This window comes from Flectobacillus sp. BAB-3569, assembly GCF_002270355.1.
GTDB classification, from domain to species: domain Bacteria; phylum Bacteroidota; class Bacteroidia; order Cytophagales; family Spirosomataceae; genus Flectobacillus; species Flectobacillus roseus.
Map to the genome: position 1 here is coordinate 1 of NZ_NJFZ01000042.1, position 57,671 is coordinate 57,671.

Here is a 57,671-nt window from a genome sequence, read left to right on the forward strand (position 1 = left end):
CATAATGCTCATTTTGAGCAGTATGACTTTACCGAAAAATCCTCAACCATAATGCTCATTTTGAGCAGTATGACTTTACTTAAAAATCTTCAAACCATAATGCTCATTTTGAGCAGTATGACTTTACCAAAAATCACCAAACCATAATGCTCATTTTGAGCAGTATGACTTTACCAAAAATCACCAAACCATAATGCTCATTTTGAGCAGTATGACTTTACTTAAAAATTCTCAAACCATAATGCTCATTTTGAGCATTATGGTTGAAAACAAAAAAGAGGTCTAACGACCTCTTTTTATTACAGTAACTCTTCCAATTTACTTACTAAATTTTTTAAATCGTTCAGCTTTTCTTTGTCCTTAGCATTAACAATTTTCTTGACTAGTGCAATGATTTCGTTAGAGCAATTGACGAGGGTGTGGTCAATTGGAACTGCTTCTGTTTTTTCTACTAAACCACTCGTTTGTAATACCGTTACTAATTCATCCGCACTCTCAATGGGTTTAGGTAATTCTTTTACTTTTGCTACTTTTTGTAAAAGCCCTTTTTCAATGTTTTGATTTCCTGCAAGTACTTCATTGCGTAAAGTAGTCGATAATTTCCCTAACCCTTCTGCAAACTCAGCATCACGGCGAATTGTAGCGGGGCTGACCTTATATTCTTCAGACAATTTAGAGGCCGTAGAAACTTTTACTCGCTTACTTTCAAAATAATCATCAACGTTAATGAGTCCTTCGTCAGTAATGCGGTCATATTTGCCTCGCTCTGTTTTTTCATTGTTATAGCGTAAGCCTCTAAAATAGGATGCCTGCTGAGGCGTAAGATTACGGCGTCCCAATTGCAAGTCAATCATATAGTCTTTTACTTCTTTCAAAGTGTTAAAAGACAGAAGTTGAATATTAAAGTTCAATTGATTGGTCTGGCAAATACGATAGCGGTTATGTCCATCTATCAGTATATAGGCAGGGGTTGAATCTTCTGTGATACTTAATCCAGCTACACTACGGGTGGTTTCCCAAACCAATAGTGCATCTTTGCACCCGTATTTTAGAATGTTCTGTTCTAATTGTTGAGACTCATCCTCACTCAAGGGTGGTATAAAATCGCGAAGCTCTTCAAGAATTTGTATGTTTTGCTTAATGGCCTCTAGGGATATGAGATTACTTCCCAAGGCTTGCTTGGTTTTGGAGGCTATGACATCTTTAAAATTTGCTTTCATCTAATCTCTATTTTACCACTTGTAAATACTGTATAAACTCTTCCGAAAACTCACGATACAATTTGGCTGCTTCCGAATTTTCTGCAAATTTGGATATTGTACTTTGTTCTATTTGTGCTTTTTGAAAATCAACAAGGTGTTTTATCTCGGTGCGAAATACCCTGAACTGTGACATACTTTCTCTAACGTGTTCTTTTACGCCGTCGTGTACAGAGTTTTTCTTTACCATCGTAAATACAATTCCGTCAATTTCGATGGCAGGATTCCAGCTTGTACGGACTTCCGAGATTCTATCTAAAAGGGTATTCAACCCTTTCACAGCAGATATCTCTGGTTGAAGTGTAATCAAACAACTTTTAGAAGCAATCAAGGCTGAAGAAGTAAGCGCATTGAGTGAGGGTGGGCAGTCAATCAGAATGTAATCGTATTGCTCCATCAATGGGACTAATTTGTTTTTAAGTCTCGATACACCTCCCAACGAAATGATTAGTTCTATTTCGGCTTTCGCTAAATCTATATCCGATGGGCTCAGATCTAAATTTGGGGCTATATTCATGACTGGCAATTCATCTGCCTTCAGCAAGGCATCTACTACTTGCTTTTCTGGGGTATCTATTCCTAGAATTTGAGACAAATTACCCTGAGGGTCCATATCAATCAATAATACATTAAAGCCTTTTCTGGCTAATGCCTCGCCCAAAGATCCAGTCGTAGTAGTTTTACCAACTCCCCCTTTGTGATTGATGATTGAAATCACACGAGCGTTTTGATAAAGATTCGGCGAGTATCCGTATTTGGTTAGTACGGGTAATAAAGCCGCTAAATGTCTTTCATTGAGATTTCGCTCTCCTGTGATGGCTTTGGTTAGAGTTCCTTTCGCTAATGCTGATTCTTTTTCTACAGTAGAAACTGAAAGTGCTGGATTATGTCTTAAGAATTTTAGGACTAATTCTTGGCTTATCATAGGTAAAATCGTTTGTATTATATTTCATACAAATATACCGAAAAGGTATCAGTTTTGATACAACTTTTTTATAATTTATCTATTCAAAATAAGTATTTTTTGAAATGGATAAAAACTACTTTTATGGTGTCTGGGATAATTATATGACTGAAAACAAAAACTACTTTTATGGTGTCATTTGTAAAACCTATTGAATTTATAAAAACTACTTTTATGGTGTCTGAAAGGATTCTGCCAGAAGTTGTAAAAACTACTTTTATGGTGTAACTATATTTTCAATTGAGTTCTCAAAAAACTACTTTTATGGTGTTCGGTGTACTTTTTATTACTTTTCAAAAACTACTTTTATGGTGTTTTATGCATTTTAATCATTTTCGTAAAAACTACTTTTATGGTGTCTGCCAACTTTTAATTACTTTGACCAAAAACTACTTTTATGGTGTTGTCACTTTCAATTCTTTCTCTTACGATTTTTATCCGTGACTAACTTTAGGAGATTTTCAAAGCTGAATTTTTAAAGAAAAATTTAATAAAAAATCAACAATTCCCTTTGTTGTCTTTTAAATCTTTTATTCTTTTAAATCTTTTAGGTCTTCGTAACTAATTGAATTACAGTTTATTAACTAGGTTTAAAACTACTTTTATGGTGCTTAAAACTACTTTTATGGTGTATTAAAACTACTTTTATGGTGCTTAAAACTACTTTTATGGTGTATTAAAACTACTTTTATGGTGCTTAAAACTACCTGCTTAAATTAAAAGTAGTTTTTGTGATGCTTTTTTTTCAATTCCTTTTATTTTTGTACAATAAAGGAACGAAACCGAAGTCTGTGACAATTTTTTGATTAAGGGTCTTAATAAAAAATTAAGTATTTCATTCTAAGCTGATTAGTATAAATACCCGGTTTCCCTAATGTCATGGAAGATATGAAGACAGAGAAAAGAGAGCAAGCTTTGGACAGCGTGACCAAAGACCCTTATCGGATTGTCAAAGGCAATCCATTGATTGAAGCTCGTTTTGAGTTGACCCCAACTCAAATGAAGCTTTTTATTTATATGCTGTCGTTGTTGGACATCAGCAAAGAAAGCTTTGTCCCATTAACCATCACGGTAAAAGATTTTCAAAAATTTACGGGCGTAGAAGGAGGAAGTTTGTATTCGCACCTACAACAAGAGGTGAAGAAGATGATCGACAAGAAAGTATACTACAAAGACGACCGTATAGAACTAGATTCTCACCTCATCAGTGGCTATGTATATTTCAAAAAAGAAGGATATTTTGTTTTAGAGTTTCCCAATCTTTTAAAACCGTTTTTATTACAGCTCAAAGAAAACTTTACCGTTTTGGATATTCGTAATATTTTGCGGCTAGATAGCTCTTATGCCATGCGTTTTTATGAGATATGCAAAGAAAAAGAACGCATCGGAACTTTTGAATTTGAAGTAGATAAGCTCAAACGAATGTTTAATATTGAGCACAAGTACAAAAACTACTTTGATTTTAAAATGAAAGTAGTCGTACAAGCACAAAATGAATTGATGAAAAATTCGGAGTTATATTTCGAGTTTACCGAAATCAAGCAAGGAAAAAAGGTCGTCAAATTAAGGTTTGTGGTAAAGAAAAATAAACTAGAGGAAGTTGAGGATCCATTGGTAGAGCAAATATCGGCTAGTTTTAAAGAGGCGAATAAAGACCCTTTGCCCTTAATAACGCAATCAATAGAAATTCAAGCAAACGAGACGCTGAACCTTATTTATGATCAAGTAAAGGACTTTGGTATTACGCAACACACTATCAAAGATTGGCTTGATGAAATATCTATTGAACAAATCCAACTAGCAATCAACTACCTGAAAAAAGAACTTATTAGTGGTCGCAATATCAAAAATATAGGAGGTTATTTGACTACCATGGTAAAAAGCCCTGACTTGATGCAAGCGCAGCAACAAGAGGTAAAAAAGAAAGAAGAAGCCAAAAGAGTTCAAGCAACAAAAAAAGCGGAAGTTCAAAGTAAAAAAGAACAACAGCAACGGAAAGACCAGTTATTAGAAGAATATACCAATGCCAAGCGAAAAGAAGCCAACATGATATTGAGCCAAAATCCCCAATTGTATAGGAATATTCTTGACAGAATGAGTTCAAATTTGCTGGGGTCAATGCAGTATGATAGTTATCTCCAGTTTTGTGGTGGACAAATATCGATTGATACATTTCTAAGCTATTTCAACTTAGGCACAGGTTTTTATGGAATTGTGATGAATATCTTGGAGTCCGAATTTCCTGTATTTGGCTATATCAAAGACGAATATAGTCCTAAGGCAAAAGAGATAGGTTTACGATTGACATACTAACAAATGTGAATTATCACAAATCCTAGCTCTAGGATTATGCTCCAACTTTTCATCAAAAAGCGGTCGGGAATTGTTTTTCCGACCGCTTTTTGATACTACAATACTTTTAGTTGCCAAGTATTACGACCCTATCTTTAGAACATAGATTCCTAAAATAATCACTCATTCACCCAATTTCAACTCACTAAATTATTTGAGTAAATAAGGTTTTATCGTTTTCGTTTTGATAACATGTTCTAATGAATTTTTGGTGATAATGCCCACATGTTTCCAGACAACCTCGCCTTGTTGAAACAAAAATAGAGTTGGCATACTTTTTACACCAAAATAGTCGCTGATATATTTTTCACGATCCACATCTACTTTTTGTATCAATATCCCATCACCCATCTGTTTACTCAAATCAGTTAAGATTGGAGCAAGTCCTTTGCAAGGCTGACACCATTGTGCGTGAAATACCAATAAAAAGGGTGTTTTGGCATTCATATGAGCTTCGAGTGAAGCAGGAAGCTCTGCTGATTTTTTTTTCATAATTGGTTGCCTATTTTCAAGGTAAAATTAAATCATTTATCACTCATGAAAATAGTTTTCACTGCAAAAGAGTAGTTTTTTGAAAGAAAAAATAAATACTTTCACAAAAAAATAAATTATTTTTAGGTATTAATATACTGTAAATCAGATAGTTGAAGCTGTACTGTCGTTTGATACAGGACGGTAAAGGAAAGTTGACTCATTTACAACTATTAAGTTTGTGCTATCTAAGAAAAAAACAATTCGATATAGAATAAATGATAGAGGTGTTTTGTGTAATATTCCAATAACAAAATGTTAAATCCATCATTAATTACCCTTTAAACAGAAATAAAACAATCTATTCAAAAGCGGTGTAAATTCGCTTGAATACCAAATACCAAAAAACAATGACAACGATTTCAACAGTGGATGTAACTAAATTTAAGCATGTAAGCTATTTATGGGATGATGCCAAAGCAGCAGCATTGGCAGGTGATGAAGTAGCTCTTTTCATTTACCGTTCAAACATGTTGGGTGCCGACCTTCGTTTGACTAACTATGGTGGTGGTAACACTTCTGTAAAGCTCAAAGATGTTGATCCATTAACAGGTCAGGAAACGGACATAATGTGGATTAAAGGTTCGGGTGGAGACATCGGTACTTTGAAAAAAAGCGGTTGTGCTGCGTTATACGTAGATAGACTCCGTTCGTTGGAAAATGTATATCGTGGAATCGAATTTGAAGATGAAATGGTAGCCTTGTTTAACCATTGTATTTTTGATTTGGATTCTAAAGCTCCATCAATCGATACGCCTCTTCATGGATTCCTTCCATTTGCTCACATTGACCACCTTCACCCAGATGCAGCTATCGCTATTGCTGCAGCGAAAGATGGTCAGAAAATCACGGAAGAATTGTTTAACGGCGAAATTGGCTGGGTAGGCTGGCAACGTCCAGGTTTCGACTTAGGCTTGCAATTGCGTGCTTGTTTGGAAGAAGCTGCTGCTAAAGGAATCAAACTTCGTGGTATCATGTTGGGTTCTCACGGTTTATTTACTTGGGGCGACACATCTTACGAAAGTTATATCAACACGTTGGAAGTAATTGAAAAATGTGCTGAATATTTAGAGTCTAACTACGGTAAAACTCGCCCAGTATTTGGAGGCGCTAAAATTGAAAGTTTGCCAGAGGCAGATCGTAAATTACAAGCTGCTAAAGTTGCTCCAATTTTGCGTGGTTTCTGCTCTTCGGAACGTCAAATGATTGGTCACTTTACGGATGATGCTCGTGTATTGGAATTCATTAATTCTAATGATTTAGAGAAATTAGCTCCACTTGGTACTTCTTGTCCTGACCACTTCTTGCGTACAAAAATCTCTCCTTTAGTATTGGAATTGGCTCCGAGCGAAGATTTGTCTGATGTAGCAGGTATCAAAGCTCAATTGACTCCTGCATTTGAGGCATATCGTGCTATGTACACAGAGTATTACAACACTTGTAAGCATGATAACTCGCCAGCTATGCGTGACCCTAACCCTGTAGTAATCCTTTACCCTGGTGTAGGTATGTTTACTTTTGCAAAAGATAAAACTACAGCTCGTTTGGCATCAGAATATTACATCAACGCTGTGAATGTAATGAAAGGTGCTGAGGCTGTTTCTGAATATACTTCATTACCTCGTCAAGAGGCTTTTGATATTGAATACTGGTTGTTGGAAGAAGCAAAATTGCAAAGAATGCCTAAACCAAAAGCTTTGTCAGGTCGTGTTGCATTAGTGACAGGCTCTGCTGGTGGGATTGGCAAAGCTATTGCTAAGAAGTTTTCGGAAGAAGGCGCTTGTGTTATTATCAACGACATCAACGAAGAGCGCTTAGAAGGTGCAAAAGCTGAATTTGTTCAGATCTTCGGAAAAGATGCGGTAGCTTCTACTTTGTTGAACGTGACGGATGCTGCTAGCACTGAGCAAGCGCTTGATAATGCTTGTTTGGCATTTGGTGGTGTCGACATCGTGATCAACAACGCAGGTATCAGTATTTCTAAATCTATTGCTGAACATAGCTTGGAAGAATGGGATAGATTATATGATATTTTGGTGAAAGGTCAATTTATCGTTTCTAAAGCTGGTATCGAAGTAATGCGTAAGCAAGGCTTTGGTGGTGACATCGTAAATATTGTTTCTAAAAATGCAGTAGTTGCAGGACCAAATAACCCTGGTTATGGTTCGGCTAAAGCAGCACAGGCGCATTTGACAAGACTAATGGCGGCAGAATTAGGTGCTGACAAAATTCGTGTAAATACTGTAAACCCTGATGCGGTTATCTCTGACTCAAATATTTGGGCAGGTGGTTGGGCTGAAGGCCGTGCAAAAGCGTATGGTATTACAGTAGAAGAATTACCAGCTTATTATGCAAAACGTACTTTATTGAACGAAATCATATTGCCAGTTGACATTGCGAATGCTTGTTTTGCGTTTGTTGGTGGTTTGTTGAGTAAATCAACAGGAAATGCCTTGAACGTGGATGGTGGTGTTTCAATGGGCTTCTATAGATAGATTTATTTTGCAAATGAGTAGATGAGTGATTTGTGAACAAATTCATTCATTTGCTCATTTGCTTAATCATTCCACAAATTATGAAACGAGTTGCCTTCAAAATGCAATTGCATCAAGGTCAGGTCGAGGAATATAAGCGTCGTCATGACGAAATTTGGCCTGAATTAGTAGCATTGCTTAAAAGCATAGGAATTGAAGATTATTCAATTTTCCTTGACCCAGACACTTTTGCTTTGTTTGGTGTATTAAAAATTGAAAACCCAGCATTGATGGATGAACTTCCTAAACATCCAGTTATGCAAAAGTGGTGGAAATATATGGGCGATATCATGGATGCCAATCCAGATAACTCCCCAGTAAGTGTACCACTCGTTGATGTATTTCATTTACCTTAGGACAAACTATCCGAATTTTAACAGAAACATCTCATGTTACTCGAATCATACAAAATTGCCTCACACAACGACTCTTTGTTGAAAGGCCACGAAAATAAATTGGCGTTTACTCGCTCTGAAATCGCTGGAACTGAAGAAATCATTCAAAAACTTGTTGACTTCCAAATTGCTATCCCTTCTTGGGCTTTAGGAACTGGGGGTACTCGTTTCGGACGATTTGCGGGGGGCGGTGAGCCTCGTTCTTTGGAAGAAAAAATTGAAGATGTTGGTCTTTTGCATGCTTTAAACAAGGCTTCTGGGGCTATTTCGTTGCATATTCCATGGGATATTCCTACTGATCCTAAGGCAATTCGTACTTTGGCAGCTCAGCATGGTTTGAAGTTCGACGCAGTAAACTCAAATACATTCCAAGATCAGGCTGATCAAGAATATACTTACAAGTTTGGTTCTTTACAAAATGTAAACAAGGCGATTCGTAAGCAGGCTATCGACCACAATATCGAGGTAATTAAGCATGGTATCGAGTTAGGTTCTGATTCATTGACAGTTTGGTTGTCTGATGGTTCTTGTTTCCCTGGTCAATTGAACTTTAGAAAGGCTTATCAAAATACCTTGGAAAGTTTGCAAGAAATTTACGCAGCTTTACCAGATGATTGGAAAATCTTTGTTGAATACAAAGCTTTTGAACCGAATTTCTACTCTATGACGGTAGGAGACTGGGGACAATCGTTGTCGTATGCTCGCAAATTGGGAGATAAAGCCTATACTTTGGTTGACTTGGGACACCATTTGCCAAATGCTAACATCGAGCAAATTGTATCATTGTTGTTGATGGAAGAAAAGTTGGGTGGTTTCCACTTTAACGATTCTAAATATGGAGATGATGATTTGACAGCTGGTTCTGTAAAACCTTACCAATTATTCTTGATTTTTAATGAATTAGTGGAAGGTATGGATGCTCGTGGTATGAATCACGCTAAAGATTTGGGCTGGATGATTGATGCATCTCACAATGTAAAAGATCCTTTAGAGGATTTGTTACAATCTGTTGAGGCTATCATGATTGCTTATGCTCAAGCGCTTTCTGTAGACAGAAAAGCTTTAGAAGATGCTCAAGAAAACAACGATGTTGTTCGTGCACAAGAAATTCTTCAAAATGCATTCCGTACAGATGTTCGTGCTATCGTTGCTGAAGCTCGTTTGCGTGCTGGTGCTGCTTTGAATCCTGTAGCACTATACCGTGAGTTGAAAGTAAGAGAAAACCTTATTGCTGAACGCGGTTTGAAAACCGTATCTACTGGTTTGTAAGATTTTGGGTAGAAAATCTTTTTCTACCTCTCCTATATACTTTAGAATTTATATTCCCGAGCAACAAATTACTCGGGAATATTCTTCCCTTCATTTACTGACATATCTGTGAGGCCTTAGGCTGTTTTAAAATTCATTACCGAAATATGAATCCAATACCAGTTTGCGCAATTTTTGATATTGGCAAGACCAATAAAAAACTGTTTTTATTTGATGAACAATACCAAATTGTTTGGGAAAAAAGTATGCAATTCCCCGAAACGGTCGACGAGGATGGGGATGCTTGTGAGGATGTAAACTTGTTGCAGTCGTGGGTATTGGAATCATGGAATGAGGTGCTAGGTTTAGATAATTTCGTCGTAAATGCGCTTAATTTTTCTACTTATGGGGCTAGTTTTGTCTATGTGAATGAAGAGGGAAATGTATTGACTCCACTTTATAATTATCTAAAATCTTATTCGCCTGAGTTGCAAAAAAAGTTTTATGATACTTATGGGGGGGAAGAAGAATTTGCCGTAAGAACAGCATCTCCAGTGTTAGGTTCTCTTAATTCTGGTATGCAGATTTATCGTTTGAAATACCAGAAACCTGAAATATTTGAGCAAGTAAAATATTGTCTTCATTTACCTCAATTTTTACATAGCCTCTTTACAAAAAAATATTATTCTGATATAACCAGTATTGGTTGCCATACCAATCTTTGGGATTTTAGGGCACAGAAGTACCATGAATGGACTTCTCGTGAGAAAATTGAAACAAAGCTTCCAACACTTTTCTATTCAGACGAAGTGGTAAAATTAGCGAATGAGGATAAGGCTGTTTCTGTTGGAGTGGGCTTGCACGATAGTTCTTCAGCTTTGATTCCTTATTTGATCAATTTTCAAGAACCTTTTATTTTGCTTTCAACAGGAACATGGAGTATTTCCTTGAATCCTTTTAATGATATTCCGCTTACTTTTGAAGAGTTGCAATATGACTGTTTGTGTTATATGCACTATCAAGGCAAGCCCGTAAAAGCTTCTCGTTTATTTTCGGGATATGAACATGAGATTCAGACAAAGCGTATTGCACAGCATTTTGGAGCCGAAAATGATTTCTTCAAGACAGTTGCTTATGATGCACAGATTATCGACCGTTTAAAAAATGCGCAAAGTCCATCTGTTTCTGAAGAGGATAATAAATATGAACTATTAAAAAGTTCTTTATTTGAACATCGTGACTTGGCAGATTATTCATCCGTTGAGGAAGCTTACCATCAATTGATGTTGGATATTATGACCCAACAATTAATTTCTACGGAATTGGTTTTGCACAATTACCCTGTGAAGCGAGTTTTTGTGGATGGTGGTTTTAGCAAAAATCCTATTTTTATGAACCTTTTGGCTGCTGCTTTTCCTGAACTTGAGGTGTTTGCTGCATCTATGGCACAAGCCAGCTCTTTGGGTGCTGCGTTGGCTATTCATAAACATTGGAACTCAAAAGCATTACCCGGAGATTTGATTGATTTGAAGTATTATGCTTGTCAGCCTACCCTTTTACCCAAAAATTAAGTCAGGTCTTTATAATTCAAAATAAAGAAAACTAGTAGAAGGAAAGAGTAGTTTTTAAGTAAAATACCTTATTTGAGTAGTGGTTAAAAATATTTGACTGATTTGGGTAAACATAAAAAAGTACAATTTGTTATTTTCGAAAACGTTGCGCTTTTAAAAGGTCACCTTTATAAAATTTGAAATACATTTAAAGTGGTACCTATAAGTATCACATTTGAAATATCCAAGATTATGCGTGTTGGCTTATTCATTCCTTGTTATGTTGACCAATTTTATCCTCAGATAGGCGTGGCAACGTTGGAGTTGCTTGAAAAATTGGGCTGTGAGGTTCATTTTCCTTTAAATCAAACTTGCTGTGGTCAGCCGATGGCCAATTCTGGTTTTGAACATTTGACAGGAGGATGTAATTCCTTATTCATCGATAATTTTGAAGGCTTTGATTATATCGTTTGCCCTTCTGGAAGTTGTACTTTGCATATTAAAGAACATCTTCACGAAGAAAAAAGAGAAGAAAAAGCTTCAGTTATTCGTAAACGAGTTTATGAGTTGGTGGAGTTTTTAACAGATATTTTAAAAGTGGAAAATCTTGAAGCCAATTTTCCACACAGAGTAGGTTTGCATCAAAGTTGTCACGGTCAGCGAGGTTTGAAACTGGCACAAATGTCTGAGTTGAATGCCCCATTTTTCTCAAAACCAGAGCAATTATTGAAACAAGTCAAGCAGTTGGATTTGGTTTCTTTATCTCGAAAAGACGAATGTTGTGGTTTTGGTGGAACCTTCTGTGTGACGGAAGAAGCCATTTCGGTACGCATGGGGCAGGATCGTGTCAAAGACCATGAAGACAAGAATGTTGAATTTATAACAGGAGGAGATATGTCTTGTTTGATGCACTTGGAAGGTATTCTACGTCGTCAACAAAGTCCTGTAAAAGTGATACATATTGCAGAAATATTAAATAGCCAAATCAAATAGATTTTGCTCCCAATTTAAGTAATCAGATATGGAATCTAAAGTTCTTGAACATAGCAAGGCCTCGGAGGTATTTAATCAAGACAAAGAGCGTGTAGGTTGGCATGACGAAACACTTTGGTTTGTAAGAAGTAAGCGAGATAAAGCCGCTCATAATATTCCTGATTGGGAATTGTTGCGCTCTACGGCTTCTAGTATCAAGCATAATGTGTTGTCAAATATGCACGACTATTTAGTCGAGTTTGAGAAAAATGCTTTGGCTAATGGTGTCCACATCCATTGGGCAGCCGATGCTGAGGAGCACAATAAAATTGTTCATGGTATTATTGCTAAGCATGGCGTCACTCGTATGGTAAAGAGTAAGTCGATGCTTACCGAAGAATGCCATTTAAACGATTATTTAGCGAAAAATGGTGTTGAGGTAATTGATACTGACTTGGGTGAACGCATTGTGCAGTTGCGTGATGAGCCACCAAGTCATATAGTTTTGCCTGCGATTCACTTGAAAAAAGAGGATGTTGGTGAAACTTTCCACATACATTTAGGAACTGAAAAAGGAAATAAGGATCCGCAATATCTTACTGAAGCTGCACGTCATCATTTGCGTGAAACATTCTTAACTCGTAAAATAGCACTAACGGGTGTAAACTTTGCAATAGCTCAAACTGGAGAGTTTGTGGTTTGTACCAACGAAGGAAATGCAGATATGGGAGCCCACTTGGCTGATGTGCATATTGCCTGTATGGGTTTTGAAAAGTTAATTCCTCGTCGTGAACACCTTGGTGTATTTTTGAGATTGTTGGCGAGAAGTGCTACTGGTCAGCCTATTACGACTTATTCAAGTCATTTCAAGAAGCCTCGTGAAGGACAAGAAATGCACATTGTAATTGTCGATAATGGTCGCTCGACGCAGTTGGGTCGTGAAGATTTTCGTAACTCGTTGAAGTGTATTCGTTGTGGAGCTTGTATGAATACGTGTCCTGTTTATCGTCGTAGTGGTGGACATAGTTATCACAATGCCGTTGCGGGTCCGATTGGCTCTATTTTAGCGCCGAATTTGGATATGCGCAAAAATGCAGACTTGCCATTTGCCTCGACTTTATGTGGTTCATGCTCGAATGTATGTCCTGTTAAGATAGATATTCATGACCAGCTGTATAAATGGCGTCAGGTAATTGTGAAAGAGGGATATGCTGCCACGTCTAAAAAATTAGGAATGGGCGCAATGACCTTCACGCTTTCAAATCCTGCGGTTTACCAAACAGGAGGAAAAGTCGGGAGATGGTTTATGCGAAATATCCCATTTGTGGTAAATAATGGTTTGAATCCTTGGTTTAAAAATAGAGAGATGCCAGAGCCTCCAAAAGAATCCTTTAGAGAATGGTATCTGAACAATAAAAAATCTTAGTCAATCCGAAAGGAGTGCCAAAAGGCAATGCAAAATTTGGAGTTTATCCATGACATAGTGAGGTGTAAAAGTCGGATTGGGTGAGAGATTTTCCACCCGCCTTCTTTTCTTACCTTTTTACTTAACTTAATTAAGTATCTAGTCAGGTAAGCGTGGTTTGTGAGGGATAATTACTTGTTTCTCAAATATATTAAGACGGTAATTTAGATTCACAACTCATAATTCACAATTCTGCATTAACACTTATCTGACCCAAGCAGGTCGTCCAACTATCATGAGTAGCAGAGATAGAATTTTAGCAAAAATAGCTCAAAATCAACCAGAATTTAGTGCATTACCTGGCTTAGAAGGTTTGGGGAATGTCTACGAAAGTCCTGCCCAGCAGTTCAAAACAATTTTGGAAGGTATTGGTGGTAAAGTAATCGAGTTTTCGGATTGGTCTGAGATAAAATCTTTTGTAAAAGAGCATTTTGACTCAAATTCAAGAATCATTTCGACTCTTCCAGAATTGGCAGATATTGCCGAGCTTGATTGGGTCTATAATGACCCGCACACTTTAGAGAATGTTGATTTCACTATTATACGAGGTCATTTGGGTGTTGCTGAAAACAGCGCTATATGGATTACCGAATCTCTTTTGAAGCAACGTGTTTCGGCATTTATTCCACAATATTTAGCAATTGTTTTAGAAGCAAATTCTTTAGTATCGTCAATGCATGAAGCTTATGCTCAAATCGGAATGGAGGAATATGGTTTTGCGACTTTCTTAGCTGGACCTTCCAAAACTGCTGATATTGAACAATCATTGGTATTGGGTGCACATGGAGCTCGTGGTTTAACCGTGTTTTTAAAAGTGTAATTTGTACGAATAAATCTAACTTGTAGACTCGCTATTTTACAAGTATTTTAGAAAAGAAGCTATCCAAAATTGGGTAGCTTCTTTTCTTTTTTATCTAAAATAACGCTCAATTTCTGAGAGAATTTATACTTTACAAAGTATTTGTTTGATTATATTTATTGTATCTTTATGATTCAATAAATGTCTTATTTTACTATGAAAAAAATCTGGTACTCTATCTGCTTGGCTGTTGCATCTCATCTGGGTTTAGAAGCTCAAAATTTTTCTCCTAAAACTCCCTATTATGGTGTAGCGTATTATGATGAATATATGCCTTATGATAGGCTTCAGCAGGATGTGGATATGATGAAAAAGGCTGGTATCAATGTGGTTCGAATTGCTGAGTCGACTTGGAGTACTTTAGAGCCACAAGAAAATACCTTTGACTTTTCGCATATAGATCGAGTTTTGGATGCCATGCACAAAGCTGGAATCGCTGTGATTATTGGAACGCCAACGTATGCCGTGCCCACATGGTTGGTTCGTAAGCATCCCGATGTTTTGGCTGTGACTTCTCGTGGACAAAATCAATATGGGGCTCGACAAAATATGGATATTTCGAATGTGCACTATCGTGAAGCCAGCGAAAGAGTTATTCGTAAGTTGATGGAACACGTTAGCAAACATCCCGCTATTATCGGATACCAAGTAGATAATGAGACCAAGGCCTACGGTACCGCAGGACCCAATGTGCAAAAGGCTTTTGTAGAATATTGTAAACAAAAATTCGGAACACTTGATAAGCTCAATAAGGCTTTTGGCTTTGATTATTGGAGTAATAGGATTAATGCTTGGGAAGATTTTCCCTCGACAGTTGGGACTATCAATGCGAGTTTCGCTGCTGAATTTGCCAAGTTTCAACGGAAATTGGTGGTTGATTTCTTGAAATGGCAGGCTGATATTGTACGAGAATATAAACTTCCTGAACAATTTATTACACAAAATTTTGACCTTGATTGGCGTGGATATTCGTATGGTATTCAACCTGATGTGGATCATTTTGCAACAGCCAAAACCTTGGATGTTGCTGGGATAGATATATACCATCCGAGTCAAGACCAATTGACTGGTATTGAAATTGCCTTGGGCGGTGATATTACTCGCTCAATGAAAAATGGGAAAAATTATTTTGTATTAGAGACTGAAGCTCAGGGTTTTCCTCAATGGACACCTTATCCTAATCAATTGCGATTGCAAGCATTTAGTCATTTGGCTTCTGGTGCTAATATGGTCGAATATTGGCATTGGCATTCTATTCATAATTCAGCCGAAACTTATTGGAAAGGCTTGCTTAGCCACGATTTTCAGCCTAATCCTACGTATAATGAAGCTATTACAATAGGTCAAGATTTTCAGAGGGTTGGACAAAAATTGATTAATCTAAAAAAGAATAATCAGGTGGCAATTCTATTCAGTAATGAAGCTTTGACTGCTTTTAATGCTTTTAGTTTTGGTTGGGGAGCTCGTGAGACTTACAACGATATTTTGCGACCTTATTATGATGCTTTATATAAAATGAATGTCGAGCTCGATTTCATTGACCCTTCTACTGAAGATATTTCGCAATACAAAGTAATTGTTGTTCCAGCACTGTACGCCGCTCCAACTAATTTGTTGAAAAAACTCAATGATTTTGTCAAGAATGGAGGACATATTGTATATACTTTGAAAAGTGGTTTTTCTGACGAAAATGTCAAAGTAAGGACCGAGATACAACCAGCTATTATTTCTGAGGCTTGTGGAGTTCAGTATTCACAGTTTTCAATTCCAAATGGTGTTAGTTTGAAAGATACAGAGGGAAAATGGACATCAGATAAGACGAAAGTAACCCAATGGATGGAATTACTGACTCCAACAACAGCCAAAGTGTTGGCTTATTACGAGCACCCACAATGGGGAAAATATGCCGCTATTACCCAAAACCAATTCGGTAAGGGCACGGCTACATACATAGGTTGTTTGACGAGTGAGTTTGTCTACAAGCAAGTTTTACAAAATGTGTTGGATAAAGCCCAATTGTCGAAGGAAAATTCAGGTTTGGAATTTCCACTAATTCATCGTTCTGGCACAAACCAACTGGGGAAGAAGTTACATTACTATTTTAACTATTCGGGTACTTCTCAAAATTTCACCTACAAAGAAAATACAGGTAATGATTTGTTAGCCAACAAAACGGTAACAACTAATCAAGGAATATCGCTTGAGCCCTGGGGATTTGTGATAATAGAAGAGAAATAATTGGTTCTTTTTCTGCTAATAGATTGTCTTTCAAAAGAGTTTTTTGACTCATTTTGAAAGACAATTTCATTTTAAAGAGATTTATTTTTAAAAAACCATGACAAATCATGATTTAGTTGTATTGCCGTTAATTATATTTGTGTCAAAAATACACAATTTATTTTTTGACGACAATGAAAAAAGTAACCTCTATACTCATTGGGCTCGGCTTTACAATAACTTCCTCGGTAAGCTATGCACAAAACTCTCCAAAGCCGATTGAGGCTTTTTCTTTGAATGAAGTCCGATTGACTGGTGGTGCATTTTTGCATGCCCAACAAAAGGATTTAGACTATATTCTTTCACTCAATGCCGACCGACTGCTTGCGCCGTATCGCAAGGAAGCTGGGCTACCCATAAAAGCACCAGCGTATGGTAATTGGGAGAGTTCGGGCTTAGACGGACATATTGGGGGACATTATTTGTCAGCTTTGGCGCTGATGTATGCGTCAACAGGAGATAAGCGTTTGAAAGAAAAACTTGATTATTGTATCGCTGAGCTATCACTTTGTCAGCAACAGAACAAAAATGGCTATGTTGGGGGAATACCCAATGGTAAAATATTTTGGGAAAGAATTGGCAAAGGTGATATTGATGGTAGTGGTTTTGGTTTGAATAATACTTGGGTACCATTGTATAATATTCATAAGCTATTTGCAGGTTTGAGAGATGCGTATTTGATTGGAGGAAACCAAGAAGCGAAAGAAGTTCTAATTCATCTTACCGACTGGTTTTGTAATCTTATTGCACCCCTCAACGATACGCAAGTTCAACAGATGCTCAAAACAGAGCATGGTGGTATGAATGAGGTTTTGGCAGATGTGTATGTGATAACCCAGCAAAAGAAATATCTGGACGTAGCCGAAAGAATGTCACATCAGGCAATTCTTGCACCATTGGTATCTCATGAGGATAAATTAACAGGTTTACACGCCAATACACAAATTCCCAAGGTCATTGGCTTTGAAAGAATTGCTGAACTAAAGAACCGTCAAGATTGGCACTCGGCTAGTGAATATTTTTGGCAGAATGTTACTCAAAAACGTAGTGTGGCATTTGGAGGAAATAGCTATCGAGAGCATTTTAATGCCACAGATAATTTTAAACCAATGTTAGAATCTAATCAAGGTCCTGAGACTTGTAACTCATACAACATGTTAAAACTGACCAAATCGCTGTTTTTGCATGAACCGAAGTCTTCTTACATTGATTTTTACGAAAGAACCTTATACAATCATATTTTGTCCTCACAGCATCCCGAACATGGAGGGTTGGTTTATTTTACACCAATTCGTCCGCAACACTATCGAGTGTATTCTGATGCTCAAAAAGGTTTTTGGTGTTGTGTGGGTTCAGGCATAGAAAATCACGCTAAATATGCAGAGTTGATTTACGCACATGATGAAAAAAATATTTGGGTGAACTTGTTTGTGCCATCTCAACTCGACTGGAAGGAAAAAGGTATTCGTTTTACCCAAAAAACAGATTTTCCTAATCAAGAAAGCACTGTAATTCAACTTTCTTTGAAGAAACCACAAAAATTTAAGTTGTTTCTAAGAAAACCTTTCTGGCTCAATGCTAAAACCTTGTCAGTAAAAGTAAATAATCAAATACAAAAACTCAGTGTAAATGAGCAAGGTTATGTTTCGGTTGAGAGAACATGGCAAAATGGCGATATAGTACAATTAGCTTTGCCTATGGATACTAGATTAGAACAATTACCAGACGGCTCTAACTGGTATGCTTTTGCTCATGGACCAATTATTTTGGCTGCTGCTACCGATTCTACCGATTTGAAGGGATTAGTAGCAGATGATTCAAGAATGGGTCATGAAGCAATTGGTAAATTGTATCCAATCAATCAAGCGCCCGTGTTGGTAGGCACACAGAATGAGGTTGTTGCGAGTTTGAAACCGATTAAAAATCAGACCCTTGCCTATAAAATAGAAAGTCCGAATCTGTTTTTTACTCAGAAAACAAACTTGATTTTAAAGCCATTTTATCAATTGCATGATGCTCGTTATATGATGTATTGGCCATTGATGAGTGCTAATGAGGTAAGTCAGCATCAGGAAAAACTGAAGGCAGAAGAGCAGGCTGGTATTATTTTGCGTCAAAAAACGGTAGACTGGATTACTTTGGGCGAACAACAACCTGAAGCTGACCATGCCTTTGACGGAAAGCAAACTAGAGTAGGAGGGAGTATTGGTAATTTTTGGCGCTCCACTACGGCATGGATGTCTTACAAATTGAATAATCCAGAGTTAAAAGCCAAAGCAATCGAAATAACAGTCTTGAAAGATGCCAAAACTCATATTTTCGAAGTTTGGATAAACGATGTTTTATCTCAGAAAGTAGAAATTAATGCTGATAATGGAAAAATTCAAATCTTTACCATTGCTTTAGAGGGAAATACATTGTTGCAGCAAAATATCCCTATCAAAATTGTTTCGACAGGGGAAAATGGTTCTGGGGCTATACAAACCATTCGATTAGTAAAATAAGATCTCAATTCATGCAAACACTTGCAGTTGATTAATTGAGTTTTTCAACAAAACGCTTTCTGAGGTATAGCCCTTTGAAAGCGTTTTTTGTTTGAGATGAAGCATCAACATATCTTGAGATAGTATCTGAAAAAGTTAAAGGATACAAAACTCTTGAGTTTTTACTAAATTTGAGCATTACCTGTAAGAATTTTGAATCTCTTATTTTCTATAAAATTTTGAAATATGTTGAGAATAACAATGCTAATAAGTCTGATGGGATGGATTTTAAGTCCCCTTTTTCATGAAGTTATCACAACCCAGCAAAAGCCTTCTGTAGCCGTTTGTAAAACAGAACCTAAGAAAAAAAGCTTAGCCAGAATAGCCATGAAGAATAGTATCAAGGTTAATTCAGACAAGAAAGACAACGGGATGGTGTTTGTGCAAGGAGGTAGTTTTATGATGGGAAATAAAGATTTCTCAGATGCGGTTCCTGTGCATAAAGTGACAGTCAATTCTTATTGGATAGATGCACATGAGGTAACGAATGCGGAGTTTTCGGCATTTGTAAAAGCTACCAAATATATCACAGTGGCAGAAAGACCACTTGATCCTAAAGCATTCCCTGGCGTTCCATTGGAAAAATTAAAGGCAGGTTCATTGGTTTTTAAAGCCCCAAAGCAGGTAAGTTCACTTGACAATTACTTTGAGTGGTGGGAGTTTGTTGCAGGTGCGGACTGGCGACATCCATTAGGGCCTAAAAGCAATATTATAGGAAAAGAAAACTACCCAGTAGTTCATATAGCCCATGAAGATGCTGTAGCTTATGCTAAATGGGCTGGTAAACGTCTACCTACCGAAGCCGAATGGGAATTTGCATCCAAAGGTAAAAATAGTAGTTCTAAATACGAATGGGGAAATCAATTGCTACCCAATGGGAAGTGGATGGCAAATATTTTTCAAGGTACTTTTCCTACACAAAATCTCAAGAAAGATGGTTATGCTGCTACAGCACCAGTGGGTTCATTTCCAGCAAATACCACAGGCGTGTATGACATGACAGGAAATGTTTGGGAATGGTGTAGTGATTTGTATCATGTGAATTATTATAAGTCGAGCCCTACGCAGAACCCTAAAGGACCCAAGAATAGCTTTGATCCAGAAGAACCTGGCGTCATAAAGTATGTTCAAAGAGGCGGCTCTTATCTGTGCAGTGATCAGTATTGTGTGAGATATGAGGCGGGGAGTAGAGGAAAAGGAGAGGCCATGAGTTCGACAAACCATATTGGTTTTCGATGTGTAAAGGACATGTAAGCGTTAGCAGAGACAATTAACTACCATAGTTTTACTAGATTCATGTAAGTCATATTGTAACTCGAATTGACTATCAAAATCATCTTTTGCCATGAAGAACAGTTCTCCAGTTGTATCCTCGAATCGAGTAAACATTACGCAAAAACCTTGAATGTCGTGATTGTATACAGAATCACTGATTACCTTAATCTGAGTAAGGCTTTTTTTGTGTTGATATAGCATAAAACTTTATAAAGTATGGATAAGTAAACTAGTACGGTACAAATATCCACCAAAATTTACATTTAATTGTTGAGGTATTCCATCTTTTGTTAAAAAATAATGGCTGCTATTAACCAAAGTCAATAGCAGCCATTATTATTACTCTAAATCCTATTACTGTGGGTTTTGAACAACCACACCGTTAGTGTTATTGATTTCGTCTTGAGGAATCAAGAATACCCATCTCTTATCACCAGCAGGTACATCCATTACACCGTTAGTATAAGCAGCGTTATGGTTACCACCATTACGGTTTAAGGCTGCGTTTGTACGTTTTAAGTCATAGAAACGGAAACCTTCACCCCAAAGTTCAACACGACGCTGAGTCATGATTTCTTCGATTAACGCATCTCCAGTCTTTGTAGATTTTACATAAGATGGATCACGGTTAACTGCCAAAGGATAAAGAGCATCAGCAGCAGCAGCGTTGTTTCCTGAACGAGCTAAAGCTTCAGCCTCAATCAAATACATTTCGGCCGCACGCATATATGGCACATCCCCGATACTTAAACTTGCATCTGCGACTCTAAATTTCTTTGGATGGTATGCAAATCTGTTGAAGTTAGAAGCAGGAAGAGGGAAATCAACGGTGTTTTTACCTGTCGGATCCCACAATTTCTTACGAATATCAGTATCAGTAATTTTATTATACAACGCCGAGAACATCACTTTTGGAGTTGAACGAATAGCCGTTGAGCTATAGTTGTTCGACATATAAGCGAAGAATGAATAGAAGTAGTTAGTCTGATCTGCTACAATTCTAGAAGCCCACATCCATTCTCCATTTGAATAGTTGTTGAAACCACCCAAATAGTCTGTATTTGACATCAAAGTAAACCCTGTTCTGGCTTCTTTCGCTAATGTAGCAGCAGTAGTCCAATCTTGTTGAGTAAGAGCAACACGAGCTTTAATACCTTTAGCTACATTGATATTGAAGTGAGACTTATCTAAACGAGTATAGCCTGAAAACAAAGCAATAGCATCTGTCAAGTCTTTGTTGATTTGAGTATAAACCTCAGCAACAGTAGCACGAGGAGTTGGAGTAGTTTTTGGTTCAAGAACCAACGGAACACCTAAACCACTATTAGCAGCTCCAGCGACAAAGCGCTCACCAAATAACTGTACCATTTGGAAATATGCCCAACCACGGTAAGTCAATGCTTCAGCTTTGATGGCATTTTTATCTGCATCAGTACCTTCTGCTTTATCAATATTCGCAATAATCATGTTTGCGTTACTGATAAGCATATAATAGAAAGTATAGTTATAATAACAAATCGAGCTGTTAGCAGTTCGGTGACTAATCCATTGGTATTCACTTCTCAACCATGAGTTTGAAACGTTAGGGAATACTAAGTCCTCACCCAAAATGTCGGTATATAACATGTTACCTGATTGACCACCTTGCGCTTGTACACTAAAAATTTGTGAGTACATCAAACGGTGAATACCATTCAATGCTGCCCAAGCATTTTTAGTTGTTTTAAAAGCATCTACTGTAGCAACTTGGTCTGTAGGTGCTGTTTCGAGATAATCCGATTCGCACGCAGATAATGACAATGCTGTCATTAATCCTAGAACGCCTTTTTTAAGTATATTTTTCATTTGCTTTTTCTCTTTTATTGATGATTTTCTAATTAAAAACCTAAACGAGCACCAATTGACATAACTCTGTTGAAGTTATAGGTGTTGTCTACTGTACCGTTGAATGAACCAGTTACGTTCATACCTTTTCTAGCTGACAATAGGCCAAGGTTTTCGCCTGAGAAATAGACACTTGCATTTTTAGCCCCAATTTTAGCCAACCAGTTTGAAGGGATTTTATACGTAAAGGTTACGTTATTTAACATTAAATAAGAGGCATCCGTTAAGTATCTTGTACTACCACCAGTTTGGTTTGTGATGTTTCCGTTATCAAAACGAGGAACGTCTGTTACATCACCAGCTTTTTGCCAACGTCTCAACGCATCTACGTGCATAGCTGTACCATAAGTACCACCGTGCATCAAAGAGCCATACGCTGAGTCATACACTTTACCACCTAATTGGTAGGTCAATTGTACGCTCAATGTAAAGTTTTTGTAAGAGAAATTGTTATTAATAGAACCATATACATCTGGAATAGAAGAAGTACCATTGTAACGTTGATTTGCTTCTGCTAATACAGTTGTAACAGTATCTGCACCAATTACTTTACCATTAGTAGTCAAGATGTTTGTTTTGTACAAGGCATTACCTGTTTCAGAATCAACACCATAGAATTGACGCAAGTAGAAATCGTAGATTGAGTGACCAACACTATATCCTTTTGAGCCAGAGATAATTAGAGGTTGATTGTCTGGCATCTTAGTGATTTGGTTCTTCAATGTTGTTGCGTTAAGCGTTGCAGAATATTTGAAATCACCAGTATTGATAATATCACCTGTTAATTGGAATTCAAAACCTCTGTTGTAAAGGTTACCAATGTTTTTAGGAATAGTAAAACCACCACCTGTTGTACCACCAGCAGCTAAAGGAAGAGGTACGTTGAAGATCAAACCTGCTGTTTCACGATTGAAATATTCAAGACTACCTGACAATTTACCTTTGAATAAGCTGAAATCAACACCTAAGTCAAAGTTGTTTGCTGTTTCCCAAGTCAAATCAGGGTTCGGGATAGAAGCTTGCGTAAATCCTGGTTCTGCATTGTTATTTCTTCCTAAAGTATACAATGCTTGATAAGGATAATAACCTAAACCTCCATCATTACCTACTACACCATAAGATGCTCTTACTTTCAATAAGTCAACCCATTTTACATCAAAGAAATCTTCTCTTTCGATATTATAGGCTCCACCAACTGACCAGAAGTTAGCCCAACGTACGCCAGGAGCGAAACGAGAGTTACCATCGCGACGAATAGAAGCATTCAAGATATATTTTTTATCGAAATCGTAGTTAGCTCTTGCAAAGTAACTTTCGATGGTGTAGTTATCTTCGTAAGAAGAAACGCCTAATACTGTTGCAAAGTTTGGCAATTCAGTAATACCATCTACGATGATACCTGAACGAGAACCTGTCAAATAGTTGTATTTGTAAGTAAAGTTCTCATGACCACCCAAAACGTTTACATGATGTTTACCAATTTGTTTATCAAATTCTAACAATTGGTTCCAAGTATAGTTGGTAGTACGGTACAAGTAGTGGTATGAGCGACCTGCAGGAGCACCATCCCCAATCGTTGGGTTATCGTAAGTACGGTAGTGTGTATCTTGCAAATCAAAGCTCAAGTTTGTTGTAGCTTTCAAAAATGGTAAAATCGTGATTGTAGCAAAGGTACGTGCACCTATCAAACCACGGATTTGGTTACGTTGATTTAATTCGTTTTCCCAAATTGTATGACGACCACTAGAGTTTGGTCTAGAGTCCCCCATGTCATATACTCTATTTCCATTTGCATCCAATACATAAGCACCTGTTGTTTGGTCATGCTTGTAAACAGGATAAATTGGAGCCATGAAACGTGAGATATAGAATGGGTTGATAAACGAAGTACCACCATCTGAACCAGCATCAACATTGGCCATACTGTAAGTACCATTCAAGTTCAAACCAGTTTTCAACCATTTGGTAGCTTGTGTATTTACACTAACACGACCAGTAAAACGTTCGAAATCAGATTTTAACAAATAACCTTGTTCTTTTGTATAACCTAATGATACAAAGTAGTCTGACTTACTAGTACCACCATCATAGTTGATAGTATAGTTCTTTCTACTTTTTCCACCTTGTTGCATTGCATTTGCCCAGTTTAAATCTTCTGGATATAATAATTGAGCATTAGGGTTCAATTGGCCGTTTACGTCTACGATTTGAGTAGGCGAAACGTTGAATGGGTTATAGCTTCCCAATAAATTGTAAATACCAGTGTAAGCTCTACCTCCGTACGAAGTTGTCAAGCCAGAAGCTATACTGCTAGCTACATCCTGTGGTACTTTTAATGAACCATAAGTCAATGTATTACGATATACTTCCCACATCAATGGATAGTATTGTTGAGCACTTACAGTTTCATATTCTTGTAAACCTCTAGCAATTACACCTTCAGAAGCGCTAATATTGAAGTTGTTACGACCTTCTTTTCCTTTTTTGGTAGTAATCATGATTACACCATTTGCCCCTCTTGAACCATAAATAGCGGTTGTTGCAGCATCTTTCAATACTGAGATAGACTCAATATCATCTGGGTTCAAAGTAGACGTACTACCGTTGAAAGGTACACCATCAACAACATAAAGTGCGTTGTTTGAAGCAGAAAGTGAACCAAAACCTCTTACACGAATGGTAGGTTCAGAACCTGGAGCACCACCAGACAACGTAGCCTGAACCCCTGGAGCAGCACCTACTAGGGCGTTCATTACGTTTGCTACTGGTTTAGTAGCGATTACGTCTTTACTAATTTGAGCCGACGAACCAACGTGAGTAGATTTATTTACAGTACCATAACCAACGATAAGTACCTCGTTCAACATTTGTGCATCACCTTCAAGTGATACATTGATAGTTGTACGGTTTTGGATAGAAATTTCTTGTTTTGTGTAACCTACCGAAGAAATAACTAAGGTGCCATTTCCGGCTGCAGCGATACTAAATTTACCATCCTTATCGGTGGTAGTACCTTTAGTAGTACCTTTTAGTACAACTGTAACACCAGGCAAAGCTGTACCATCTTCTTTCGAGGAAACAACCCCTTTCACGGTAGTTTGAGCTTGGGCATAGCCACAAGTCAACACAAACAGAAATAATACGAGAAAATTTCGTAAACGATTATTCATTTTTTGTGCGTTTTTAGTTAGTAGATAAAGAAAATACAATAATTAGCAAAGGAAGATATCTAAGAAAAGTACCAATAATAATGCAGTTCAATAGGGTGCTGTGGTTTATCGAAAAAATTATTTATGGTGATTTTTATAAACATCAAAATAAAACAACTGTCTGTATGTGTTAAACAGAAATTTTATTGCTATGGGGTAAAATTAGCGTATTTTTTACTAAAATTTTATAAAAAATTAATATAATTTATTGATTATGAGTATTTATTCTTAAATTTTACTACTCGAATTATACTGTTTTGTGTTGTTTATCATGATATTTCTACGTTTAAATAAATAAAAAAAGCCTTAGTTCAACGGTCTACAGTTGTTGGACTAGGGCTTTTTTAAACTTCGATTTGTCTTATTTAACTTCTACATATTACTATTTTGTATCTTGTTAAATTTCAATAGTTTTATTCGTCAATTTTTGAGTTTGATAGTATAAGTCGTGCCTCAATGACCAATAAGGATTCGGTTATCAGGTCGCATAGTTCAAGAATTTCGGCTTCGGAAAATAATAAAAAAAAGTGCTGTAGCGGCGTTTTGAATAGCAACTCCTTCCCATGAGAACTTGGATATTCATAGAAGCCTATCTTTTCTTCCATAACAGCTTTAAATTGTTTAAGCTCGGCTAAAGAAAGTGCAAAAAGTAAATTCTTATAAGCGAGATTATATTGATTGCAACAAGTGCAGTGACTGACAAAAGCATTTTCTTTTTCTAATATGCTCTGAGTTTGATGTTCTGAATGACGCATGATATATACGTTTTGAGTTTATACTTCAAGATCTACTTCGAAAGATATTCACAGTAATACCCAATTCCTTTCAAGGCTTTACTGATTGCTTGAGGCGTTATCAACTCTTCCGATACTACCGAAAGGGCATGGTTGAAATCTGAAAAATCAATACTAAATGATTTGATTCCGAGTGGCTGTAATGCCTCCCATACCGATTGTATGCCAATAGGCGATTGTATATCGGTTCTAAACATTAGAATATTCATAGGTTTACTATTTTAAAGTTAATGATTTGATTTATAGATAATTGTATTGATTTTAATGCTGAATTCTATACAAATATATCTATCTATTTAGAATTGTTCCAAATAAAAACGGAAATTTATTTGTACTTAGTCTAAATAAGGTGTAATTTTGTTTCATCAAAGCAGATACAACCACATGTGTTAATCCTCATGTGAGGCTTTTAGAATATGGATCATGAGTGGTCGCTAACCACTTTATCAACCCTCAAATTTTTCTATAATGAAAAACATTTATCTAACATTGATGCTATTGACGTGTTCATGGCTATCAATCGCACAAACCGCAATATTGAAAGGACAGGTTAAAACACAGGAAGGAAAACCCGCGGAATTTGTGAATGTAATTTTACGTGGTACTAATAAAGGAGTCATTACAAATGATGCAGGTAATTTCGAAATCCAAGGAATTAAAGCTGGTAACTATGTAGTTCAGGCTAGTTTTGTGGGCTTAGAGGCTGTTCAACAAAAAGTAAGTTTAACCTCAGGACAAACATTGGAGATTACCTTGACTTTACCTGAAAGTGCCAAAGAGCTACAGGAAGTGGTCGTAAACTCGAACCCTAGTAAATATGTAACAGATTATCCTTCAATATCTTTAAGATTAAAAACCCCTTTGCTCGAATTACCTCAAAACATTCAGGTTGTTACAAAACAATTATTACAAGACCAACAAATTTTTGATATGCTCGAAGGTGTAACACGCAACGTAAGTGGAGTTACACGTCTTGAGCACTGGGATAACTACGCACTTTTGAATATGCGTGGGTCTCAAATTGCGGCTTTTCGTAATGGTATGAACGTGCAAATGGCATGGGGACCGCTTGCCGAAGATATGAGTATGGTCGAGCGTATTGAGTTTGTGAAAGGACCTGCTGGATTTATGCTTGCTAACGGTGAACCTGCGGGTTTTTATAATGTGGTAACCAAGAAACCAACAGGTTTTACTCGTGGTGAAGTAACTGGAACAATTGGTAGTTTTAATACCTATCGTTCAACCTTAGATTTGGATGGGAAATTGACAAACGATGGAAAATTACTGTACCGTCTTAATATAATGGGGCAGTCGAAAGGCTCACATCGTTTGTTTGAACACAATAATCGTGTGTCGGTGGCGCCAGTTGTCAAATACCAAATTTCACCAAAAACATCATTGACAGCTGAATATACCTATCAATACAACCAAATGTCGATGATTGGGTCTAATTATTCTTTTTCGAAAAAAGGCTTTGCTGATTTACCTGCGAGTTTTACGACTGCCGAGAAAAATATGGATCCAACCAATATTAACGATAATACGATTTTCTTGACGTTTGCTCATGCATTTAATCCTAATTGGAAGTTTACAGGACAAGTGGCTTACATGAATTATAGTCAGGTAGGACAGTCAATGTGGCCTTCTGGAATTTCTGCCGATGGCGATACGCTTTACCGCAAAATGTCTATCTGGGATGTATTGGGTGAAAATAAATTAGGACAGTTTTTTGTAAATGGAGATTTTAAAACGGGCTCAGTCAAACATCTTCTATTAGGAGGAACTGACATTGGTTATAAAGATTATTATCATGATTTTGTGGCGGCAAAAGACATTACCCCATTGGCAATTTACAATCCACAATACGGTATTACTCCCGAATCGGTATATCCTGTGTACGACAGAAGTAAAAGTTTAAAAGAACGTGGGGCTCATTATTACCAAAAATACTACGCTTTTTATGTACAAGACGAAATTCATTTGATTGAAAATAAATTAAGATTGACCTTGGCGGGTCGTTTTACTTCTTCAACTGATGGAAATCCGTATGCTGGCGAAGCCGTTGGGAATAAATTTACTCCGCGAGTAGGTTTAAGTTACTCACTCGACAAGCATACTTCTGCTTATGCAGTATTCGATGAAGCATTTATCCCTCAAGCTGGTGCTGGTCAAAATGGTGTTAGTTTCAAGCCTATTACTGGAAATAACAAAGAGATTGGTTTGAAAAGAGAATGGCTGGGAGGCTTATGGACTACCTCAGTAGCTGCGTATAATATCACCAAAAATAATGTACTTACAGCTGACCCTACCAACCCAAATTTCTCCGTACAATTGGGACAAACTCAAACAAAGGGTGTTGAATTTGACCTTCGTGGACAAATCCTTCATGGACTCGACCTAACCTTAAATTATGCTTACACCAATGCAAAAGTAACTAAAGATACCAATCCTATAAATGAAGGTGTCGATGTGCCAGGTTCAACTAGAAATATTGCTAATGCGTGGTTGTCATACAAAGCTACCAACGGAAAATTGAAGGGCTGGGGCGTTTCTTTAGGAGCGCAATACCAAAATGGTCGTTCGTCTTGGTATGTGTTTGATGGCACCAAACAACCTTTGAAAGATTATTTCAAAATGGATGGCGCTGTTTCTTATCAAGTTAATAAGTTATCTTTTGCCTTGAATATCAATAATTTACTTAATGCGTATTTGTATTCTGGTGCGTATTATAACTGGGGAGGCTTTTATTATTATCAAACAGAAGCACTCCGAAATGCTCGTTTGACAGTAGGATATAAATTCTAATTATTCAGGCATCCTTCCAATAGGAGGGATGCTCTTTTATTGATTGTACATCTAAAATTATTCATCAATGAATTTTAAAAAACTTGTCGGAAAAGTTCATTTATTCTTGGGTTTGGCATCTGGGATTATTGTTTTTATCATCAGTGTTACGGGTTGTTTGTATGCTTTTCAGGAGGAAATACAAAATGCAACTGAGGAGTTTCGATTTGTTACACCCCAAAAAACAGCAATGTTACCTCCTTCCCAATTACAGGAGATAGCTACTAAAACTCTGCCTACCAGAAATTTACATGCCATTATGTATGGCTCTCCCGACCAGTCAGTCCAAGCTATATTTTATCATTTTGAGCCATATCACTATTTCTTAGTGTATCTTGACCCATACACAGGCAAGGTGTTACAGGTGAAAGATATGTCAAAGGATTTTTTTAGATGGGTATTAGATGGACATTATTATTTGTGGTTGCCTCCTTCGGTTGGACAACCGATTGTGGCATCGGCAACTTTGGTCTTTTTTGTCTTACTTATTTCTGGCATTATTCTTTGGTGGCCTAAAAATAAGGGTGCAGCCAAGCAACGATTTTCAGTTAAATGGAATGCTCAATGGCGTCGTAAAAACTATGATTTTCACAACGTTTTAGGCTTTTATGCATCATGGGTGGTGGTTGTATTGGTTATAACTGGGTTGGTTTGGGGATTTCAGTGGTTTTCTAAAGGAGTTTATGCTGGAATAGGTGGAAAAAAATCTTTAGAATTTGTCGAACCACTTTCCAGAAAAGTTCCTTCCTCAAGTTCAGAAGCTGCCATAGACCAAGCTTGGCATAAAGTCTTGAAGGAAACACCTCAGGCAGCCTCTATCGAAGTCCATGTTCCTGAATCAGATTCTGCATCGATTGCAGTGAATGTGAATCATCAAAAAGGAACTTTTTGGACTACAGATTATCGATATTTTGACCAATATACATTGAAGGAGCTTAATGTTTCGCATCTGTATGGTCGTTTCAAAGATGCAACGGCTTCGGATAAACTTTTCAGAATGAATTACGATATTCATGTTGGCGCTATTTGGGGAATAGCTGGAAAAATTTTAGCTTTTTCAGTAAGCCTTATTTCAGCAAGTTTGCCAATCACTGGATTTTTAATTTGGTGGGGACGTCGTAACAAAAAGAAGGATATTTTACCTAAACAAAAAAATAAAACCGCATTAATTACTGAGTAATCAAATTGGGCTGACGGAAAAATTGGTATAGTGCAATCAGCGATTTTCGAGTCAAAAAGACTTTTCAATTAGTATTTAGAAAGTCGATCTCTAAACCTTTATTTCGCTATCAGAAACCTATCCGTTTATTTTGGATAGGTTTTTTTTTATCTTGTACCAAAAATCTCCAAAGACTATGTCTCACGTAACATTTCCCGAAAAAACTATTCTAATTTGCGATGGTAGCAAGTGCGGAAAACATAAAGAGCTTCGAAAGTTCTTTAAGGAGTCTATCAAGGATCATGGACTCAAAGACGAGGTTGAAATTGTAAAAATTGAATGTACGGATCGCTGTAAGCATGCTCCAATCGTATGCTTTCAACCGCAAAATCAATGGTTGTCTGAGGTGACGATATGGCAAGCCGATTCACTTTTCAAAAAGTTTATTTTAGAAAAAGAATAAAGCACCCGCAAGGTGCTTTTTTTGATTCTCCGATTTATCTATTGTTTTGCCCGTATGGTCGAATAAATGAAGGTAATCTTTTATTACCTTCAGAAAATGATAAAATTACTGAACTATTATCCAAAAATGATGTCTACACGCATCACATAAATGAATTTCAGTAATGAATCGAGTATCTATTTTTAGCTTATTAATTGCTAATACTCTTCTGTACGTCTCTTGTGACTCAACAAAAGCGAACAAACAAAATTTAGTTCCCTCAGGTTTGACGGGCGAACAACTATCTCAACAACATTGCGTTTCTTGTCACGCTTATCCATCTCCTAATTTAGTGGAAAAAGAATGGTGGGCTAAAGGTATTTTGCCAAAAATGGCTTTACGACTTGGCATGGGAAATAAAATGGGATATCTCACCAATATCAGTTATGAAGACATGATGGAGGTTTCGGTAGCAAATATCTATCCAGATGCACCTGCTATGGCTCCCGAAGATTGGAAGAAGATAGTAGACTTTTATGTAAAAAATGCTCCTGAAAAACCTATTCCTCAAGTTTCAAAAGTCAAAGCCACACAACTTTCTGATTTGTTTGATATTCAAACCTTAGAGAATACCAACAACGAGCCTTCATTGGTAACAATGGTGAAAATTTTACCTAATGAACAAGCTCTTTATGTAGCTCATCGTGGTAGAAATCGGGTGGAAAAATGGGATAAAACACTCCAAAAAATCTCCGAAGTTCCCACAGAGAGCCCTGTTTCTGATGTTGTAAAAACACCTAATAATATGATGGCACTTGGTATGGGCATTATGGATCCCAATGACCAAGCATTGGGAAAACTATGGAGTATCGCCAAGGGTTCTTCTCAAACGCTAGTCGAAAAGCTTCGTCGTCCTGTCGAAATCTCAATGGGAGATTTAGATGCTAATGGTGCACCAGACTATCTGATTTGTGAGTTTGGTAACGATATAGGAAAATTGACGTGGTATGATCAAAACTTTAAATTGAAGAAAGAAATTTTGAATTTTGCAGGTATCCGAAATGCCACTATTACCGATATAAATGGCGATAAATTACCTGATATTGTGGTTTTACAAACTCAAGGTGATGAAGGCATTTGGGTGCTCGAAAATCGAGGTAATGGAGAATTTGAGCCCAAGCGTGTCTTGCGTTTTCCTCCTATTTACGGCTCAAGTTTTATTCATGTAGTTGACATCAATAAAGATGGCTATCAAGATATTGTGTATACCAATGGCGATAATGCCGATGCTTCCATTTCTTTAAAGCGATATCATGGCGTACATGTTTACCTGAATGATGGAAAGATGAATTTTAAGCGTCAATATTTTTACCCGATGCATGGAGCTTCTAAAGCCTTAAGTCAAGATTTTGACGGTGATGGAGATATGGATATTGCAGCTATTTCGTTTTTCCCAGATAAAAAACAAAATCCTGCAGAAGGTTTTTTATATTTTGAAAATACAGGAAAAGGCTTTACTCCGCATTTTATAGAGGGAATTTCTGATAAAAAATGGATGGTAATGGATTGTGGCGATTTGGATAAAGACGGAGATATCGACCTTGTGTTAGGGGCGTTTAATCTTCAAGATAGGGATAGACAATCCAATGCGTCCTCTGAAAAAAGGACTGGTGTTTACGTACTAAAATCAAAAAATAAGACTCATTTGTAGAGGCCACTTGGGGATTCTGCGGTTTTTATTGCACTAAAATCATAAAGTAAGGATATATTCAGAAAGCTAAATAGAATCCCACAAATGACCTCTTCAAAGACTACTGAATATAGTTTGTACGTCTGCACAAACGCAATACAGCATTAATTCTTGCTTGAATTTCAAATGGATTAAAAGGTTTTTCTATAAAATTATCAGCTCCTAAGTTCATACATTCAATGCGGTCTTTGCTTTCTGAACTTGCTGTTAATAATAGAATAGGTAGACTGGAAAAAAGGTGACTCTCTCGGAGCTTTTTGATTAACTCTTTTCCACTCAAAAGAGGGAGGTTTAATTCAGTAATAAGAAAATCAATGTCAATACCAGAGTTTAAAAAATCAATGGCCTCGTAGCCGTTACTTTTCTGGATAATGTCAAATTCTTTTCCTAAAAAATGGTCGAGGATAATTTTGGTAGAATCGGACTGATCTACAACTAGAAGTTTCTTTTTTAAATTCATAACAATGGCAGGTAAAGTTAAGGACAAAGTAGTTAGTTATTCTTGCGATGCTTTTTTAGTCGCACTGCAAGAATAACTACTTTATCGCAATAATCATGCCTTAAGTGAAGAAAATACTGTTTGTTTTTTATTTTACGATATAAATCTCAAAAGTTAATCAAAAATCAAGTCTGATTTTGCTAGTTTTTTAACGTTAAATACAAGCCTTCAGGTCGTTGAGCATCATCATTCCAACGCTTGAGAGAATCTTTTGTAAATAATTCTTTTTCTAAAAAGCTGATTTCTAAATAATTATAGGTCTTGTCTTCTTTGAGATTTCCAACAGTTTGTTCAACAATCGGAATCCAAGTTCCTGAATTAAAAAAAGCTTTATTTTCTTGAAATATTTGCATGGGGTTGTGTGTGTGGCCCATGGTTATTACTTCTACACTAGGGTATTTTTTGAAAATATTGGGCGCCTCTTGCGATAAATCATCAGGTTCTTTAAGATTGAATACACCGACAAACTGACCAACAATATAGGATATGATTAAGGTGCCTAAGTTTTTTAAGAAACTTAAGTTACTCCAATCTCCTTTCAGATTGATGTTAGTAATATCTTTATACATCAAAAAAATGGTAAGCACCACAGGTATCATGATGATGCCAATAAAGGTCAGTGCCTGACCAAAAACATAGGCAAAGGCCTTTTTATCAACAAATTTCAATAGTGCCAGTACCCTTTTAGTCAAAATTTCGATGGCTAATGGAAATCTCTCTTTTAATAGAATAGCGAGAATATTACTGGTCGGACGAATATTATCAAGAAAAGGATAGGCTATTTCGATCCGATTAAGCAAATATCTATTGACAAACGAACCCAAAGGCAATCTCAATTGTCCGCTAAGTTTACCTTCTAAGGTTGGTGTTCCAACCACATGAGAGAATTTATCATAACGATGCCCATGTTCGATATAGAGTTTTTGGTTGATGATTACCGAATCTTGTATAAAAGATATCTTACCTATTATGGGTTTGTTTTGTTGGAGGGCTATCTCATTTAATTTTACAGAAAAATAGGTCTGAACCTTTTCCCAGTGCCATTCCAAATCATGATTGCCTTTTAGAATTAGGAGTTCTTTGTGGGGCTGACTAAGCCATTCTACAAGGGCCAGAAATACTTTTTCGTGACCTTCAATAACTTTTTCTAATTTCCAAATAGATTTAAAATCATCGGTTTTGAATCCATATACTTTTTCATCCTCAGTGAAGCTGGCTTTCAGCTCCTCGATTGTTTTATTTATTTGAACCTTTTGTAAAATTTTTTGCCATTCATCATAGCCAAAGTGAAGCACTTCTTTTTCTGTAAAAATGACCCTCAAAAAGTCGATAAAATCACCATTAATTACTAAGACGGCTTCTTCTTCTTGATATTTGTTTAGGTGAAATTGAATCCATCGCAGAAAAGCTTCATCGGCAAAAAAGTTTTCGGTTCCTGTAATCATTCCAGAGGGTTCTTTTCCTCTTGCAATATGCAAATCGCTAATGATTAAGAAATGAGCAGCAGATGTGTTGAGTGTCTCTACTTGATGTAGGTCGGTCAGAGAATTATTTTGGAGTGTCATGGCTTATAATTTTTCTTCAATTTCTTGAAAAAATAGGGCAAAAAAAAATTGGTTTCAGAAAACTCTGAAACCAATTACTCATTTATCAACTATAAAGAAAATTTTCAATTAATACTATCTTTCTGATGCTGAGTATCTTCAAATAATGGATATATGATTAACTCATAAGCTCTTGCTATTTGCCTGAGCTTATCTCTATCAACTCTTTATCGTGATGATTTCTCACTTCTACTTTATTGTCAAAAAACATTGTCGCTCCATTTTGTGAAGTATACGCAGGCCAAGATGGTAAACCTTTGTGAGCTGGATTGCCAGTACGTGCAAAATTTATCCATGCTTGACTCATTTTGTCTTCTAGAATTTTTGCTTCCTTTCCACCTCCAGTCATTTCTTGACAACGGTCGATGTTGTTAAATACAAAACCCAATTCGATACAGTGAATAGCCTTGTACATACCATCGTTTACAGGAGATTGCCATGTAAATAGATATGCATAAACAGGTGCTCCACCAAAATCTGCCTTTAAGTTGGCATGCTTCACCATGCCAGGTCTAAATGCTGCCAAATCTATATCGATATAGTCAGATGGTTTTGTGGTATTTGGATAGGCTTTTTCAACAGCCTTCAAATAGGCATCTGTTTTGTCGGCATAACGTTTTTTTAGAAAATCTACAGCTTGTTCTTTGGTAAAATCACGAATAGCTGGATTCATTAATGACGCCATGAATTCATTTTTGGTACAACCCAACATGAATGGAATATCTTTTGAAATAGCCAAGCCCGCAGGGTCAACTTGTTGATAAGGCAAAAAGTCACCATCGTGAACAGGTCCCCAACCTAACCCACCACCTACAAACGCTTTTCCATCTTTTTTCATTTGATCTTGAACTTTAGCAATCGCTTTCTTGCTTGCCTCATTCAATTTTTCGTAAGGTATTTTTTGTAAAGAATCTACCTGATTTGGTTTCAAACCCAATACTTCTAACAAAGCCTCGCCCACTTTTTTGCTATCTTCTTGTTCCAAAAAGCTTTGACGATAACTACCACTTTGATTAATTGCTTTATGAAATAGCCCTTTAGCCGATGGCGCATACATCAATGTAGTAACTTTAGCACCACCACCTGATTGTCCAAAAATGGTTACATTGTTTGGATCACCACCAAAATTGGCAATATTACTTTTGACCCATTCCAAAGCCATAACAGCATCCATCATTCCGACATTGGCTGATTTTTTGTATTTATCTCCAAAGCTAGACAAGTCCAAAAAGCCAAGGACATTCAAACGGTGATTGATAGAAACCACTACGACATCTCCTTTTTTACTCAGATTTTCGCCTTCGTAAGATGGTAACTCAATAGCCGAACCCGCACTGAACCCACCACCATGCAACCAAACCATAACAGGGCGCTTTTTGCCGTCATTGATACCCTGCGACCATACATTTAGTGTTTGACAGTTTTCGTTGGTATAACCCCAGTTGTGGTTAAATGCAAATTCGAGAGGGTCAAACACCGTTGTTGTTGGGTCGGTAGGACATACGGGGCCATAAGCTGTAGAACTACGCACATCGCTCCAAGCCTTTGGGCGAGTAGGAGGCATAAAGCGCTCAGATTGTGCATAAGGAATGCCCTTGTAAGTAAAAGTTCCGTTGTGAATATAACCTCTTACTTTTCCCAAATCGGTGCTTACAACGGCAATATTTTTACCTGCCACCAATGGGTCTGATTGTGCATGCGTGTGCGAAATGGTTCCTAGCAAACTCACACTCAGTAAGCTACTCAATAGAATGATTTTTTTCATTAGTTAATTGGTATAAGTGTAAGTAAATGAGTAGCATTTATGCTTTTCGAGTTACCTACGTTTTTAAATAATTGGATAATATGGAAACGTCATCTGAGCAATTGTCTCAATGTGAGACTATAGATACAAATGTGATAAAAAATCGGATTTAATGCAAAAAAGTGTGAAAAAAATTATACAAATCGAAGAAAGTTTGGGTAAATAATCATCTGCTAGGTCTTTACTCATTAACTCTAATCATCAAAATGTTCAAAAGCAGGTCTTTATGACTGAGTGATGAACCTTAAACTGTTTTTTATGAATCCTAAAATTCCTCAATATCGTTGGAGAATAGTACTCTTACTTTTTTTTGCTACCACCATCAACTACCTTGACCGTCAGGTAATTGGATTATTAAAACCGACCCTAGAAAAAGAATTTAACTGGACAGAGTCCGATTACAGTCAAGTAATCATGGCGTTTACGGCGGCCTATGCCACAGGCTTTTTGTTTTTTGGTAGAATCATCGATAAAATTGGTACAAAACTAGGTTACACTATTTCGGTTGTATGGTGGAGTATTGCGGCAGTATTGCACGCCGCCGTAAGTTCAACTTTTGGTCTGGCAAGTATGCGTATGCTATTGGGGCTTGGTGAGTCGGGTAACTTTCCTGCTGCTATTAAAACAGTAGCGGAATGGTTTCCAAAAAAGGAACGAGCTTTTGCCACAGGTATATTTAATTCAGGTGCAAACATTGGTGCGGTAGTAGCTCCCATTATGGTACCTTGGATTTTGGGTGCGTATGGCTGGCGAGAAGCGTTCATTATCACTGGTGGTGTGGGTTTTATTTGGTTGATTTTCTGGAAATTATATTACGAAACGCCCACCAAACACCCTAAATTAAGTCAGGAAGAGTTAGAGTTTATCAATAGCGATGCCGACGAGCAAGAAGTAGAAACAACAGAATCTGTGAAATGGATTAAGCTTTTTGGAATTCGTCAAACATGGGCTTTTGTATTTGGGAAAATGTTTACTGATCCTATTTGGTGGTTTTTCCTTTACTGGTTACCATCTTATTTTGCAGAGCGTTTCCAGTTAGATTTGAAAAAGCCTAGTATTGAATTAATAGTAGTGTACACAGCTACGACCATAGGAAGTATTGGTGGCGGATACCTTTCGGGTTATCTTATCAAAAAAGGTTGGACTGTATTTAAGGCAAGAAAAGCCTCTATGCTGAGTTTTGCGCTGGCGGTATTACCTGTATTTTTTGCCCAATATTGCACCAATATCTGGCAGGCGGTTGGTTTGATTGCCCTTGCGATGGCGGCACACCAAGCTTGGAGTGCGAATATTTTTACTACAGCATCAGATATGTTTCCGCGCAAGGCGATTAGCTCAGTAGTTGGAATTGGTAGCATGGCAGGCTCTGTTGGAGGAATTCTATTTCCTATTCTAGTTGGTTATTTGTTAGATACTTACAAAAAGGCTGGAGATATAAACATCGGTTATAATGTGATCTTTATCATTTGCTCAATGGCATATATTGTTGCTTGGCTAGCAATGCACTTTTTTGCCCCTAAGATGGAAAAAGTAAAATTATAGCTGAATGTGGGATTATTGGGTTTAATGCTGTAAATTGGCACTATATAACCCAGATTATCACCACATCATAATTGTTATTAGACGGCTACTCTCCTAAGTAGCCGTTTTTTTGATTTTAGTTAGAAAATTTATTTAGACTTATTTTAAATAGTTATTGCATGATATTCTTTCTCCTATTAACTTTGTAGTGTATTCAAAATAGAGGTAAGGTTATGGAATATCCTGCGTTTCACGAATTGTATCAAAATTCAAAAGGAAGTACTTGGCAATGCGATTTGACAAACAAGATTCATGTGCATTTTAATGGAATGGTAGCAAGTTTCAAGATTCATGATTTCTTAGCATTTCGTCGTAAGGTATCGTCAATCGATATTCATCAAATGATCTTTAATTTATCAGATGATTTTGATTATGAGTTAGTTGAAGCTCCACAAGCACAATTGTCATGGGAGCTAACGCTTTGTGAAATAGTTCAGTTGAGAGATTTATTGGATGGAACGAAGTTTGTCCTTTCCTTAAATAGTATGTTATATGAGGTGTTGGGAGAAGGGGCTTTAGCATAAATGCTTTTACAATAATCGGTGTACATATTAAAATATCGCTTCATGGAGACTCAAAGCTCTGTGTAGCGATTTTTTTATGGCGATTGATTAATACCCTTTAAAAGATAAAACATGGTAGAAACGCCTTTTTTATTTTCTATTTTTGTTGAATGTATAAGTAAAAACAATCATTTCTTGTTTTATCTATATATTCAAACATTATTCACTAATTATTTTAATAGAAAATGAAACATGTATTTCGTACCAGAATAGTGGCTGTACTGGCTCTATTGGTTACAATTCTTACTTCTGTTGCATCTTGGGCAGCTGCTCCCAAAAGAGATTTTTATCAGTTGGTTATTTATCGTTTGAAAACAGCCGAGCAAGAATCGAGACTCGATAATTACTTGCAGAATGCCTATATGCCAGCATTGCATCGTGCAGGTATTGAAAAAGTGGGTGTATTTAAGCCTATCATTGCAACTGATGCTGCCGAGCCAGCCGAAAAATTAGTCTATGTATTTATTCCTTTTAAATCACAGGACGAATGGGCAAAGTTGGAAGGAAAACTTGCTTCAGATAAAACTTATTTAGAAGACGGAAAAGATTATATCGACACGCCTTGGGACAAGCCTGTATATACACGTATGGAGTCTATTTTGATGAGAGCGTTTGTTGATCAACCGCATTTCCAAATGCCAGCGCTTTCTTCGCCAAAATCCGAAAGAGTGTATGAGTTTAGAAGCTATGAAGGTCCAAGCGAGAAATTGTATGTGAACAAAGTAGATATGTTTAATGCAGGAGGAGAAGTAAAATTGTTTAAAAGACTGAATTTCAATGCTGTATTTTACTCTGAAGTAATATCTGGCGCAGCTATGCCGAACTTGATTTACATGACAACTTTCGAAAACAAAGCCGATAGAGATGCGCATTGGAAGGCGTTTGGTGCTGATCCTGAATGGAAAACTTTATCTGCGATACCAAAATATCAGCATAATGTTTCAAAAAATGATACACGTTTCTTGAGACCAACGGATTACTCTGATATCTAGTAAATTAAAGAGTTTTGAGAGAGGTGAGCTATTAATGCTCACCTTTTTTTATTATGGCTAATAAATCTATAATTTAACCTATCCATTTTCTTTGAAATAAGCAGTCTTATCTCTAAATTTACCTACCTGCCTTTCTACAACAAGTCCGCACGTAATAAAATGCCTACAATTTTACACCGAATTAACGAATATTATCAAATAATGTGCGGAATGATGACTAAATATGGTATTTTTGTATATTGTTTTTGTACAAATTATTCGCATTCACTTTAGGAATTAGATATATACACACAATGGATACTTTTTTTAGCCAAAACCTGCAATACCTACGCAAACAGTTAGACGGAAAAATTTCGCAGGAAAAACTTGCTGAGGAAGTTGATTTAAAAAAATCTACACTCGGTTCTTATGAGAGTGGTCGCGCTGAACCACGTTATGCTGATTTGATTAAATTGGCTAGTTATTTTAACGTAAGTGTAGATGATATGCTTACAAAAGACCTAGCAACAAATCAACCAGCTAAACGTCAGGAAGATAAGCTTAGAATATTGGCTACTACCGTTAACAACGAGAATGAAGAAAACATCGAGTTTGTTCCTATTAAGGCTGTAGCGGGTTATTCAAACGGTTACGGAGATATTGATTATATTAGTCGTTTACCCATTTTTAACGTACCTTTTTTACCGAAAGATCGCAAGTATCGTGTATTTCCAATTCAAGGAGACTCGATGTTGCCTTTGAGAGAGGGCTCTTTAGTTTTTGCTGAGTACGTCGACAATTGGCGTGCTATCAAAAATGGTACAATTTGTATTGTAGTTACCAAAGATGAAGGTGTTGTTCTGAAAAAAGTATTTAATTATCTCAACGAGAAAAACGTCTTGATTCTTAAATCAACCAACGAAAGATACGCTCCTTACCCTGTAATGGAGGACGATATTCAAGAGCTTTGGAAATTTGTTGGATTCTTTACGGGAGAATTTCCTTTGTAGAAAAGAGTTATCCAACCTTGCAGATATCAAAAAAGCGGTCGAAAATTAATTTTTCGACCGCTTTTTTGATGAATAATTCAAAAACAAGCCTTTCTCTCAAAGTAGAATAAAGTATATTGTCAATGAACATCCATTTCTGATTTTAATCTCAGTAAGGTTGTAGTATTGATAGGCTTACTGATAAATTCTTTGACACAAGGTACTACTTGAGATTTACGAATGTCTTCGGGGTCGATACTTGAAGAAAGGATAATAACCTTTGTTTCTGGAAAATTATTTTGAAATCTCTGTCTAAAAATATCAAGGAATGCCCAGCCACCCATTTGAGGCATATTCAAATCGAGAAAAATTAGCTCTGGAGCATCAATGGAAGGGTTTTGCTGTAAACCTTCATAATAACTTACAGCCTCTGTTCCATCTGCGACGGTTTCTACTATTGATGAAAAATCACATTTTTTCATGGCCATCTTGAGTATCATCAAGGTGATGGGGTCGTCGTCTACACACAAAATCTTCTTAAACATATTTACTTCTTGAATAAAATTGAAAATTGAGTCCCTTTGTCTACCTCACTTTTTACTGAAATATTCCCACCAAGGGATTTTATTTGAGCCTGCACCATATACAAACCAATTCCTTTACTATCTGGATGATTATGAAATCGTTGATAGAGACCAAATACTTTGTTTTTATGTCTTTTGAGGTCGATTCCTAATCCATTATCTGTAAATGTCAATTCGATGCCTTTTGAAGTATTTCTAGTTTTTACCACAATTTCTAAAGGCCTTTTGTTCGAACGATATTTCAGGGCATTTGATAGTAAATTTAAGAGTATACTTTCTAGATACGATATATTAAAATTTACAGATGGGGCCTTTACAAAATTGGTAGTGATTGATGTCCCTGCCTCTTGTATAAGTTGTTGTGTCATCTGTGTTATTCTGATCCAAACTGTCTCAAAATCAATAAGTTCTTGTTGAACATTGACATTTTCTTTAATTACCAAGATTTTTAATAAATCATTGATGGTATCATTAAGTTGATTGGTCGAAGTTTTGAAACCTTCTAATACTGTCAATGTCATAGGGTCTGTGATGGTCGAGGTATTCAACATCTTGAGCAAACCTAACAAGTTAGATAATGGCGAACGAATATTATGAGAAGTTATATAGGAGAATTGACGTAAATCTTGATTGATTTGCGTTAATTCCCTAATCAGTAACTCCCGTTCTGCCTCATTTTTTTTGCGTTCGGTAATGTCCTTCTGAATCGAAATCCAATGTGTATACCAGCCCGTTTCATCTGCAAGAGGAACAATAGAAATACTTACCCAAAACGGTTCGTTATTCTTTCTATAATTGACAATTTCAATCTCGCAGGGCTCCCATTTTTTTAAAGCCGCTCTGATTTTGTTTAGTTCGTATCGACTACTTTCAGGGCCTTGAAGGATTCTTGGTGATTTTCCTACAATTTCATGAAGCTCATATCCTGTCATTTTGGTAAAAGCTTCATTGGCATAAATGATTCTCGGACCTGGCTGTTCGACAGGTTCTGCTTCAGTAATTAAAATAGCATCGTTGCTGTTGGTAATTACCGATTTCCAGAGGTTTAGCTGTTGTTCTTCTTGTTTTTCTTTGGTAATGTCACGCATGGCACCTACCATTCTGATAGGTTTTCCATGGGTATCGAAAACCATATATCCCTTATCGCTTACATGGGCAATTTCGCCATTGGCGCGTATGTAACGATATTCACTTTCCCAAGTACTTTGTTCTGGATTGGCGAGCGCCAGTTGAATTTCATCCAAAACTCTTTCTTTATCTTCTGGATATATATTTTTGCTCCAATCCTGAAAATCTTTCATAGGACCGTAAGGGTACTTTCCAAAAATAAATTCGTAATTGTCTGACCAGTACGAATCTCCTGTAAGGATATCCCAGTCCCAAATAATATCTCGTGTTGCTTTTTTGGCTAATTCAAAGCGTTCATTACTTTTTCTGAGCGCTTGTTTAGCTTGTTTTTGTAGAGTAATATCCAAAAATGTACTATCAACCCGCAGAGCATTACCAAGGGTATCAAAGACTACTTGGGTTTTACTGAAAAGATATTTGGTTTTGCCAGAAGCAAGTACAATTCTAAACTCTTTTTCGATGGGCTTGCTGCCATATAGCACAGATACTTCCAAGAGTTTGATTGACATTCTATCTTCTGGATGAACCATGCCGATAAAGTTTTCATAGTCAAACTTCTCTCTATTTTCGGTTATTTCAAAAATCTTAAAAACCTCTTCTGACCAGAATATTTTTCCTGTTCTTAAATCATGCTCCCAATAAGCAAGATGGGCAATTTCTTGTGCAGCCTTGAGGCGATTATTGGTTTGGATAAGCTCCTTTTCTGCGAGTTTTCTTTGTGTTATATCATGAACAAGCACCAACGATACCGTACGGTTTTTATACTCTATCTGATGGGCTGTAATGTCAACGGTTAGGGGGATTCCAGATTTGGTTTGGTGCAATGAAACACCTCGATAATTGGGTGGATTTGTATTAAAGTCCCAGCTGGCATTTTTGTAATTCTCTAAATGCTCTGGAGCGATAATATCATACACGGTCATACTGAGAAGCTCCTCTCGGCTATAACCATATTGTCGCAAGGTTGCGTCATTCACTTCAAGAAATTCCTTGGTATAGAAATCGTTAATCCACATGGGTAATGGATTGTTATTGAAGAGATAAGAATAGTTTTGTTCAGAAAGTTTAAGTGCTTTTTCTTTGACTAAACTTTCAGAAAAATCTTTGGCAATAGCAATTACCGTTTGTCGATTTGGATTCCAAACGGCATTCCAAATCATGGGAAATATGCTTCCATCTTTCTTACGAACATCTAAAACGACATTTTGAATCGTTTGTCCGTGTACTAAAGAATCAAAAGTTTTTTTAATAATGTTCAGAGAAGATTCCGTTAAAAAAGATAGGAGATTCCTATGCTGAAATTCATCAATAGTATATCCCCAAGATATACTGGCTGCTCTATTAATTTTAAGAATGTTTCCCGATTCGGTGGTTATACACAGAATATCATTTGACTGATTAAGTATCGGATTAAAATCTGGCGAGATTATCGTGTTGATGATCTCTTGTGGTGCCAAAACGTGGGGTATCGAGATGTATACGATAGTCTGTTCAGCCGATTGCATAATTCGAGCCTTTAGACCATACGAACTCGAAAAATATTCGGTTACATTCTGTGAAGGAGTAACAGATTCTTGTTGAAATCCAAAATCGTTTAATAATTGAGGAAGAACCTTTCCCGAACACAAACCTTGGTGACTCTCAATGAAAGTCTGGGCTTGGCGATTTTGATAAATGTTTTCTTGATTCTTATTGTAGATAAGAATCGCTTCATTGGCAAAATCCAAAGCTTGATAGAAAGCAGGATTTTCCTGTTCTATCATCGAGGTGGATTTTTTAGTTGTATTTTCTGAAAGTTGAGATTCGGTATTAGTAAACGTTTCCATAGAAATTTGCTCTTTGTATGGGGTTTTTAAGTGGGAAAAAACCAATTAAAAACTGCCAATCATCGAGAAAAACGGTCAAATATAATGGTGGATTCTCTTATTTATCTTGTGGATTCGAGGTGCCCACTGCTGGGCATTTGTAAAAAAATACTAAGTTATTCGTCTTGTCCTTCTTCATAGTGTAAACCCATGAATTGAAGGGGGGATTGTCCAAAAGTCTTTTTAAATATTCTTGAAAAACTTGATGGATAATTAAAACCAACCATATAGGCTACCTCATTGATAGTGTATTTGCCTGATTGTAAGTACTTTCTAGCTTGCACTAAGCGTTCGTTTAGATGATAATTATAAACACTGTTGTTGAAAATTGCTTTGTATAAAGTTTTGAATTTGGCTGTACTCATGCCCACAGATTTAGAAAGTTCTTCAATGGAAGGGCAAGGCTTTGACAAATCTGTTAGAATAGCTTCATTGATTTCATGGATTTTTTGTATATCTCTTTTTTTAAAGTTCTGATTAGTTGGAATAAATATGCTTTTATTTATGAGTTTTTTGAAGAAAATCAATGTCAAATCAAGGGCAGTCCGATAAAAAAGTAACTTGGTATTTTGCTGGTAAAGGTCCTCATTGAGCAGTGTATCTACGATTCTATGTAAGTCTACATCAATATTATCAATCATAAATATAGGCTCATTGCTCTGGATAATCTCATTGAGACGCTCTGCTGGTTCTTCTTTTAGATCTTGAATAATATTCGTTTCTATCCAATCTTTTGAGAAGGTCAAAGAAAAACTAAAAATCGGGCGATTGGCTGGAAATATTCGAGCGTTTGAAACAGACGACGAACTCAACACCACACAATAAGGGTAATTATTGGATGTAATTTCAGCCAACTCTTTAGTATATAGGTAATCATTACAAATACTTACATTCCACCGAGTATTCTCTTCGGAGGGTGTTGGTCTGATATGTAAGTCCTCATTCAATTGTAGTTGCAATAGCTCAACTTCAAATCCTTGCTCTATTTCAGTAGAAAGAATTTGACCTTTTCCTTTCGAATTTTCAAATTGATAAACAAAGCGGTTGTGTTGCTCAATCTGAAGGTAATCTAAAAGTTGGGTTAAAAAGTCTGGCGAATGATGATTTTCAAAAACAATTGATGCGTTAAGTAATGATTTCATAATTTTAAGTTGCTCTTATTCTATCGTGACAATCAAAGTAAAACTTGCAAATAGAATATTCTTCACTAATATAAGAAAAATATCGTCCTTCATAATTCAATTGGTCGATAATTCGTATAAACGCAGAATATATTCACACTGGATCGACTGGTAAAATCTTGTTTGGGTATTTGGATTATCTTAAAAATTACTAACGGGTATTTTCAAAATAATCTCAAAAAGGTTGTTTTGAGCTGATACTTCCATTTTACCATGTACAGTTCGAACCCATTCTTGGATAATGTATAGCCCCAAGCCTGTTCCATTCATATCCTTGGGGTTATGTGCTTGAAAAAACGGTTTTACATCGTTGGTACAAATGGTGTAGTTGCCCAAATAATGATTCCGAATAATCATCAGTAAATGGTTGTTTTCGAGGCGTGTATCAATATAAACTTTGTGAGCATGATTGGCATACTGAATGATATTTTGGTACAATTCAGTCAACACAAATTCTAAAAGAACTTCATCGTAGCCATATAAGATATTGATATTTGATTTAAAGCTAAACTCAAAGGGCATAGATGCGCTTTTTTTGAGGGTATTATATATTTGATGATGTAAGACTAGGATGTTGACCGTGCCACTTGTAGCATTACGCCAAGGATTATTGTTATTAGATAACTGGTTGTACCATAATAGCTTGCGAGTAGTTCTCAGAATTCTGTTGCCCGAAATACTAATTCCTTCAATTAATGGTAAGGCGTCGTTTACTTGGCTGTTTTGTAGCATTTCAATCGCCATTTTGCTCAAATTGACGATACCATTTAAGGGAGTCAAATACTCATGACTCGAAATATGATAGAATACATCAACGGCATTTTTACGGATTTCCAAACCTACAGATTCTTTTTTCTGGCTGCTTAGTTCTAATCTGGCATGAATGGTTTCGACCAAATCTTTTGACATAAATGGCTTCGTCAAGAAATCATCTGCACCAAGATTCATCCCTTTTCGTTTATCCCAAAAATCGGCTCTTGCGGTCAGAAATATAAACGGGAGGTAGATGAATTCTGGAATAGCACGAATCCTTTTGAGTACCTCAAAACCGTCAACTTCATCTAGCATGATATCACAAACTACCAAGTCAGGTTTAAATGATTGAACTAACTCAACCCCCAACTGTCCTTTGTGTGCTACTTCACATTCAAACTGATTTAACTCTAAAATAGTTTTGGTGTTTTCGGCTAATAATAAATCATCCTCTATTAATACGATTTTAGGTATCATAATTTTTGAGTTCTAAAAGTACAGAAGTGCCTTGGTTTTGCTTACTTCTAAAATGAATAGTGGCTTTGTGGAAATCGACAAAATATTTTACTACCAGCAAACCTAAACCTGTTCCTTTGATACCTTCCACGTTGGAGGCACGCGTAAAGGCTTTAAATAAATTGGGAAAATCTTTTTCAGGAATTCCAATTCCAAAATCTTTAATGAGAATACACACCTTAGATTTTTGGTAGCTAATACGAATAATAGGGGAGGCTTTATTATTGGAGTATTTGAATGCGTTTTCTATGAGATTTTTGAGAATATGCGTCATCATCAACCTATCAAAACATACAGGATAGGCTTGTCCTTTAAACAGCACATTGATTTGACGACCGTCTTCATAAGGAGCAAAATTGGCGTTAATAATCTGTTCTATGAATTCATTCATGTTTTGAGGTGATGGCTTAAACTCCATTTTGCCTCCTTCGATTTTGCTCACTAGCAATAGCTCCTTCATCAAAGATTCCATCCCTCGAACTTCATTGATAATTCGGGAAAGGTATAGTTGAAGCTGCGGTTTTGTAACTTTATCGGCGTCGTTGAGCATTTCAAGAATTTCGGCACTCGACTGAATCACCGACATGGGAGTTCGCATTTCGTGCGATACAATATTTACAAAACCTGATTTTAATTCATTAAGGCGACGCTCCTTATCAATGATTTTTTGAAGTTCTGCAACGGCGTAATATTGGTCCGACACATCACTTAAAAATACGGCATAATTAATGTTTCCAGCTTTTTCTTGTACGTAAGGGGTAAAAGAGTAGGAGAAGTATTTAATCATACCGTATTTATCTTTTACCTGATAAACTTTGGCTGTATGATGAGCATAGTTAGTTTGCTGATAGAGAGCTATATCTTTTCTGATAATCGAAGTATCTTCAATGGCAATGGCGTCTATTTCTTTACCAATAATTTGAGAAGCAGGAATACCAAAAAAAGATTCGTAAGCGGCATTGGCGAATACCACTTGAAAGTTATCATCTATAACAATCACTACAACATCCAACAAATCAGCTACCTTGGCGAATATAATATCCTTTTGACGAGCATACTCTTCTGTCTTTTTTAATGAGGTCACATCTATTCCATAGCCTACCACAAATTCGAGTTCTCCATTATCTTGGAAGATAGGTTGGAAACGACGTAAATTAAACTTATGCTGCCCTTCTCGATTGATACCTTCTTCCAAAAATTCATATACTTGCTTGGTAGAAACCGCTTGTGTGAACGCTTCACGACGTATATCGGCAAAGGCAATATCCTTACCACGTGCCTTGGCAAACTCGTAATCATCTTTATTCATGAGCCACTCACGCAAATTATTGTCTTGAACGGCTGTTTGATTCACAAAAACATATTGGTGTTTTTTGTTAAAGACGGCAATATCTGCGGGAATATGATTCAAGATTTGTTCATAAAATTTCTTTAAATGAAGGATATGGTACTCCATTGTACGGGCTTCGGTGTAGTCATAGTAAATCCATACATGCCCATTATGAACCCCTTCGTTGATGATTGGCAGATAATCTCTTAGAAAAGAACGACCATCTGCCAATTCCACGATTTCATGAGAGACAAACTCTTCAGCCGATAGAATTTCTTCAATGCGTACTAAAAATTGCGTAGGATTTCTAAACATTGAAGCACTTTGAGTGGCTGCAATTTTGCAATCAAATCCAATCAACTGTTCGGGAGGAACTGGGATTTTGAAGAGTTGACAAAAGTTTTGATTGACAAACTGCAACCTACGCTCATAGTTTTCCATCAATACCGCAAATGGTATCTTGTTGAGCACAAAGTTAAGTTGCGAGTAGAGTTTGTCTTCGTTGAGTATCATTGGTGGAACGATTCTATGGATTCTTCGATAGCATTTTTGATTTGATCTTTCTCAATTGGCTTTGATAAAAATTGTACTATTTCAGCGTTTGGTAACCTTTCTAGAAAATGCGAATATGTGGTTGCTGAAATAACTACAACTTTTATATTCGTATGCTCGAATTCTCTCGGATTTTCTTTGAGATACTCTAAAAATTCATACCCATCCATAATAGGCATATTGAGATCCAACAATATCACAATATGGTTGTGGGAGGTTGCTTTTAGCCAGTTGATGGCGTCTTCACCATTTTCACATTCTTGATAGGTTTGCTCTAATGTTTCAAGGGTTTTACCTAATACAAATCGATTGATAAAGTCGTCGTCAACAATTAAAATGATTGGCGGGTCCAATGTTGTCATAATATTAGTGGATAAATAGGGCTAGCAACTCTCCTTTCGAATTGATACCTAGCTTGTGGTAAATTTTCTTTACATGGTCATTGACGGTAGTATAACTTATATAAAGTTTTTCGGCGATTTCTTTGTAGGACAGGCCTTTCAAAAGATAGTCCATTACGTCGAGTTCGCGTTTTGTTAATAATTCTTCAGCATTTATTTTCTTTTCTTGCGGCTGCTGAGATATTTTAGAAAAAAGCATGGATGCTATCTCTGGAGAGATGAGCGCACCATTATTTTTGATAATATCAATCTGTTCTACGAGTTTTTTGAGTGAAAGGGGCTTCAACAAATATCCATTTGCCCCAGCCTTGATAGCTTCCCAAATGGATTCTTCGTTACAAGTGCCACTTATCATGACAATATGGGTATTGTTGAATTGTCTCCTGACTTTACTGATTCCTTCAATTCCAGAAATTCCGGGCAAGCCTACATCAATAAATACGATATAAGGTTCTGACGAAACTGTCTGACTTTGTTCTAAAAAACGCTCAATACTACATGCCGAAATACTGACTTCAATATCAGGATACATGGAAAAAAATATTTCGATATTTTCTCGTAAGATTAAATCATCCTCTATGATTGCAATTTGCATACGTTACACTTTTAATACATTTTTCGCAAAATATTTGTATTCAAATGTAAGAGAGATATAACGTTAGGCACAGGATTTTACCATTGAAAAAAAATGATAAAAATCAGTATTACGATAAATTTTTAAGAAGGGCTTTTAATGCGGGTTCGAGCTACTGAAGGACAATCCGTTCTCAGTAGCATAAGTTGCAAAGTTGAGCTAATTAGGAATGATATGCAATCCCTATTTCTAGGGATTTTGCAGAATTATTGCAATTTTTTGCAAAAGGTTGAAAGTTTTTCTTTTGTGAAAGGAATAAAGGAAATAGGTCTCTAGTAGATTTGGTCAATCGTGAAGTCGAGGAAAAAAGTGGTTCCCTGGTTTTCGCTACTAACAAAATAGATATGACCGTTATTGAGCTGAACTAAGTTTTTAACAATTACTAAGCCCAGTCCTGTTCCTTCGATAATCCCAACATTTTTGGCTCTAAAAAAGGACGAATACATTTTCCCTTGCTCTGTAAGAGGAATACCTATGCCAAAATCCTTGATTTGAATTTCCAATTGATTTTTCTCACTGCTAACTGATATGATGGGATTTCGTTTACCCAACGAATACTTAAAGGCATTCGAAATGAGATTGTCTAGAATATGGATAAAATGTTGGGGGTCAAGCCATATCTTGGGAACTTCCCCAACGACCTCTAATTCTGTAATACGATGGTCTTTTTGTTGTTGATTCTGTCGATTGATGGCAAAATTGATTAGCTCTATTACGTTTACTTCCTCTCGATGTACGGTCAATTGCTGTGACTCAATTTTTCCTATTAGGAGGGTTTCACTGATAAGATTTGAGATCCGATGAATTTCGGACTGAATATTATCTAATTGCTTTGTAATCTTCTCGTTATAGGTCGATTTTTCTAGTTTAATATAAGCTTCGATAATCTCAGCACTCGAACGAATAGTGGCAAGTGGTGTTCTGAATTCATGTGAAGTCATATTCACAAATCGTGATTTTAGTTGATTCAGCTCTTTCTCACGTTGCAAAGATTTCATCATACTTTCTTCTACCAATTTGTGTTCTTGGATACTCCTCGAAGAAGTAATCATTCGGTCACATATATCATAGTCGTCAAAGAAAATCTTAACACTTGTTTCTATCCATACATATTCATTATTCTTCTTTCTAAATCGGTATGATATATATCTTACTTCACTATCTGCAGAACTATTTGGAATAGAAACAATCTTTACTTTGTCGTCTGGGTGAAAAAAGTCGTAATGACTTTGCCCTTGGAGTTCTTCTGGACAATATCCCGTAAGCAGACTGATAGATGGTGAAACGTAGAGATATTTTCCTTCCAAATCATGGATGCAAACAATGTCTTGAACGTTATGCGACAAAATTGTATTAATTCTAGCATTTTCTTTTTCATTGGTAATATCTCGCAATGTACCAGAGGTACCTAGCACTTCGCCATTTCTACCAATGACTAAGGTGGCAAAAACTTCTATCCATTTGATTTTGTGTGATTTAGAAATATATCTAATGATGTGTTTGCAATAACTTTTCTGTTGGTTGATCAATGGCGCAAATAGCAACTCATTTTTTCTTACATCCTCTGGATGCAAAAATTCATAAAAAGGTCGTCCTAGGCTTTCTTCTAAAGTGTACTCAAAAATATCGCTCCAAGCCTGATTGAGAAATACCCAGTTTCCAAGAGCATCGGTCTGAAATAAAACTTCGTGAATATGATCAACAATATATTTGTACTGTAGCGCTTGTTCTGAGTCAAATGTTTGGGTGGATTTTGGGAAAAACTGAATTAATCCAAAAGTTTCACCAGCATTGTGGAGAGGACTTAATTTAAGCTCAAATATCTGATTTTCGAGTTCGGAAATATATTGAACAGTTTGACCTTCCCAAACTTGGCTTAGAGATTCATGGAGAAGTTTATTAGAAAAAAAAGAACTGTTTAGGATGCTTGTTGGAGGAAAAGTTTGGTCAAAAGCTAAATTGCATTTTTCGATTTTGTAAGACGAATTTATGACACATACAGGGTGATCTATATGCTGAAGCAACTGAGAGAAAAAATCAATCTTGGCGGTACTAGGTTTTGAAAACATGTATGAGTGGAATGGTTAGGTAAAAATAGCTAGACAAAACTTCTGAAATTCTTGCACAAGGTCAATGTTTAGAAAGATAACTTAATAGCCAAAACGATTTTTCTAAAGTGATTTTACAGATGATAAAAATCACTTGTATTTCTAAGCTCCATGAAATCGCATTTAATTATTATAAGTATTTGATATGTAGGCAATTATCTTGGGTGGGCTGAAGTGGCTTTTTGGGGTGTTTCTGTCAAAAAATGGATACATTTGAAGGGCTTGCATATAACATTCTTTCCTTGTATTATTGTTTAAAATTATTGCCTTGGTAAACCCCAACAACGTTTTAGACGTAAGTCTAGCATTTGGTTTTGTATGAGAGTCAAACCATTATAGCGTTTTTCCAACTACAAACTATCACTATTTTAATTTACCCAAACTTTATGAAAATTCTAAGTCAGTTAGAATTAAAGCAGTTTAAGTCTCATATTATCACAAATCTAAACAAACTTGTAGATGATGAAGAGCCGCAAATTTCTCTAAATCCATCCGATGAGATAGTTTTTGAAAAAGAAAATTCAGAAAGTGAGCTTATGACTGCATCGTTCAATAGTAATGAGGACTCATTCTAATGAAAGCGGGTCGCCCATGCCCTAAATGGTATCTTGTTAGAGTGTCCGCCCAACACTCCAACCTTAAAAGTAAAATTCTTACTAAGATAACCTTCGATGTTTAATCTTAAAGGTCTAATTCAGCGCCTAAATTAGCCTTTTGCTTATTTATCTTGGAATTACTGCGTAGCTTAATTTTTATTGAGTAAATTTAAAAGCTATTTAACGTTAATTTTCGGATATAGTAGATACATGTCTCTACCTAATTCATTCTAACTGTACGGATATTTTTGTTTGGCACAATGGCATCACAGTCTTCATCGACCAACCGATGACTGTGAGGTGAGGTTTTATGCTTATTTATATTTACGTTGGTGAAAATATAATATGCCTTCGGTCAAAATGTGTTCACTATGTCAATATAAACAAATTTCAAAATTTTAGCTTACGGCATAAAGTTGATAGCCTAGGGCGGGTAAACTTAGATTTGCCCACTTACTAAATTACATATCCTTGAATTTCATAGCTGCCCAATTCGAATGATAAAACCGCTTTCTCAACTTGAATTTCTGGTTGAACAGTTGCCCAATGCTTCTACTGAACAACTTCCTTATTTCACCGAGCAACTTCGTGAAATACTGGATACACTCAAGGCAAAAGGGAGTCATTGTCCTACTCTTACCTCTTCAGAAGAACCAACAGAACCCCATGATTTCTTCATAGATTCACTGGCAGAACTGTGTATTTGGGAGTATTTTCCTAGTACGCAACAGTTTGTATTCTCCGATAATATTGTCAATTATTGGTCAGATTATCAGGTAGGTAATCGCTTGGAGGATATATTTTCAGATGCAGGGAAAGAGGTGCTAGAAAGGAATCTGTCCAATGCTATTAAAACAAAAAAAGGTTTTGAAGTGGTATTACAAGCCAATGAGCTAGGCAAAAACCTATGGGTAGAAGTTTCGGCACATTGGAACCTTGCCAACACCAATCAGGGAAATGAGAAGGAAGAGGTGTTGATGGGTATTATCCGTGCCATGAAAATAGGTAAACAGGATTTACAAACCATTAATACAGAGGAGTCTGGCAATTTTGCGTATGACCTCCTAGCAGGCATATCAGACGGTTTTGTGGTTATTAATCAAGATTGGATCATTACCTACGCCAATGAACAATTAGCAAGTTCTATTCAAACAACTGTTGACCAGTTGATTGGTAAAAATGCTTGGGAGACTTTCCCTGAATTTTCAAACGGCCCATTTCAAGAGACCTGTCAAGATGTAATGACTAATCGAGAAACGAAAGTGGTCATTAACTACTTTACTCCTTGGAATAAGTGGTTTCAGAATAGAATTTTCCCCGCTTCGAATGGTATTGCTATTTTTTCTACAAATCTTACCTATGAAAAGCGTCTTGAACAATCGCTCATCAAAAGTGAAGCAGAGTTAGCTTCCTTGGTAGAAAATATTCCATATGCGATTTTCTCCCTAGATTTATCTTTTTGCTTATTGAAGTATAATGGTGCTTTTAGGAATTTTTGGCTAGAAAAAGCTGGCTTTGAACCCCAAATCGGAGCGCCATTACCTTATGAAATATGTAGTGTTGCCAATCTGGTTGACTGTGATCTATTCTTTCAAGATGCTATTCGAGGGAAAAGTACAACTATTGAACGAAGAATAGATGTTCGGGATTCTGAACAAATTTTTGAGGTGAGTATTAATCCTTCTTATAACGCTCAAAATGAAGTAGTTGGGATTACGGTGCTCATGAATAATATTACCTTAAGAAAGCAGACAGAACAAACCCTTCTCGAAAATCAACAGCGATATCAATCTCTCTTTGACCAAAATCCTGATGGTGTATTTTCTTTGGATTTTGAAGGAAAATTTACCTCCGTTAACGCCGCATTGGCAGATATACTCGAGTATCCAAAAGATGCTCTTTTAGAATGCAAAGTTAGTAATTTTTCGACTTTGGTATTCTCGGAAAACCTTCAACAAATTTTGCAAAAGACCCTTGAAGGGAGTTCTCAAAATATTGAAATTGATATAAGGACAAGGACTGGGACGACCAAAAGAGTTCATCTGACCTCGATGCCTATACTGCTCAATGGGCACTTGCAAGGCGTATACGGTATTTTGAAGGATATTACCAGCAGTTTCGAAACTTCACAAGCCATCTTAGCCAACGAACAAAAATGGAAACGTGCTTTGGAAGGTAGTCAGCAGGGTGTTTGGGATTGGCGTGTGCTTGAACAAAAAGTGCATTTTTCAAAGATTTGGAAAGAGTTAATAGGATATCAAGAAAATGAGTTAGAGGACTCCTATCAGGAATGGCTGATGCGTATACATCCTGATGATTACGAAAGAGTTATGAAATCAACCCTTCAGTTGATTCATGATGAAATTCAGTATTTTGAAGAAATATATCGTTTCAAACATAAACAAAATCATTATATCTGGGTGTTAGATAGGGGTGTTGTGATGGAACGAAATGCTCAAAACGAACCTACTCGAGTAATAGGAACCTTGTCTGATATTTCTCATCTAAAAGCCGTAGAGGAACAACTGCTTAAAAGTGAAAAGAATCTTACCGACGCTCAGAAAATCGCGCGTATAGGAAGTTGGGAGGTTGACCTACGTAAGAATCATTTGATTTGGTCTAACGAGCAATTTTCACTTTTTGGGTTAGATCAAAAAACCTTCAAGTATACTATTGAGGCCTGTTTGCAAAGTATCCATCCCGATGATAGGGATGACTTCCTAAAAGCTTATGATCAGGTTTGTGAGGGAAAAGGGCGATTAAACATTGAACATCGTATTGTACTTCCGTCGGGAGAAATACGATATATGCATGAAAGAGGAGAGTTAATCACCGACGAATCGGGACAAGCAATAGCCATAAAGGGCACTTCACAAGATATCACCGAGCGTAAACTTATAGAGCTTAGTTTGTTGCAAGAGCGTAACTTCCTGAGGATTGTTATCGATAATATCCCTGCGTATATCTATTACAAAGATACCGAGCATCGTCACCTATTGGTTAATAAAGTCGGTTTAGATTTATTCGGTGTCGGCAAAGAGGAAGATTTGCTTCATCAATCAGGGCTAAATTTATTGGAAGAAAGTAGTGCTAATTTGCTCCGTGAGCAAGAGGTATACGTAATGTCTTCGGGTAATGCGGTAACGAATATCAAAGAATACTTCCTTACAAAGTCAGGACAAATCAAATGGTTATTGTCCAATAAAGTACCTCTTCGAGACACGAATGGGGAGGTAATTGGCGTAGTAGGTGTAAGCCGTGATATAACCGATTCGGTTAAGAAAGAATTAGAGCAAGAGCACCTCTGGACGATTTCTCGAAAACTCAATGAAATAGATATTCTTCAGGTTGCTATCTATGAATCGCTCAGAATTCTGGCCTACTACTTGGACTGTGTGTATGCCGAAGCTTGGATGTTGAATCTTAATCATTCCAAACTCAACCTTCACGCTAACTGGTTTGCTGATGAGTCTGTAGCCTTGGATTTTACAGGATTGGCTTTCCAAGATCTCAAAATAGGAGAGTTTCTGCCTGGAATGGCTTGGGCTACTCAGCGTATTCAGGAATGGGATTTATCTAATGGTTTTATTCCATCTACCGAAAAGCGTATTATCGATAAATTAGATTGTCGTTCGGGAGTAGCACTACCCATTTTGTTTCGTGGACAAGTCATTGCGGTTTTCTGCTTTTACTCAACAGAAGAACATATATCGAACGATACAGATTTTTTTGATAACGTTTCAAGGCAAATTGGGGTAGATTTATCAAGAAGAAAAGCCGAAGACGAGCTCAATATATTCTTTAACTCCTCGCCAGATTTTCTGTGCATGCTCGATGCAGATTTTTGTTTTACAAGACTTAATAAAGTAGCTACAGAATGGCTATATGGTACTGAGCGCTCACTTATGGGGCGGTCGGTTTTTGATTATATTCATGACGAAGACAAAGAAAAGACCTTACAACAAATATCAGTACTAGCTCAAACGCGTCAGGTAGGGTATTTTGAAAATAGAATCTTGAAAGAAGATGGTGAAGTTCGTTGGTTAGCTTGGACGGTTGCTTCTATCAAAGAACAAGATCGGGTAATTGCTGCGGCAAAAGATATTACTGAGAAAAAGCATAGTGATCAGCATTTGAGTTTGTACAAGCACCTTCTCGACAATATGAAAGATTTGGTGTGTTTGTGGAGTCCCGAAGGAAAGCCTATTTATGTCAACAAGTCTTTCCATGAATTTGCGGGCGATTTTACAGATATAGTAGATAAAAAAATCCCACTTGTCGAGGAGCCTCTTGCTTACAATATTTTTGATTCAGTTTTGAAAGGCCAGCACGTGAGTCAAGATGTAGTGATTTATGACAATGAAGATTGGATAGATTATTATGTAAGTGCCGGACCGATTGCCGACGAAAATAATCAGATTGTGTCGTTGTTTACCATCTTCACAGATATTTCTGAACGGAAAAAACATGAGCGTGATTTGGAACAATATAATGTTCAAATTACTAATATTCTTGAAAGTATTACTGATGGGTTTTTTGCGGTAAATCACAAATATACAGTGACTTACATGAACGCTGAAGCTGAAAGACTGTTGGGGATGAGTCGTAATTTCTTAATCAATGAAAATCTTTGGGATACTTTTGGACATGGTGCGCCATTGAGTTATTATTCTGAATATACTCGCGCCATCGAAGAAAATGTATCAGTATCGTTTGATGACTTTTATGCACCGGGTAGAAGATGGTTCCATATTAACGCCTATCCTTCCGAGAATGGACTTTCTATCTTTTTTAGAGATGTTACCGAACAAAAGTTGAAAGAGCAGCTTGACCGAATCGAAAAAGCAGCTCTGGAATACAACACTTCTCAAGATTCTACATTGGCGCAAGTACTGGAATATTATATCAATCAAGTACAAGAGTTGCAAGGAAGCACATTTATTACTGCTTGGCAAGTGGTAGGAAACGAGTTGAAAATGCTCGTAGATTCAAGTTTGGACGAAAATTTGATTACCTCTATCGAAACCTTTGGTTTTAGTACCAAACCAAATGAGCAAGGAGAATACACCAGTTTGTTTTTCCCGCATAAGCAATTTGTAAAAAACCTTGCCTTGATGCCACAATGGCAACCTTTGGTAGAAATGCTTAGAGCACAGAGGATTAAGGCATGCTGGTCGATGCCAATTGTTGGAGCGGGCAGCAAAATCATTGGCGTGTTGGCGTATTTCTTCAATGACGAGCGAGTGCCTTCGCGAGAAGAAGAGGTGGCGCTCGAAAATGTGAAGCGAGTAGTAACGCTCATTATGGAAAGTAAGCTAGCTGAATTGGCGCTCAGAGAAAGTAATGAACGTTATAATTTAGTCGCGAAAGCCACCAATGATTTGATTTGGGACTTGGATCTCGAAACCAATGAGATTCTATGGAGTGAAAGTATGACCCAAATATTAGGGTATTCGCTTCAAGAAATTACAGGTGATTATTACTGGTGGCTCTCGAAGGTTCATCCCGATGATGCTACAAGAGTTAATTATAGTTTGCGTAAACATTTGGTCGATAAAAAACTCCACTGGGAGGATGAATACCGCATCCTATGCGCCGACGATTCCTATAAGTTTGTGTACGATAGGGGCTTTACGCTTTATGATGAAAACAATAATGCCATTCGAATGATTGGAGCAATTCAGGATGTTTCGCCATTGAAACAAA

General features: G+C 36.8%; 39 protein-coding genes (1 of these 39 running past the window's edge). 21 read left to right on the forward strand and 18 right to left on the reverse strand.

The window, feature by feature from the left end; all coding sequences use genetic code 11:
• Positions 1-299 precede the first annotated feature (299 nt).
• Both BWI92_RS25105 and BWI92_RS25110 read right to left on the reverse strand, forming a co-directional pair.
• Positions 300-1,220, reverse strand: coding sequence for a hypothetical protein (locus BWI92_RS25105; RefSeq protein ID WP_095168118.1), 921 nt, complete (start codon positions 1,218-1,220; stop codon positions 300-302).
• Positions 1,221-1,227: 7 nt separating this feature from the next.
• On the reverse strand, positions 1,228-2,184 hold the full coding sequence (locus BWI92_RS25110; RefSeq protein ID WP_095168120.1) for a ParA family protein: 957 nt from the start codon (positions 2,182-2,184) through the stop codon (positions 1,228-1,230).
• Between the two features lie 927 nt (positions 2,185-3,111).
• Here BWI92_RS25110 and BWI92_RS25120 point away from each other — a divergent pair.
• Positions 3,112-4,536 (forward strand): replication initiation protein, encoded by a 1,425-nt coding sequence (locus tag BWI92_RS25120; RefSeq protein ID WP_176464539.1) that lies wholly within the window; start codon positions 3,112-3,114, stop codon positions 4,534-4,536.
• A gap of 189 nt (positions 4,537-4,725) precedes the next feature.
• Here BWI92_RS25120 and BWI92_RS25125 read toward each other — a convergent pair whose 3' ends face one another.
• Complete coding sequence (locus BWI92_RS25125; protein ID WP_095168128.1) at positions 4,726-5,067, reverse strand: co-chaperone YbbN; 342 nt, start codon at positions 5,065-5,067, stop codon at positions 4,726-4,728.
• Positions 5,068-5,456: 389 nt separating this feature from the next.
• Here BWI92_RS25125 and BWI92_RS25130 point away from each other — a divergent pair, with 389 nt between their 5' ends.
• The 10 genes from BWI92_RS25130 to BWI92_RS25175 all read left to right on the forward strand — a co-directional run bounded on the left by BWI92_RS25130 (position 5,457) and on the right by BWI92_RS25175 (position 20,203).
• Positions 5,457-7,601: a bifunctional aldolase/short-chain dehydrogenase gene (locus tag BWI92_RS25130; RefSeq protein ID WP_095168352.1), complete on the forward strand. Its 2,145-nt coding sequence runs from the start codon at positions 5,457-5,459 to the stop codon at positions 7,599-7,601.
• An 80-nt stretch (positions 7,602-7,681) separates the two neighbouring features.
• Positions 7,682-7,996 carry an L-rhamnose mutarotase gene (gene rhaM, locus BWI92_RS25135; RefSeq protein WP_095168130.1) on the forward strand — a complete coding sequence of 105 codons (315 nt, stop codon included), beginning with the start codon at positions 7,682-7,684 and terminating at the stop codon, positions 7,994-7,996.
• 33 nt (positions 7,997-8,029) lie between these two features.
• Positions 8,030-9,304 carry a TIM barrel protein gene (locus BWI92_RS25140; protein ID WP_095168132.1) on the forward strand — a complete coding sequence of 425 codons (1,275 nt, stop codon included), beginning with the start codon at positions 8,030-8,032 and terminating at the stop codon, positions 9,302-9,304.
• 146 nt (positions 9,305-9,450) lie between these two features.
• Entirely contained in the window at positions 9,451-10,854 is a 1,404-nt protein-coding gene (locus BWI92_RS25145) for an FGGY-family carbohydrate kinase (protein ID WP_176464540.1), read from the forward strand.
• A gap of 231 nt (positions 10,855-11,085) precedes the next feature.
• A complete protein-coding gene (locus tag BWI92_RS25150; protein WP_095168134.1) occupies positions 11,086-11,826 on the forward strand; it encodes a (Fe-S)-binding protein in 741 nt (246 codons plus the stop codon).
• Between the two features lie 28 nt (positions 11,827-11,854).
• A complete protein-coding gene (locus tag BWI92_RS25155) occupies positions 11,855-13,231 on the forward strand; it encodes a lactate utilization protein B (RefSeq protein WP_095168136.1) in 1,377 nt (458 codons plus the stop codon).
• A gap of 274 nt (positions 13,232-13,505) precedes the next feature.
• Positions 13,506-14,090, forward strand: coding sequence for an LUD domain-containing protein (locus BWI92_RS25160; RefSeq protein ID WP_095168138.1), 585 nt, complete (start codon positions 13,506-13,508; stop codon positions 14,088-14,090).
• Between the two features lie 195 nt (positions 14,091-14,285).
• Positions 14,286-16,367 carry a beta-galactosidase gene (locus BWI92_RS25165; RefSeq protein ID WP_217903488.1) on the forward strand — a complete coding sequence of 694 codons (2,082 nt, stop codon included), beginning with the start codon at positions 14,286-14,288 and terminating at the stop codon, positions 16,365-16,367.
• 173 nt (positions 16,368-16,540) lie between these two features.
• The gene (locus BWI92_RS25170) at positions 16,541-18,910 is read left to right on the forward strand and encodes a glycoside hydrolase family 127 protein (RefSeq protein WP_095168140.1); all 2,370 of its coding nucleotides are present in this window, start codon (positions 16,541-16,543) and stop codon (positions 18,908-18,910) included.
• A 225-nt stretch (positions 18,911-19,135) separates the two neighbouring features.
• On the forward strand, positions 19,136-20,203 hold the full coding sequence (locus BWI92_RS25175) for a formylglycine-generating enzyme family protein (protein ID WP_095168142.1): 1,068 nt from the start codon (positions 19,136-19,138) through the stop codon (positions 20,201-20,203).
• Positions 20,204-20,578: 375 nt separating this feature from the next.
• Here the strand turns inward: BWI92_RS25175 and BWI92_RS25180 are convergent, their stop codons facing one another.
• The 4 genes from BWI92_RS25180 to BWI92_RS25195 form a co-directional block, all read right to left on the reverse strand.
• On the reverse strand, positions 20,579-22,069 hold the full coding sequence (locus tag BWI92_RS25180; RefSeq protein ID WP_095168144.1) for a RagB/SusD family nutrient uptake outer membrane protein: 1,491 nt from the start codon (positions 22,067-22,069) through the stop codon (positions 20,579-20,581).
• 32 nt (positions 22,070-22,101) lie between these two features.
• Positions 22,102-25,278, reverse strand: coding sequence for a SusC/RagA family TonB-linked outer membrane protein (locus BWI92_RS25185; protein WP_095168146.1), 3,177 nt, complete (start codon positions 25,276-25,278; stop codon positions 22,102-22,104).
• Between the two features lie 452 nt (positions 25,279-25,730).
• On the reverse strand, positions 25,731-26,072 hold the full coding sequence (locus tag BWI92_RS25190) for a DUF6686 family protein (RefSeq protein WP_095168149.1): 342 nt from the start codon (positions 26,070-26,072) through the stop codon (positions 25,731-25,733).
• 32 nt (positions 26,073-26,104) lie between these two features.
• Positions 26,105-26,320 (reverse strand): hypothetical protein, encoded by a 216-nt coding sequence (locus BWI92_RS25195; protein WP_141234926.1) that lies wholly within the window; start codon positions 26,318-26,320, stop codon positions 26,105-26,107.
• A gap of 259 nt (positions 26,321-26,579) precedes the next feature.
• Here BWI92_RS25195 and BWI92_RS25200 point away from each other — a divergent pair, with 259 nt between their 5' ends.
• The 4 genes from BWI92_RS25200 (at position 26,580) to BWI92_RS25215 (ending at position 32,267) form a co-directional block, all read left to right on the forward strand.
• Complete coding sequence (locus BWI92_RS25200) at positions 26,580-28,916, forward strand: TonB-dependent receptor (RefSeq protein WP_095168153.1); 2,337 nt, start codon at positions 26,580-26,582, stop codon at positions 28,914-28,916.
• 67 nt (positions 28,917-28,983) lie between these two features.
• A complete protein-coding gene (locus tag BWI92_RS25205) occupies positions 28,984-30,135 on the forward strand; it encodes a PepSY domain-containing protein (protein WP_095168155.1) in 1,152 nt (383 codons plus the stop codon).
• 175 nt (positions 30,136-30,310) lie between these two features.
• A complete protein-coding gene (locus BWI92_RS25210) occupies positions 30,311-30,577 on the forward strand; it encodes a ferredoxin (protein WP_095168157.1) in 267 nt (88 codons plus the stop codon).
• Positions 30,578-30,740: 163 nt separating this feature from the next.
• Positions 30,741-32,267 (forward strand): VCBS repeat-containing protein, encoded by a 1,527-nt coding sequence (locus BWI92_RS25215; RefSeq protein WP_095168159.1) that lies wholly within the window; start codon positions 30,741-30,743, stop codon positions 32,265-32,267.
• Between the two features lie 100 nt (positions 32,268-32,367).
• Here the strand turns inward: BWI92_RS25215 and BWI92_RS25220 are convergent, their stop codons facing one another.
• The 3 genes from BWI92_RS25220 to BWI92_RS25230 form a co-directional block, all read right to left on the reverse strand.
• Positions 32,368-32,766 carry a PleD family two-component system response regulator gene (locus BWI92_RS25220; RefSeq protein ID WP_141234927.1) on the reverse strand — a complete coding sequence of 133 codons (399 nt, stop codon included), beginning with the start codon at positions 32,764-32,766 and terminating at the stop codon, positions 32,368-32,370.
• A 179-nt stretch (positions 32,767-32,945) separates the two neighbouring features.
• On the reverse strand, positions 32,946-34,370 hold the full coding sequence (locus BWI92_RS25225; protein ID WP_095168164.1) for a metallophosphoesterase: 1,425 nt from the start codon (positions 34,368-34,370) through the stop codon (positions 32,946-32,948).
• A 175-nt stretch (positions 34,371-34,545) separates the two neighbouring features.
• On the reverse strand, positions 34,546-36,174 hold the full coding sequence (locus BWI92_RS25230) for a carboxylesterase/lipase family protein (RefSeq protein ID WP_095168166.1): 1,629 nt from the start codon (positions 36,172-36,174) through the stop codon (positions 34,546-34,548).
• A 297-nt stretch (positions 36,175-36,471) separates the two neighbouring features.
• On the opposite strand from BWI92_RS25230, the gene BWI92_RS25235 reads away from it, so the two are divergent.
• The 4 genes from BWI92_RS25235 (at position 36,472) to BWI92_RS25250 (ending at position 40,338) form a co-directional block, all read left to right on the forward strand.
• On the forward strand, positions 36,472-37,755 hold the full coding sequence (locus BWI92_RS25235; protein WP_095168359.1) for an MFS transporter: 1,284 nt from the start codon (positions 36,472-36,474) through the stop codon (positions 37,753-37,755).
• 212 nt (positions 37,756-37,967) lie between these two features.
• On the forward strand, positions 37,968-38,318 hold the full coding sequence (locus BWI92_RS25240) for a hypothetical protein (protein WP_095168168.1): 351 nt from the start codon (positions 37,968-37,970) through the stop codon (positions 38,316-38,318).
• 224 nt (positions 38,319-38,542) lie between these two features.
• Positions 38,543-39,349: an NIPSNAP family protein gene (locus BWI92_RS25245; protein ID WP_095168170.1), complete on the forward strand. Its 807-nt coding sequence runs from the start codon at positions 38,543-38,545 to the stop codon at positions 39,347-39,349.
• Positions 39,350-39,642: 293 nt separating this feature from the next.
• Positions 39,643-40,338, forward strand: coding sequence for a LexA family transcriptional regulator (locus tag BWI92_RS25250; protein WP_095168172.1), 696 nt, complete (start codon positions 39,643-39,645; stop codon positions 40,336-40,338).
• A gap of 119 nt (positions 40,339-40,457) precedes the next feature.
• Here the strand turns inward: BWI92_RS25250 and BWI92_RS25255 are convergent, their stop codons facing one another.
• The 8 genes from BWI92_RS25255 to BWI92_RS25290 all read right to left on the reverse strand — a co-directional run bounded on the left by BWI92_RS25255 (position 40,458) and on the right by BWI92_RS25290 (position 51,330).
• A complete protein-coding gene (locus BWI92_RS25255) occupies positions 40,458-40,862 on the reverse strand; it encodes a response regulator (protein ID WP_095168174.1) in 405 nt (134 codons plus the stop codon).
• 2 nt (positions 40,863-40,864) lie between these two features.
• Positions 40,865-43,855 (reverse strand): PAS domain S-box protein, encoded by a 2,991-nt coding sequence (locus tag BWI92_RS25260; RefSeq protein ID WP_095168176.1) that lies wholly within the window; start codon positions 43,853-43,855, stop codon positions 40,865-40,867.
• 155 nt (positions 43,856-44,010) lie between these two features.
• Complete coding sequence (locus tag BWI92_RS25265; protein WP_095168178.1) at positions 44,011-45,036, reverse strand: helix-turn-helix transcriptional regulator; 1,026 nt, start codon at positions 45,034-45,036, stop codon at positions 44,011-44,013.
• A 180-nt stretch (positions 45,037-45,216) separates the two neighbouring features.
• Positions 45,217-46,305 (reverse strand): response regulator, encoded by a 1,089-nt coding sequence (locus BWI92_RS25270; RefSeq protein WP_095168180.1) that lies wholly within the window; start codon positions 46,303-46,305, stop codon positions 45,217-45,219.
• Positions 46,295-48,187, reverse strand: a complete 1,893-nt coding sequence (locus BWI92_RS25275) for a PAS domain-containing sensor histidine kinase (protein WP_095168182.1) — start codon at positions 48,185-48,187, stop codon at positions 46,295-46,297. The genes BWI92_RS25270 and BWI92_RS25275 overlap by 11 nt, the downstream gene beginning before the upstream one ends.
• Positions 48,184-48,588 carry a response regulator gene (locus BWI92_RS25280; RefSeq protein ID WP_095168184.1) on the reverse strand — a complete coding sequence of 135 codons (405 nt, stop codon included), beginning with the start codon at positions 48,586-48,588 and terminating at the stop codon, positions 48,184-48,186. The genes BWI92_RS25275 and BWI92_RS25280 overlap by 4 nt, the downstream gene beginning before the upstream one ends.
• Before the next feature lie 4 nt (positions 48,589-48,592).
• Positions 48,593-49,222 (reverse strand): response regulator transcription factor, encoded by a 630-nt coding sequence (locus BWI92_RS25285; protein WP_095168186.1) that lies wholly within the window; start codon positions 49,220-49,222, stop codon positions 48,593-48,595.
• Positions 49,223-49,533: 311 nt separating this feature from the next.
• Entirely contained in the window at positions 49,534-51,330 is a 1,797-nt protein-coding gene (locus tag BWI92_RS25290) for a PAS domain-containing protein (protein ID WP_095168188.1), read from the reverse strand.
• Between the two features lie 425 nt (positions 51,331-51,755).
• Between BWI92_RS25290 and BWI92_RS25295 the strand changes: the two genes are divergently transcribed.
• A complete protein-coding gene (locus BWI92_RS25295; RefSeq protein ID WP_095168192.1) occupies positions 51,756-51,944 on the forward strand; it encodes a hypothetical protein in 189 nt (62 codons plus the stop codon).
• Between the two features lie 518 nt (positions 51,945-52,462).
• A protein-coding gene (locus BWI92_RS25300) for a PAS domain S-box protein (RefSeq protein WP_095168194.1) crosses the window boundary here: on the forward strand, positions 52,463-57,671 show its 5' portion. The gene runs 761 nt beyond the window's last position; only the first 5,209 of its 5,970 coding nucleotides appear in the window; it begins with the start codon at positions 52,463-52,465; its stop codon lies beyond the right edge, outside the window.

Coding starts and splice junctions, on each gene's coding strand:
- BWI92_RS25160 (WP_095168138.1), top strand. CDS start 13,506: ATGAGTAGCAGAGATAGAATTTTAGCAAAAATAGCTCAAAATCAACCA.
- BWI92_RS25250 (WP_095168172.1), top strand. CDS start 39,643: ATGGATACTTTTTTTAGCCAAAACCTGCAATACCTACGCAAACAGTTA.
- BWI92_RS25195 (WP_141234926.1), bottom strand. CDS start 26,320: ATGAATATTCTAATGTTTAGAACCGATATACAATCGCCTATTGGCATA.
- BWI92_RS25180 (WP_095168144.1), bottom strand. CDS start 22,069: ATGAAAAATATACTTAAAAAAGGCGTTCTAGGATTAATGACAGCATTG.
- BWI92_RS25125 (WP_095168128.1), bottom strand. CDS start 5,067: ATGAAAAAAAAATCAGCAGAGCTTCCTGCTTCACTCGAAGCTCATATG.
- BWI92_RS25210 (WP_095168157.1), top strand. CDS start 30,311: ATGTCTCACGTAACATTTCCCGAAAAAACTATTCTAATTTGCGATGGT.
- BWI92_RS25205 (WP_095168155.1), top strand. CDS start 28,984: ATGAATTTTAAAAAACTTGTCGGAAAAGTTCATTTATTCTTGGGTTTG.
- BWI92_RS25185 (WP_095168146.1), bottom strand. CDS start 25,278: ATGAATAATCGTTTACGAAATTTTCTCGTATTATTTCTGTTTGTGTTG.
- BWI92_RS25220 (WP_141234927.1), bottom strand. CDS start 32,766: ATGAATTTAAAAAAGAAACTTCTAGTTGTAGATCAGTCCGATTCTACC.
- rhaM (WP_095168130.1), top strand. CDS start 7,682: ATGAAACGAGTTGCCTTCAAAATGCAATTGCATCAAGGTCAGGTCGAG.
- BWI92_RS25275 (WP_095168182.1), bottom strand. CDS start 48,187: ATGATACTCAACGAAGACAAACTCTACTCGCAACTTAACTTTGTGCTC.
- BWI92_RS25190 (WP_095168149.1), bottom strand. CDS start 26,072: ATGCGTCATTCAGAACATCAAACTCAGAGCATATTAGAAAAAGAAAAT.
- BWI92_RS25255 (WP_095168174.1), bottom strand. CDS start 40,862: ATGTTTAAGAAGATTTTGTGTGTAGACGACGACCCCATCACCTTGATG.
- BWI92_RS25265 (WP_095168178.1), bottom strand. CDS start 45,036: ATGAAATCATTACTTAACGCATCAATTGTTTTTGAAAATCATCATTCG.
- BWI92_RS25285 (WP_095168186.1), bottom strand. CDS start 49,222: ATGCAAATTGCAATCATAGAGGATGATTTAATCTTACGAGAAAATATC.
- BWI92_RS25215 (WP_095168159.1), top strand. CDS start 30,741: ATGAATCGAGTATCTATTTTTAGCTTATTAATTGCTAATACTCTTCTG.
- BWI92_RS25140 (WP_095168132.1), top strand. CDS start 8,030: ATGTTACTCGAATCATACAAAATTGCCTCACACAACGACTCTTTGTTG.
- BWI92_RS25110 (WP_095168120.1), bottom strand. CDS start 2,184: ATGATAAGCCAAGAATTAGTCCTAAAATTCTTAAGACATAATCCAGCA.
- BWI92_RS25230 (WP_095168166.1), bottom strand. CDS start 36,174: ATGAAAAAAATCATTCTATTGAGTAGCTTACTGAGTGTGAGTTTGCTA.
- BWI92_RS25120 (WP_176464539.1), top strand. CDS start 3,112: ATGAAGACAGAGAAAAGAGAGCAAGCTTTGGACAGCGTGACCAAAGAC.
- BWI92_RS25175 (WP_095168142.1), top strand. CDS start 19,136: ATGTTGAGAATAACAATGCTAATAAGTCTGATGGGATGGATTTTAAGT.
- BWI92_RS25240 (WP_095168168.1), top strand. CDS start 37,968: ATGGAATATCCTGCGTTTCACGAATTGTATCAAAATTCAAAAGGAAGT.
- BWI92_RS25295 (WP_095168192.1), top strand. CDS start 51,756: ATGAAAATTCTAAGTCAGTTAGAATTAAAGCAGTTTAAGTCTCATATT.
- BWI92_RS25280 (WP_095168184.1), bottom strand. CDS start 48,588: ATGACAACATTGGACCCGCCAATCATTTTAATTGTTGACGACGACTTT.
- BWI92_RS25105 (WP_095168118.1), bottom strand. CDS start 1,220: ATGAAAGCAAATTTTAAAGATGTCATAGCCTCCAAAACCAAGCAAGCC.
- BWI92_RS25150 (WP_095168134.1), top strand. CDS start 11,086: ATGCGTGTTGGCTTATTCATTCCTTGTTATGTTGACCAATTTTATCCT.
- BWI92_RS25165 (WP_217903488.1), top strand. CDS start 14,286: ATGAAAAAAATCTGGTACTCTATCTGCTTGGCTGTTGCATCTCATCTG.
- BWI92_RS25290 (WP_095168188.1), bottom strand. CDS start 51,330: ATGTTTTCAAAACCTAGTACCGCCAAGATTGATTTTTTCTCTCAGTTG.
- BWI92_RS25260 (WP_095168176.1), bottom strand. CDS start 43,855: ATGGAAACGTTTACTAATACCGAATCTCAACTTTCAGAAAATACAACT.
- BWI92_RS25245 (WP_095168170.1), top strand. CDS start 38,543: ATGAAACATGTATTTCGTACCAGAATAGTGGCTGTACTGGCTCTATTG.
- BWI92_RS25145 (WP_176464540.1), top strand. CDS start 9,451: ATGAATCCAATACCAGTTTGCGCAATTTTTGATATTGGCAAGACCAAT.
- BWI92_RS25235 (WP_095168359.1), top strand. CDS start 36,472: ATGAATCCTAAAATTCCTCAATATCGTTGGAGAATAGTACTCTTACTT.
- BWI92_RS25200 (WP_095168153.1), top strand. CDS start 26,580: ATGAAAAACATTTATCTAACATTGATGCTATTGACGTGTTCATGGCTA.
- BWI92_RS25170 (WP_095168140.1), top strand. CDS start 16,541: ATGAAAAAAGTAACCTCTATACTCATTGGGCTCGGCTTTACAATAACT.
- BWI92_RS25225 (WP_095168164.1), bottom strand. CDS start 34,370: ATGACACTCCAAAATAATTCTCTGACCGACCTACATCAAGTAGAGACA.
- BWI92_RS25155 (WP_095168136.1), top strand. CDS start 11,855: ATGGAATCTAAAGTTCTTGAACATAGCAAGGCCTCGGAGGTATTTAAT.
- BWI92_RS25270 (WP_095168180.1), bottom strand. CDS start 46,305: ATGATACCTAAAATCGTATTAATAGAGGATGATTTATTATTAGCCGAA.
- BWI92_RS25130 (WP_095168352.1), top strand. CDS start 5,457: ATGACAACGATTTCAACAGTGGATGTAACTAAATTTAAGCATGTAAGC.